Origin of the sequence: Pseudoalteromonas denitrificans DSM 6059, from assembly GCF_900112265.1 — a bacterium.
GTDB lineage: Bacteria > Pseudomonadota > Gammaproteobacteria > Enterobacterales > Alteromonadaceae > Pseudoalteromonas > Pseudoalteromonas denitrificans.
Genome location: NZ_FOLO01000009.1, coordinates 1 through 57,671 on the forward strand (window position 1 = coordinate 1; position 57,671 = coordinate 57,671).

The 57,671-nt window shown below is 34.2% G+C and carries 52 protein-coding genes and 1 pseudogene (1 of these 53 running past the window's edge); 21 read left to right on the forward strand and 32 right to left on the reverse strand.

Annotation, left to right across the window (positions count from 1 at the left end; translation table 11 throughout):
* Positions 1-267 (forward strand): annotated as a pseudogene (locus BM088_RS28100) (IS4 family transposase); the annotation flags it as partial.
* Between the two features lie 163 nt (positions 268-430).
* On the opposite strand, the gene BM088_RS07935 reads toward BM088_RS28100, so the two are convergent.
* From BM088_RS07935 to BM088_RS07960, 6 genes are all read right to left on the reverse strand, one after another.
* Positions 431-3,028: a M1 family metallopeptidase gene (locus tag BM088_RS07935; protein ID WP_091982541.1), complete on the reverse strand. Its 2,598-nt coding sequence runs from the start codon at positions 3,026-3,028 to the stop codon at positions 431-433.
* Positions 3,029-3,221: 193 nt separating this feature from the next.
* Positions 3,222-3,902: a site-specific integrase gene (locus BM088_RS07940; RefSeq protein ID WP_091982543.1), complete on the reverse strand. Its 681-nt coding sequence runs from the start codon at positions 3,900-3,902 to the stop codon at positions 3,222-3,224.
* A gap of 138 nt (positions 3,903-4,040) precedes the next feature.
* On the reverse strand, positions 4,041-5,372 hold the full coding sequence (locus tag BM088_RS07945; protein ID WP_091982544.1) for an NAD(P)/FAD-dependent oxidoreductase: 1,332 nt from the start codon (positions 5,370-5,372) through the stop codon (positions 4,041-4,043).
* A 20-nt stretch (positions 5,373-5,392) separates the two neighbouring features.
* Entirely contained in the window at positions 5,393-5,947 is a 555-nt protein-coding gene (locus BM088_RS07950) for a GNAT family N-acetyltransferase (RefSeq protein ID WP_091982546.1), read from the reverse strand.
* Between the two features lie 14 nt (positions 5,948-5,961).
* Positions 5,962-6,540: a glutathione S-transferase family protein gene (locus tag BM088_RS07955; protein ID WP_091982548.1), complete on the reverse strand. Its 579-nt coding sequence runs from the start codon at positions 6,538-6,540 to the stop codon at positions 5,962-5,964.
* A gap of 138 nt (positions 6,541-6,678) precedes the next feature.
* The gene (locus tag BM088_RS07960) at positions 6,679-6,993 is read right to left on the reverse strand and encodes a peptidylprolyl isomerase (protein ID WP_281247155.1); all 315 of its coding nucleotides are present in this window, start codon (positions 6,991-6,993) and stop codon (positions 6,679-6,681) included.
* A gap of 190 nt (positions 6,994-7,183) precedes the next feature.
* Here BM088_RS07960 and BM088_RS07965 point away from each other — a divergent pair, with 190 nt between their 5' ends.
* Positions 7,184-8,179, forward strand: coding sequence for a D-cysteine desulfhydrase family protein (locus BM088_RS07965; protein WP_091982552.1), 996 nt, complete (start codon positions 7,184-7,186; stop codon positions 8,177-8,179).
* A gap of 112 nt (positions 8,180-8,291) precedes the next feature.
* Positions 8,292-9,476, forward strand: coding sequence for a BaiN/RdsA family NAD(P)/FAD-dependent oxidoreductase (locus BM088_RS07970; RefSeq protein ID WP_091982554.1), 1,185 nt, complete (start codon positions 8,292-8,294; stop codon positions 9,474-9,476).
* A gap of 84 nt (positions 9,477-9,560) precedes the next feature.
* Here BM088_RS07970 and BM088_RS07975 read toward each other — a convergent pair whose 3' ends face one another.
* Both BM088_RS07975 and BM088_RS07980 read right to left on the reverse strand, forming a co-directional pair.
* A complete protein-coding gene (locus tag BM088_RS07975) occupies positions 9,561-10,343 on the reverse strand; it encodes a substrate-binding periplasmic protein (RefSeq protein WP_091982556.1) in 783 nt (260 codons plus the stop codon).
* 386 nt (positions 10,344-10,729) lie between these two features.
* Positions 10,730-13,417, reverse strand: a complete 2,688-nt coding sequence (locus BM088_RS07980; RefSeq protein WP_091982557.1) for a DEAD/DEAH box helicase — start codon at positions 13,415-13,417, stop codon at positions 10,730-10,732.
* A gap of 222 nt (positions 13,418-13,639) precedes the next feature.
* On the opposite strand from BM088_RS07980, the gene BM088_RS07985 reads away from it, so the two are divergent.
* From BM088_RS07985 to BM088_RS08000, 4 genes are all read left to right on the forward strand, one after another.
* Entirely contained in the window at positions 13,640-14,230 is a 591-nt protein-coding gene (locus BM088_RS07985) for a Crp/Fnr family transcriptional regulator (protein WP_091982559.1), read from the forward strand.
* A 75-nt stretch (positions 14,231-14,305) separates the two neighbouring features.
* Positions 14,306-14,932, forward strand: coding sequence for a nitroreductase family protein (locus BM088_RS07990; protein ID WP_091982560.1), 627 nt, complete (start codon positions 14,306-14,308; stop codon positions 14,930-14,932).
* Positions 14,929-15,402, forward strand: coding sequence for a DMT family transporter (locus BM088_RS07995; protein ID WP_091982562.1), 474 nt, complete (start codon positions 14,929-14,931; stop codon positions 15,400-15,402). The genes BM088_RS07990 and BM088_RS07995 overlap by 4 nt, the downstream gene beginning before the upstream one ends.
* A gap of 3 nt (positions 15,403-15,405) precedes the next feature.
* Entirely contained in the window at positions 15,406-16,128 is a 723-nt protein-coding gene (locus BM088_RS08000) for a GNAT family N-acetyltransferase (RefSeq protein ID WP_091982564.1), read from the forward strand.
* A 27-nt stretch (positions 16,129-16,155) separates the two neighbouring features.
* Here BM088_RS08000 and BM088_RS08005 read toward each other — a convergent pair whose 3' ends face one another.
* Both BM088_RS08005 and BM088_RS08010 read right to left on the reverse strand, forming a co-directional pair.
* The gene (locus BM088_RS08005) at positions 16,156-17,139 is read right to left on the reverse strand and encodes a tetratricopeptide repeat protein (protein ID WP_091982566.1); all 984 of its coding nucleotides are present in this window, start codon (positions 17,137-17,139) and stop codon (positions 16,156-16,158) included.
* 39 nt (positions 17,140-17,178) lie between these two features.
* The gene (locus BM088_RS08010; RefSeq protein WP_091982567.1) at positions 17,179-17,619 is read right to left on the reverse strand and encodes a DUF6326 family protein; all 441 of its coding nucleotides are present in this window, start codon (positions 17,617-17,619) and stop codon (positions 17,179-17,181) included.
* A 256-nt stretch (positions 17,620-17,875) separates the two neighbouring features.
* Here BM088_RS08010 and BM088_RS08015 point away from each other — a divergent pair, with 256 nt between their 5' ends.
* The gene (locus tag BM088_RS08015) at positions 17,876-19,105 is read left to right on the forward strand and encodes a helix-turn-helix domain-containing protein (protein WP_091982569.1); all 1,230 of its coding nucleotides are present in this window, start codon (positions 17,876-17,878) and stop codon (positions 19,103-19,105) included.
* Positions 19,106-19,158: 53 nt separating this feature from the next.
* On the opposite strand, the gene BM088_RS08020 is transcribed toward BM088_RS08015, so the two are convergent.
* Both BM088_RS08020 and BM088_RS08025 read right to left on the reverse strand, forming a co-directional pair.
* Positions 19,159-19,479 carry a hypothetical protein gene (locus tag BM088_RS08020; protein ID WP_091982570.1) on the reverse strand — a complete coding sequence of 107 codons (321 nt, stop codon included), beginning with the start codon at positions 19,477-19,479 and terminating at the stop codon, positions 19,159-19,161.
* Between the two features lie 145 nt (positions 19,480-19,624).
* On the reverse strand, positions 19,625-20,536 hold the full coding sequence (locus BM088_RS08025) for a hypothetical protein (RefSeq protein ID WP_091982572.1): 912 nt from the start codon (positions 20,534-20,536) through the stop codon (positions 19,625-19,627).
* 256 nt (positions 20,537-20,792) lie between these two features.
* Between BM088_RS08025 and BM088_RS08030 the strand changes: the two genes are divergently transcribed.
* Positions 20,793-21,842, forward strand: a complete 1,050-nt coding sequence (locus BM088_RS08030; RefSeq protein ID WP_091982573.1) for a PLP-dependent cysteine synthase family protein — start codon at positions 20,793-20,795, stop codon at positions 21,840-21,842.
* 103 nt (positions 21,843-21,945) lie between these two features.
* Here the strand turns inward: BM088_RS08030 and BM088_RS08035 are convergent, their stop codons facing one another.
* The 3 genes from BM088_RS08035 to BM088_RS08045 all read right to left on the reverse strand — a co-directional run bounded on the left by BM088_RS08035 (position 21,946) and on the right by BM088_RS08045 (position 23,984).
* Complete coding sequence (locus BM088_RS08035; protein WP_425439288.1) at positions 21,946-22,275, reverse strand: cupin domain-containing protein; 330 nt, start codon at positions 22,273-22,275, stop codon at positions 21,946-21,948.
* A 165-nt stretch (positions 22,276-22,440) separates the two neighbouring features.
* Positions 22,441-22,755 carry a cupin domain-containing protein gene (locus tag BM088_RS08040; protein WP_091982576.1) on the reverse strand — a complete coding sequence of 105 codons (315 nt, stop codon included), beginning with the start codon at positions 22,753-22,755 and terminating at the stop codon, positions 22,441-22,443.
* Between the two features lie 32 nt (positions 22,756-22,787).
* Positions 22,788-23,984 (reverse strand): multidrug effflux MFS transporter, encoded by a 1,197-nt coding sequence (locus BM088_RS08045; protein WP_091982578.1) that lies wholly within the window; start codon positions 23,982-23,984, stop codon positions 22,788-22,790.
* 97 nt (positions 23,985-24,081) lie between these two features.
* Here BM088_RS08045 and BM088_RS08050 point away from each other — a divergent pair, with 97 nt between their 5' ends.
* Positions 24,082-25,011 carry a LysR family transcriptional regulator gene (locus BM088_RS08050; protein WP_091982580.1) on the forward strand — a complete coding sequence of 310 codons (930 nt, stop codon included), beginning with the start codon at positions 24,082-24,084 and terminating at the stop codon, positions 25,009-25,011.
* A gap of 58 nt (positions 25,012-25,069) precedes the next feature.
* Here BM088_RS08050 and BM088_RS08055 read toward each other — a convergent pair whose 3' ends face one another.
* The 4 genes from BM088_RS08055 to BM088_RS08070 form a co-directional block, all read right to left on the reverse strand.
* Positions 25,070-27,823, reverse strand: coding sequence for a TonB-dependent receptor plug domain-containing protein (locus tag BM088_RS08055; protein WP_177207982.1), 2,754 nt, complete (start codon positions 27,821-27,823; stop codon positions 25,070-25,072).
* Between the two features lie 383 nt (positions 27,824-28,206).
* Positions 28,207-30,126, reverse strand: coding sequence for a S9 family peptidase (locus BM088_RS08060; protein ID WP_091982584.1), 1,920 nt, complete (start codon positions 30,124-30,126; stop codon positions 28,207-28,209).
* Positions 30,127-30,284: 158 nt separating this feature from the next.
* On the reverse strand, positions 30,285-30,926 hold the full coding sequence (locus BM088_RS08065; protein WP_091982585.1) for a hypothetical protein: 642 nt from the start codon (positions 30,924-30,926) through the stop codon (positions 30,285-30,287).
* Positions 30,923-31,411, reverse strand: a complete 489-nt coding sequence (locus tag BM088_RS08070; RefSeq protein WP_091982587.1) for an RNA polymerase sigma factor — start codon at positions 31,409-31,411, stop codon at positions 30,923-30,925. Before BM088_RS08070 ends, BM088_RS08065 begins: the two co-directional genes overlap by 4 nt.
* Positions 31,412-31,735: 324 nt before the next feature.
* Between BM088_RS08070 and BM088_RS08075 the strand changes: the two genes are divergently transcribed.
* A complete protein-coding gene (locus tag BM088_RS08075) occupies positions 31,736-32,197 on the forward strand; it encodes an RDD family protein (protein ID WP_091982589.1) in 462 nt (153 codons plus the stop codon).
* Between the two features lie 61 nt (positions 32,198-32,258).
* Here BM088_RS08075 and BM088_RS08080 read toward each other — a convergent pair whose 3' ends face one another.
* Both BM088_RS08080 and BM088_RS08085 read right to left on the reverse strand, forming a co-directional pair.
* Positions 32,259-33,137 (reverse strand): TauD/TfdA family dioxygenase, encoded by an 879-nt coding sequence (locus BM088_RS08080; protein WP_091982591.1) that lies wholly within the window; start codon positions 33,135-33,137, stop codon positions 32,259-32,261.
* 330 nt (positions 33,138-33,467) lie between these two features.
* Positions 33,468-35,726 (reverse strand): peptidase U32 family protein, encoded by a 2,259-nt coding sequence (locus BM088_RS08085; RefSeq protein ID WP_091982593.1) that lies wholly within the window; start codon positions 35,724-35,726, stop codon positions 33,468-33,470.
* Positions 35,727-35,839: 113 nt separating this feature from the next.
* Here BM088_RS08085 and BM088_RS08090 point away from each other — a divergent pair, with 113 nt between their 5' ends.
* From BM088_RS08090 to upp, 4 genes are all read left to right on the forward strand, one after another.
* Positions 35,840-36,505 carry a glutathione S-transferase gene (locus BM088_RS08090; RefSeq protein ID WP_091982595.1) on the forward strand — a complete coding sequence of 222 codons (666 nt, stop codon included), beginning with the start codon at positions 35,840-35,842 and terminating at the stop codon, positions 36,503-36,505.
* Between the two features lie 80 nt (positions 36,506-36,585).
* A complete protein-coding gene (locus BM088_RS08095; RefSeq protein WP_091982596.1) occupies positions 36,586-37,500 on the forward strand; it encodes a histone deacetylase family protein in 915 nt (304 codons plus the stop codon).
* Between the two features lie 69 nt (positions 37,501-37,569).
* Complete coding sequence (locus tag BM088_RS08100; protein ID WP_091982598.1) at positions 37,570-38,181, forward strand: DUF1294 domain-containing protein; 612 nt, start codon at positions 37,570-37,572, stop codon at positions 38,179-38,181.
* A gap of 127 nt (positions 38,182-38,308) precedes the next feature.
* On the forward strand, positions 38,309-38,935 hold the full coding sequence (upp, locus tag BM088_RS08105) for a uracil phosphoribosyltransferase (protein ID WP_091982600.1): 627 nt from the start codon (positions 38,309-38,311) through the stop codon (positions 38,933-38,935).
* A gap of 1 nt (position 38,936) precedes the next feature.
* Here the strand turns inward: upp and BM088_RS08110 are convergent, their stop codons facing one another.
* The 4 genes from BM088_RS08110 to BM088_RS08125 all read right to left on the reverse strand — a co-directional run bounded on the left by BM088_RS08110 (position 38,937) and on the right by BM088_RS08125 (position 42,627).
* Entirely contained in the window at positions 38,937-39,650 is a 714-nt protein-coding gene (locus BM088_RS08110) for a hypothetical protein (RefSeq protein ID WP_091982601.1), read from the reverse strand.
* Positions 39,651-39,737: 87 nt separating this feature from the next.
* Positions 39,738-40,655: a hypothetical protein gene (locus BM088_RS08115; RefSeq protein WP_218156481.1), complete on the reverse strand. Its 918-nt coding sequence runs from the start codon at positions 40,653-40,655 to the stop codon at positions 39,738-39,740.
* Between the two features lie 108 nt (positions 40,656-40,763).
* On the reverse strand, positions 40,764-41,486 hold the full coding sequence (locus BM088_RS08120) for a DsbC family protein (protein ID WP_091982603.1): 723 nt from the start codon (positions 41,484-41,486) through the stop codon (positions 40,764-40,766).
* Between the two features lie 112 nt (positions 41,487-41,598).
* A complete protein-coding gene (locus tag BM088_RS08125; protein WP_091982605.1) occupies positions 41,599-42,627 on the reverse strand; it encodes a winged helix-turn-helix domain-containing protein in 1,029 nt (342 codons plus the stop codon).
* 302 nt (positions 42,628-42,929) lie between these two features.
* On the opposite strand from BM088_RS08125, the gene BM088_RS08130 reads away from it, so the two are divergent.
* Entirely contained in the window at positions 42,930-43,322 is a 393-nt protein-coding gene (locus tag BM088_RS08130; RefSeq protein ID WP_091982607.1) for a hypothetical protein, read from the forward strand.
* A 50-nt stretch (positions 43,323-43,372) separates the two neighbouring features.
* Here the strand turns inward: BM088_RS08130 and BM088_RS08135 are convergent, their stop codons facing one another.
* Positions 43,373-46,510 (reverse strand): TonB-dependent receptor, encoded by a 3,138-nt coding sequence (locus BM088_RS08135; RefSeq protein WP_091982609.1) that lies wholly within the window; start codon positions 46,508-46,510, stop codon positions 43,373-43,375.
* 286 nt (positions 46,511-46,796) lie between these two features.
* Here BM088_RS08135 and BM088_RS08140 point away from each other — a divergent pair, with 286 nt between their 5' ends.
* Positions 46,797-47,825 (forward strand): alpha/beta hydrolase family protein, encoded by a 1,029-nt coding sequence (locus BM088_RS08140; protein ID WP_091982612.1) that lies wholly within the window; start codon positions 46,797-46,799, stop codon positions 47,823-47,825.
* A 53-nt stretch (positions 47,826-47,878) separates the two neighbouring features.
* Here BM088_RS08140 and BM088_RS08145 read toward each other — a convergent pair whose 3' ends face one another.
* The 5 genes from BM088_RS08145 to BM088_RS08160 form a co-directional block, all read right to left on the reverse strand.
* The gene (locus tag BM088_RS08145) at positions 47,879-48,913 is read right to left on the reverse strand and encodes a hypothetical protein (RefSeq protein ID WP_091982613.1); all 1,035 of its coding nucleotides are present in this window, start codon (positions 48,911-48,913) and stop codon (positions 47,879-47,881) included.
* Between the two features lie 419 nt (positions 48,914-49,332).
* The gene (locus BM088_RS08150; RefSeq protein ID WP_091982616.1) at positions 49,333-50,508 is read right to left on the reverse strand and encodes a DUF4785 domain-containing protein; all 1,176 of its coding nucleotides are present in this window, start codon (positions 50,506-50,508) and stop codon (positions 49,333-49,335) included.
* Between the two features lie 9 nt (positions 50,509-50,517).
* A complete protein-coding gene (locus tag BM088_RS08155; RefSeq protein WP_091982618.1) occupies positions 50,518-51,375 on the reverse strand; it encodes a hypothetical protein in 858 nt (285 codons plus the stop codon).
* A gap of 491 nt (positions 51,376-51,866) precedes the next feature.
* Positions 51,867-52,043 (reverse strand): hypothetical protein, encoded by a 177-nt coding sequence (locus BM088_RS27165; protein ID WP_177207983.1) that lies wholly within the window; start codon positions 52,041-52,043, stop codon positions 51,867-51,869.
* Between the two features lie 169 nt (positions 52,044-52,212).
* Positions 52,213-53,736, reverse strand: a complete 1,524-nt coding sequence (locus BM088_RS08160; RefSeq protein ID WP_091982620.1) for a peptide MFS transporter — start codon at positions 53,734-53,736, stop codon at positions 52,213-52,215.
* A gap of 210 nt (positions 53,737-53,946) precedes the next feature.
* Here BM088_RS08160 and BM088_RS08165 point away from each other — a divergent pair, with 210 nt between their 5' ends.
* The 3 genes from BM088_RS08165 to BM088_RS08175 are packed head-to-tail and all read left to right on the forward strand — an operon-like array spanning position 53,947 to position 56,312.
* The gene (locus BM088_RS08165) at positions 53,947-55,629 is read left to right on the forward strand and encodes a winged helix-turn-helix domain-containing protein (RefSeq protein ID WP_091982622.1); all 1,683 of its coding nucleotides are present in this window, start codon (positions 53,947-53,949) and stop codon (positions 55,627-55,629) included.
* 15 nt (positions 55,630-55,644) lie between these two features.
* Positions 55,645-55,992 (forward strand): hypothetical protein, encoded by a 348-nt coding sequence (locus BM088_RS08170; RefSeq protein ID WP_091982624.1) that lies wholly within the window; start codon positions 55,645-55,647, stop codon positions 55,990-55,992.
* Positions 55,993-55,994: 2 nt separating this feature from the next.
* Positions 55,995-56,312: a DUF2956 domain-containing protein gene (locus tag BM088_RS08175; RefSeq protein ID WP_091982626.1), complete on the forward strand. Its 318-nt coding sequence runs from the start codon at positions 55,995-55,997 to the stop codon at positions 56,310-56,312.
* Here the strand turns inward: BM088_RS08175 and amrS are convergent.
* On the reverse strand, positions 56,305-57,402 hold the full coding sequence (gene amrS / locus BM088_RS08180; protein ID WP_091982628.1) for an AmmeMemoRadiSam system radical SAM enzyme: 1,098 nt from the start codon (positions 57,400-57,402) through the stop codon (positions 56,305-56,307). The genes BM088_RS08175 and amrS overlap by 8 nt on opposite strands.
* A gap of 62 nt (positions 57,403-57,464) precedes the next feature.
* Here amrS and amrB point away from each other — a divergent pair, with 62 nt between their 5' ends.
* Positions 57,465-57,671, forward strand: partial view of an AmmeMemoRadiSam system protein B gene (gene amrB, locus BM088_RS08185; protein ID WP_091982630.1) — the beginning only. The gene runs 585 nt beyond the window's last position; only the first 207 of its 792 coding nucleotides appear in the window; the start codon lies at positions 57,465-57,467; its stop codon lies off the right edge, out of view.

The following is a 57,671-nucleotide window of genomic DNA, read 5'->3' on the forward strand; positions in this document are numbered from 1 at the left end:
GGATTAAAGCGCAGTAGAAGTAATAATATAGAGCGATTGCAGGCTCTATTATTAATAGCTTTAATTGCTCAGTACACATTGTATCTTATTGGAAAGGCAGCAGAAATATTAAAATATCATTACCACTTCCAAGCAAACACAATAAAGAAAAGACGAGTATTATCTTATTGTTATTTAGGAAAAAGAATTCTGACACATAAAAATTATCATATACCAGAATGTATCATTAAAAAGGCTCAAAGAAGCCTAATAAATGAGACTAAATAAAATGGAAAAGATATGGGGAGCCCTAAGGCTTTAGCCTTACAAGGTTAAGAATGATTAAGAGGTGGAAAATAACCCAGTTAAGTTAAAGCTCAACCTACAAAACAAATATCGAATTGTAGGTGAGGCTTTAGCCTTACAAGGTTTATAGGTGAAAAACGTTAACTTAAAGCTGCTTTAAAAATTGATTAACAGATGCAAGTTCACGGCTTTTAAGCCTGATGCAATCATTCACACTTTCTTCTAATTTGCTTAAAGTACGACCAAATGCTGGAGTTTCGTCAAGTTTAGCTTTGAAAAAATCTTGAGTAACTTTTAGGTCTTTAGCGTCACAACCAGAACCTGTGTAGCTAGGTAAGTGAGGTAATGAAAATGGCGGTAATTTTTTACTTAATGCATCGTAATTAGTGTAAACCCAGTTTTGAAAGCGCGCTTTTCGCGTTTTTTTATACGTATGGCCACTCATAATATAACGCATATCAGAAGCAGTTATTTTGTCGGTCATCATATAATCTAAAGTTTGTAACTGTAGATGTTCATTGCCGAAGTAAGATAAAGCCATTAATAAGTTTGTTCTAGCTTGTGGATCTTGTGTTGTTTCAAAAGCTTTAGTAAAGCTAGTCAACTGTTTTTTATCACCATAATAAGCGGCAATTTCTAAATATGTGCCAGCGGTATAAGGATCAACTTTAGTTGTGTCTTTAATGTATTGTGCTGACTCTTTTTTAGCAAGGTTGATAATTGTTTTATCTTTACCTTCAAAAGCTAATAAACTGATAAGTTGCGGTCTTAACTTACTGATTGCAGCTTCTTCGCCCTTTTTAGCTGTTACACCATATTTTTCAAGTGCATTTTGTGCTTTTTTCGTAATAAATTTAGCCCAAACATCTTCATTGCTTTCATCAATAAATACACTTTTTTGGCTTTGAATATAACCAAGTGCCATAGATACAACACGAGGGTGCGCATCTTCAATAAATTGACCTAATGTTTTTAGTAAATTGCCACCAGACATTAAACCTGCGTCTAACAAAGCATCGCTTGCTGAGATGAATGCGCGTCTTTCACGAACACTCAGTACATCTGCTGCATTGGCTAATAAAGTATCTAATTGTTTATCTTCTAATACCCAACGGTAGTAACCCATAGCGTTTGCATCTGGATAGATCCATTGTGGTTCAAAATCCAGCTCAATTTTAGCTGAGTCTGAATTTAATAATACTTTTGCTTCTTTTACTTCATCACCGCGACCATATTTAATCGTAACAGGCACGCTCCAAAGTTGTGCCGGTGCATCAACGCCTTTATTTGCAAAACGACTTTGCGATAAAGAGATAGTTTTACCGTCTTGTTTTACAGCAACAAGAGGGAAAGAAGATTGCTCGATAAATGATTTTAAAACGCTAGGTACATCTTTACCTGATGTTTTAGCAAGTGCATTCCAAAGATCTGACGCGCTGGCATTTTTAAATGCAAACTCTTTCATATAAGCTTGAATGCCTTTTTTAAAGGCTTCTTCACCAATCCAATTTTCAACCATAGATAATACAGCGCTGCCTTTGCTGTAAGCTAGGCCTAAACCATCCATAATGTCATCTTCAGTTTTGATGGGCTTACGAATTGGTTTAGTTGAAAGGCGTGCATCCATTGCCATAACATTGTTTTGTGGCAAGCTTAGGTCAGAACCAAATTCAGGGTGTAATTTATGTGTTACTTTAGCAGCCATCCAGCTAGCAAAAGCTTCATTTAACCATAGATCATTCCACCACTTCATTGTGACTAAGTTACCGTACCATTGGTGGGCAAGCTCATGCGCAACAACAGATACAGATGTTTGTTTTGCATTTTGGCTAGAGTTTTTGTTATCAACTAATAAAATATCTTCACGGTATGTCACTAGACCTGCATTTTCCATTGCACCAAATGGGAATTCTGGAACACCAACAGAATCAAGTTTTTTATACGGATAAGGAATACCAAAATAGTCCTCAAGGGTTGCTAAAATAGCAGGCATTTCATCAGCAGCATATTTTGCTAGTTTTTGTTTTTCTTTGCTGGTAATAATACGGCCTTCTATTGGCATGCCTTCAACTTTAGTTTCAACAAATGGACCTACAGCTAAAGCAACTAAATAAGATGGAATAGGTGGTGTTTTATCAAAGTAATGTGTTGTCATATCACCGACAACAACGGTTTTTAACTCAGGCGTATTTGCATATACTTTTTGATCTTTTGGCGCGGTGATTGTTAATTGAAATGGAATTTTATAGCTAGGTTCATCAAATACAGGAAATGCACGGCGTGCATCGCTCATTTCAAATTGCGTGAATAAATAAGGTAGCTCTTTATCTATGGTTTTATATAAACCAACAGATTGCTTATTGAAAGGCGCCGTAAAATCAATATTTAACGTATATGAACCGGGTTTAATTTCATGTTCACATTCTAACCTGACTTTATGTGTTTCAAGCATAGCAGCCGTTAAATCACAATTTTCATCACCAATTAGTTTAATTAATTGGGCTGTATAATCTCTGCCACTTAACTCAATGAATTTGGTCTTTTTTAATACTTCAAGTTCAATAGTGGTTGAGCCGCTGAAATTTTCTTTAGCGGGGTCAAGCGTTAAGTTCACATGTTGAAAATTTGGCTTTGCAACTTTAGCGACTTGAAACTCATTCGCTTGCGCTGCGACTGACAGACTAAAACTTATGCTTAAAGCAAGTATGCTTTTTTTAAGTACAGAAATATGATTGTTTTTCATGAAATTATGCTGGCTCCACTTTTTGGTTTTGAAGTCAAAAGTAACAAATTTATAGGCTGCTATAAAGCGGGGTAGTGTTTAGTTGGTAACAAAACGTAAATGAAAATGTACAAGTTTAGGGGATGTTGAGATTTCAATTTGAATTCACAACTGTTTATTTGGTTTTTAAGTGTTTTACAAAATTAAATCGAGCTTAGGCTTTTTCACGGTTTATAAAGCGTTGCCAAGAGACCTTTTCTGGTAGTTGTCTTAGTTGATCCACAATATGAGTTAAGAATGTTTTATCGTCATATTCTGTAGATATGTACTCATTAAAACCCAGTAGGTAGTGAAAAGAATTTTTATTTTTTGCTTGAATTGCAAAAATACGTACTTGTTGCTCGAAGTTAAGGCGAAACGAACTTATGGCTGCTTTTCTGCCATCGTGATCAACATTTGGAATACCGCATTTTTGTAAATACCCCGCGCGCTCACCTTCTCCAGAAAACCATATCCTTACTTTTTCACTATATCGACCAGATTTTGCGGGTAAGTCAAACATCAGCCTTGTTTGATTTTGGGTTTTCAAATATTTTATAAAGTCATTAAAACCAGCTTGAATTAAACCATTATGAATTGGTATTAAACGTGATTTTATTTTGCCATTGGTATGAAAGTGAAAATATGATTTGGTATTTATTTCAATAATATCATTGAGGGTAAGCCTGCTTATTTCGTCACTATAAGCTCCTGTATAATATGCTAATACGGGGAGCCAAAAGTGCCAATGTTTAGCTTGCTCTCTTGGTAATTTACTGTCGGAATATATATAGCCTGAAAATAAAGTATGTAATTCCATTACTGTAAAAGGCCTGCGACCTAAATGTGTTTTCAACCAACTTCCTTGAAAATGAATACTCAAAGAATTTTATACTAAATTGGTGGAATAGTCTGTGCTTTGTTTATAAACATATAAAGCTCAATCTACAGAATAACCAACAAACTGCAGGCTGAGCTTGAGTTGTGAATTTTCTTATAAATATTTATCTTTTAACCAGCCGTAATTGTAATAGGCTGCTTGTCCTAAGCGTCTAAATTGAGCAAATGGAAACTTAGGTAACGGGGTATTATAAAGTGGTAAGTCAGGTACTTTATCTTTTGCGATATGTTGTGCGAGTCGAAAAGCTGCTTGCGCACTAAATGAAACCCCAGAGCCACAATAGCCTAAGCTATAAGCTGTATTATTATTACTAAAAACGTGAGGCATATCATCTAGAGCTGCTGCTATCCAACCACTCCAAAAATAATCTATATTTATATTTATTAATGATGGAAAACATTGGCCCAATGCATTTAATAAGCGGTTCTTATAAATAGCTTTATCTTGGTTTTTACCTTGAACAGCCCCTCGACCACCAAACAAAATGCGATTGTCGGGTAATAAACGATAATAATATTTTAAAGTTCGCGTATCCATAGTAACTTGATGAGTTTTTAAACCTGCTACTGCTAGTTCATGTTCGGTTAGAGGGCGAGTCACCATAATATTACTTAAAATTGGTAAGTAGCGTTGGTTTATTGATTTATGGGTTTGTAAACTATTATAAGCATTACCAGCACAGACGACTTGCTTAGCGGTTACTGTGCCATTTGGGCAAGTTAAAATATGTTTATCATTGTTTTGCTGCCAATCTAAAACAGGGGTTTGTTCATAAACATTAATACCCTGATTACGAACCATACTCCCATAACCCATTACTAATTTAAGCGGATTTATGCCAAACCCATCATTTAACCTTAAAGCACCATACGCTTCATGATTGATCATAAAATCAGATTTTAGTTTTTCTGAAGAGATAAACTCTGCATTACCACCTATATTTTTAGCAATAAAATCACTCTGCGCCTGTAATGAAGTTAGAGCTTTTTTATTGTGTGCTATTTTTAAATAACCATTAGCTTGTTTGTCACAATCAATGTTATGTAAGTTGATTAAACCTTCTACACGGCTAACAGCTTCACTAAATTCGTTATAAATGCCTTTTGCTGTATCTATGCCCCACTTACTCGCCATTTGTCCATAACTTAATCGGCCTGAGCCTTTTAATACAAAACCAGCGTTACGACCACTGGCGCCAAACCCAACTTGGTTAGCTTCTAAAACACAACAGTCAATTTGATATTCAGTACTTAAATAATAAGCCGTTAATAACCCTGTAAAACCACCGCCAATAATTGCAACATCAACTTGTTGGTTCTGTGATAAAAGGTTAGAAGCTTGTGGGTATGCTAAGGTACTTGCCCAATAACTATTAGGCAATGGCTGCTGCGCGCAGTTTTTTGAAATAAGCGGATCGTATGTCATATTTTTAATTATTGTTTTTATTAGAATTTAAGTAACATTTCAGCGGCTTCACAATGACATTCATTGCCACATAAAGAGCAAACATATCCATGCTCTAAACTATCGCAAAGCCAGCGATCTGGGTGAATTTTAATTAGCTCTCCTCCAGCTTTGGTAAAATAACGAAAAGCAGAGTTTCCTGGGCTTTGTAGCCATATATGGCTAGCTCCGGCAATGCCGCCTTGTTTTTTGACAGCCTCAATAGAGGCCTTTAATAATAATCCGCCAATGCCTTTACCTCTGGCAGTTTCTGTTACTGTATTGCATTTAAAATAACATGTTTTATCAACAGGTACTTGCCATAGGTCACAACTGCACCACTTGTCGGTTTGCCAATTTTGTGGTGCATAGGTGAGCCTAAAACCTAACAGTTGTTCACCTTCGGTGGCAATAAAGCTGGCATTTATATTATTTTTAATACTTTTTTGATGGATCAATTTGATTGACTCAAGATCTAAATAATTATCACCATGAACTAAATTACCCAATGCGATAACAGCATCATAATGTGCCGGTGTTAATTGTTTTATCTCCATTTTCAATACCTCTACTACACTCTCGGATCATTTTTTTGCGTGCTTGCACGGCTTTGGTGTTTTTTCCAAAATTGCACTAAAGCGGGGTAAGCCATAAGATCAGTTAACGCTCTAAACTCTATCCAGTCAAGTAAACAATATAAGCTCATTTCAGGATAATCAAAAGCGGTAAATTCACGGTTTGCAACTTGTTGGTTTAATTCAGATAACACCTCTGAGATGCGTTCGTTCTGTAAATTGAAAAATAAGCTATCTTGTTTGGTATCTAAATCTGAACGTTGGCATATCAGCATTTCAACTAACGAGTCGTTACATGCATTAATTAACGTTACTTGATTTTCTTGATGCCAATTTAAAGGCGCTAACTCAAAAGTATGTTGTAAATATCTATGAATGACATTGGAATCAAAAATAACTTGTTCACCGTCTTTAAGCATAGGTATTTTACGAGTTGGGTTTAGCTCAATAAGTGTGGCTCTGTCTTTTTCATCAAATATATTTAAATTGATGAAGTCATAATTAATTTCTTGTTCATGACACCAAATACGAATACGTCTTACGTATGGAGAGCTAGTTGAACCATATAATTGCATGAAAAGTCCTTATAGATTGCTTTTAGGTTTGTGTGGTTAGTGTGTGATATTTAGAGGTGAAATGTAAGGTATTTGATTTAATTTTATAAAAATAATGCGCGTACCACATAATAATAATATGGTACGACATCGTGTTTATTATTCGGTACGGCTAGTAACTTCTAACAAATGATAACCAAACTGTGTTTTAACTGGACCTTGAACTGTATTTACGGGAGCCGAAAATACAACTTTATCAAATTCTGGCACCATCATGCCTGGGCCAAACTCTCCTAAATCACCTCCTTCAGCACTTGAAGGGCAATTTGAATATTGTTTTGCAATTACAGCAAAATCAGCACCGGCTTCTATTTGTGCTTTTAAATCGTTACAGCTTGCTTCGTCGTCTACTAAGATGTGTCGTGCAGTTGCCATAGCCATGTTTTTTCCTTTGTTTACTAAGAGATATGATATTCAAAAATAAGTGTAAGGCAAAAAAATAAAAAAGGCGAGAAAACAAGATAAAGATAATAAATTCGGGGGATTAATAAATTTAAAATAAAAAAATAGTTTAATTTTTATAAGTGATTTTACAATTTTTAGAAGTAATTTTAAAAAGCATACTGTAATTTAATTGCTACTTTAAGAATTGAACTTATATATTATGATGACTAAAAAATTCCCTAAAGAAGAACTTGGCTTTTTTCCAACACCAGTTGTTAAATTATCTCGTTTAAGTGAGTACCTAGGTGGCCCTGAAATATTCATGAAAAGAGATGATATGACAGGGTTAGCTTTAGGAGGTAATAAAACCAGAAAGCTTGAATACATACTGGGTGATGCCGTTGCTCAAGGTTGTGATTCTGTGATCACCGCAGGCGCTGCTCAATCAAACCATTGTCGTCAAACGGCTGCCGCTGCTGCATCTTTAAATATGGAATGTCACTTGGTTTTAGGGGGCGAAGAACCAGTAGAAGCAAAGGGAAATTTATTATTAGATCAAATTTTTGGTAGTCATTTGCATTGGGCTGGTCAAAATCGTAAAGGTGAAGATATTCCACAAATTTATAAGCAATTAAAAAAGTCAGGTAAAAAGCCTTATGTTGTGCCATATGGCGGCTCTAATGAACTAGGGGCTTTATCTTTTGTTGCAGCTGTAGAAGAGCTTGAGTCACAAATAAAAGATGAGCAATTTACACATATAGTATTTGCCTCAAGTTCAGGCGGCACGCATGCAGGGCTTATGATAGGTAAAAAGCTCTATGGCAAAGGCTTTAAACTAATAGGTATTAATATAGACAAAGGTGAAACTGATGAAATTCCTTTTGATCATTATATAATTGAACTTGCAAATAAAACTTCAAACATGCTTGGTTTGAAATATGAATTTACACAGGAGGCGTTAACTTTAAATTCAGATTATGTAGGGCAAGGTTATGGTGTGGTGGGAAAGTTAGAGCAAGAAGCAATCTCTTTAACTGCTCGAACAGAAGGTATTTTATTAGACCCTGTTTATACTGGAAGAGCAATGGGTGGTTTAATTGATATGATCAGGACTGGCATCATAAATAAAAATGACAAAGTTTTATTTTGGCATACAGGCGGTGCTCCCGCAGTATTTGCTTATTCTGATAAACTTCATCTTATGCCTCAAATTTAGATCTCGAGCTTAAAAGCACAACCGATGGCCTCAAGGTGTGATATATGAGAAAATGTGGTTCTCTGTATCAAGGTTAAGCATTGATACACTCAAGATTGATTAAAGGTAAGAAATGAAACAATTTGATGTGGTAATTATTGGTGCTGGTGCTGCTGGATTAATGGCTGCAGCAACTGCAGGCTATAAAGGTCGCAGTGTTGCGGTATTAGATATGGGTAAAAAACCGGGTCGTAAAATATTAATTAGTGGTGGCGGGCGGTGTAATTTTACAAATGAAAATGCCAGTCCAGAAAATTATTTATGTCAAAACCCACATTTTGTTAAATCTGCATTAAGTCGATATACCCAGCATGACTTTATTGAGTTGATGGATCGTCATGGTCTTGAATATCACCATAAAACTTTAGGTCAATTATTTTGTGATAACAGCGCCTCAGATATTGTTGATATTTTAATGACAGAATGTGAATGGGCAGGTGTTTCACACTTCTTGCGTAATGAAGTGACTTCAGTTGAAAAGACAGAAACAGGGTACTTAGTCTCTACTAGTGAAGATGATTTTGAATGTAATTCACTGATAGTCGCATCTGGTGGTTTAACCATGCCTAAACTGGGTGCAACGCCAATAGGTTATAAAATTGCTGAGCAGTTCGGCTTAAACGTATTACCCACCTGTGCAGCATTAGTACCATTTACTTTGCATGATCACGATAAACAAAAGTTTGATGGTTTATCTGGCATAAGTGTAGATACTCAAGTGACCAGTGAAGATGGTACTTCTTTTCGTGAAAATATTTTATTTACTCATCGCGGTTTATCAGGCCCTGCAATTTTGCAAATTTCATCTTTTTGGCAAGCAGGCCAAGCCATTACAATTGATTTACTGCCTGACACACCAATGAGTGAGTTACTTGAAAATTGGCGTGAACAGCACGGCCAAAAATCACTTAAAAATATGCTAATAACCATATTACCTAAGCGCTTTATTGAAGCTATGATAGCGCAAGGTAATATTTTAGATAAAACCATTAAGCAGCTTGATCATGGTGAAATAAAAGTATTAAGCGATTACATCCATCAATGGACAATTAAACCAAATGGTACTGAAGGCTACAGAACAGCAGAGGTAACTTTAGGTGGTGTTAATACTGACGAGTTATCATCTAAAACTTTTGAAGCAAAAAAAGCGCCTGGCTTATATTTTATCGGCGAAGTAATAGACGTAACAGGTTGGTTAGGTGGGTATAATTTTCAATTTGCTTGGAGCTCCGGCGTTGCGTGTGGTGGGGCTGTTTGATTTTGTGTAGAGACAATAAAGTTTGTAACCTTGGGGTGATCGCTTCACCCCTAAACCTTGTAATCGTACTAACTTAAATTATGACTAAAAATACTTAACGAGGAGTTTTTGGTATTCATCTGTTTTTTTGAATGCGATTAATGTTTTTGAAAATTTTTCTACAAATGCTTTTTTAACTGTTTTTTTTGAAAACATAAGATAAAAATCTGTTGTTGCCAAAGGCGTTGGGAAATAATAAAGGTTGTTAAAAGTGTCCATTTTTTTAAGTTCGGGTGTATTTTTTGCAAAATAAAGGGTTGTTTCCAATACCGCTGGCATATAGTTAAATCGTCCTTTGATTAACATCGCTATATTTGTTGTCTCAAGAGCGCTTTCTAAAATGAAGGCATTATCAGAAATATATTCCTTGAATTTTGAGGGATAATTATATCCCCTAATTAATCCGATGCTCTTCTGCTTTAAGTCAGTCAAACCTTTGAAACTTAAAGTATCTTTTTCTGACTTTCTTATAAATAAAACCCATTTGCTGGTGATGATAGGTTCAGAGGGGAAATAGGAATATTTCAGTCTTTCATCATTAATTGAGGCAGTATAAATAGCATCTAATTCGCCTGTATAGAGGTTCTGCTGTGCCCGAGCCCAAGGATAGACGTTATTTTCTTCAATGGAAATTCCCATACGCTTGAAAGTCGCATTGATTATTTCAGTACTCAAACCTGAGGTTTTATTATTTACTTTATCTTCATAGCTAAAAGGAGGCCAGTCTTCAGTGCCTAAAGCAATGGATGTACGCTGCGCCATTACGAAATTACTAGCAAAAAGAAGTAATATACTGCTCAAAATAAACTGTAAATTTATTACTTTCATGAACAACCTGTTTTTAACTTGTAAGGCTAAATTTAAGTGACTTAAGCTTGGTTAGCGGCAAAAGTTTTTTGTATTTAAATGCGTTGACCACAGTATTTTAATTTAAATATTACTCTAATTCTAAGCTAATTATTTTAAAAGACACTTTTAGTTGAATGTTATAAAAATAACATAATATGGTTATGTTTCACTAGCATGAAATAATTTTGCACAATAGTAATGTATAATTTGTAGGCTGACTTTTGTTTTGGACACTAAAAATTCTATACCCTTTATGCATCACACCTTAAATAATCTGTAATAGTTATTATCCCCCTGTCAAATAGGTCTAAGTAATGGGAGGCATTATACTGTCTTGTCAGGAATAACGAGTATTAATTAAGGAATTATCTAAGTTTAGATATGATTTTTTGTATGCAGACATTTTTATCAACCACCCATAAGCCATAGCTAATCGGGAGTACTTCAATACCTGCTCTTTTAAACAGTTTATAGGTATTTAATTCAAAAAAATCAGCCCAGGGTCCTGGAAAGCCAATGAGATCAATTGCAAGGTAGTGACCATTATACCTACATAGAATATCGATTTCGGTACCTGCTATGGTATAGCCTGGCCATGTTTCTATGTTTAGTTTATCTAATTCGAGAATAACTTTTTGTTGAAATTCATCAAGCTCAGAAGCTATGGTATGAGTTGCTTCAAATTTGCTAATAGAGCTTAGATATTGCCGTAATAGGTTGTGTCCTGGTAACTGTGTTTCATCTATCGATAAAAATAATATTTGTTTTTGCCGTGCTCTGGTAATCGTAACGTTAAATACATCGGCTTTATTCAGATAAACCGCTGCACGTTTTGAATCATTATCTAAGGAAAAAGAGATAAGCATAACGTCTCTTTCTTCACCTTGAAAACCATATGGCGTTGCTACCCGGATTTTGTGTTTAATAATTTCAGTGTCACTAAAGTTGGCTTCAACCTCTTTATTTATGTGCTCTGCTTGATGTCTGAATGGAGAAATAACACCGATAGTATGGGTAATACCGGCTTGATTATCTTCGTTGATTTGTTTTGTTATCGACTCGATTACTTTGCTAGCTTCAAGGTGGTTTACACCAGACTTATCTCTTACGCCATTTAATCGTTGTACATGAAGATGGCCACTGCTGGTGCACGGCCTATGCTGCATTATTTTTAATTTATTTTGATAAAAGCATTCATTACTAAAATGAATTAGCTCAGGTTTACTTCTAAAATGTTCATCTAAAAAAGCTAACTGTTGATGACTATTTAGCGCACGTAATGTTAAGTCTAAAATTGAATTGTCACGATAACTCACTACACCATCAGTGTTTTCTGTTAGGTTATTTTTAGTCGTAAGTTGCGCTTCTTTGTTTTTTGCTAAGAAGGAGTAATGTTTTAATTGCTTGGTATCACCAACTACCATAGCCCTTTTTGCTCGGTAAAGTGCAGGTAAACAACTGCTGATGTTACATTGTGTTGCTTCATCAATAATGACTAAATCAAACATTTGTGCCTTTAAAGGTAGTACACGGTACAAGGTGTTAAGGCTTACTAGCCAAACCGGAAAAGCAGATAAAAGTGCTGAATATTCAATATCATCAAAGAGTTCAAATTGCTTTTTAGAAGTACGGCTGCGTATTGCCTTATTAAAGGCTTGTAGAGATTTTCGCTTGGTTTCAACTAAGGTCTTTAAGTTTTTATTTTTTAATGTACTTAAATAATGACTGGCAAGGGCCTCTCTTTCAATGTGCTTAATATTAATTTCATTCAAAGAAGCCCATTGTTTGGCTAATTGTAAAATACCATTTTGTGCTAAAGCTAAATATATACGTTTCATCCATTGGGAGTCAGTTTGCTCCAATTTTTTTAACCTTTGTCCTCGAATAATGGCCTTGTGGCAGAATTTAACAAATCTTTTTTCTAATTTATTGAGTGAGTTATTAAGTTTACTTAGATCTGACTCACATAGTTTTGGATCTGTTTTTAAGTCATCAGAAAAATATCCAGCCAATAAGTCTGCAATGTAGGTTTTCAGTTTTTTTAGAAATTCTTTTTGTCCTGCTCTGATAGAAATATCACTTAATCCAAAATTATCATCAAGTTTATTTGCAATCACATCTAACGCCGCATCATTGTTGGTAACAATAAGTACTGACTCACCTCGCGCCATATGCTCTGCTGCAATAGCGGCTATGGTATAGCTTTTTCCTGTACCTGGAGGACCGGAAACACAACCTAAACTGGCGTTAGCTGCGATTGAAATAATTTTTTTCTGTGGTGTAGATAGTAAACCAGGTAAATAGTCATATTTTAGTGGTTTGCTAGCGTGCGAAATATTCAATGGCTGCGCTAATGGCATGAGTAGATCAGACAATGGCGAAGACAATTCATTTGATGCAATGATTTCTTCAAGTTCATGAATAATTCCACGGCTGCTTGTTGAGCGCTCTACAAAAACTAGCATTGAAGCGGGTAGTAAGGTTGGCGTTTTTCTTTTTAATGCTTTTTTTATTTCATCTGAATTTACGAGATTTGGGAAATTTAATAACTCAAGTAAATTTAATTCTAACGGACTGTTTTTTAGCCATGAAGTCCAAAGCGATGCAGATTGAATATGGGCAGAATCTTTTAAATTGGGCGTCATACTCCCTTCAGGCATGAGGAGTTGAGTTAATGGCTCATTGACTTCAGGTATTGGATTAACGACTGTAAAATAATAGCTGTTATCGTCTTTTTCTATAGTTGCTTCATTGAAAAGTATGGGCGTAACAAGCTGTTTCATTTCGCCTTTAACTTCCATCTTCCCGACTAAAATAAAGCTAACGTAAAGCAATACTCGTTCACGTTGGTATACTTGAACGCGTTTCATCATTTGCTCTGCAAATTCTATTGGCAGTGGAAGACGAGGAAGAAAACCTGAGCCTAAGTCATCTTGCCCATCTAAGACTAGGCAATCTTCCTTTTTTAATTTATTTAGATTCCATAAGTTAAGATCTGCACTATCTTCTTTATAGCAATCTCGGTAATAGGAAATTATGTTTTTTGAATTCATTTAATCTGTTGTATTCCCTATCTAATTGAGTTTTATGTTGCTTAGGCTGTCGTTCTTTTTTGATCTTTTGAGGTCATGTTGCACCGTGTAGAGTGTAAAATCAATTAACCTCTATATTTATTCAACTCTTATTATTGATAAACAATATTGTAAATGAGGAGCTTATTTAAATTGCGCTAAAATGATATAAATAAGTTTTTAAATTAAACAGTTAGTAAATTAATGATACCTGCATTTATGCATTTACAGCAAACACTAAACCTTTATCACATTCTGCCTGATGATGCATGGCAAGCTTATTTAGCCTGTTGTACAGTTAAAAAGGTGAAAAAAGGTGAAATTATTTACTTTATAGGAAGTATGCCAACAAGCTTTGCGTTTATACATCAAGGTTTAATGCGTGCTTATGTTATTGATAAAAATGGTAACGAGTACAATAAAAACTTTTTCGCGGAAGGGCGTTTTCCTGGCTGTATGAGTGCATTGCTCAATAACAAACCTAGCTGGATGGAAGTGCAAGCATTAGAGAATAGTGAAATTGTAATAATAAACCATGCTCAATTTCGTGATGCTTTATTTAATTTCCCTGATTTAATGAAATTTCAAATTCATTACTTAGAAGCGCACTGGTTACTAGAAAAAGAACCCAAAGAAGTGAGTTATTTACAATTTGAAGCAAAAACGCGATATCTTAGGTTCTTAGAAAGCTATAGCGCTATTTTAACCCGTTTAACTCAATATCATATTGCCAGCTATTTAGGGATCACTCCAACTCAATTAAGTCGCATCAAAAAAGAAATAAAAGAAAAATAGTATTATCAACATATGTAAAGGAATCTCCTTGTTGCTTTGTTTAAACTGCAAGCATAACAACTTGGAGATAATATTATGTCACTTATTGATGCTCTCAATTGGCGCTATGCAGTTAAAAAATTTAATCAACAAACGCTTAATAAAACACAAATAAAGGGTTTAATTGAAAGCGTAAGGCTCGCGCCTAGTGCTTATGGTATTCAGCCATATCAATTGATTATTGTTGAAAACCCTGAATTTAAAACAGCATGTTTACCGCATAGTTATGGACAAGATAAAGTTGCTAAGTGTTCTCATTTGTTGGTACTGGCACATAAAACACAGTTCACCCAGCGTGATATTGCAATTTTTATTGCGCAACTTGCAGTGAATCAAGGTAAGTCAATAAATGAACTCACTGCTTATCAAAAGCAAATAGAAGCTGATTTATTACAGCGCTCGTCTGAAGAAAAAAACATTTGGGTACAGCAGCAATGCTACATCGCACTTGGTACTTTATTGACCTACGCTGCTGCTAATCATATTGATGCCTGCCCAATGACAGGATTTGACATAACTGGAATAAATCAAGCGTTAGGATTAATTGACAGAGGATTAAGTGCTGTCGTTTTATGCCCTGTAGGCATTAGAGCTGAAGATGATCATAGTGCATTTCGTCCAAAACATCGCTTAAGTCATAAAGATTTAGTGGTAACTTCATGAATATACTTACTATATTGGCTTTTTTAGCTGGTGCGTGTATTGCGATACAGGCAGCGATGAATGCACAGTTAGGGCAAGTATTTAATAATAGTTTACTTGCAACTAGTTATGCTTTTTTGGCTAGCTTTTTATTGGTTGCAGGTATCACTTTTTATCTGAGTTTTAATCACCAAGTTGCGACAAGTCAAAGTCTGTTTTCTGATGAATTCACTGAGTCTATTAAGCAAGTGCCTTGGTACTTATGGCTTTCGTGTGTATTTAGCGTTATTGGCGTTGCGAGTTTTTATTTTTTAATTCCCAAAATGGGGGTTGGAAACATGATGAGTTATGCGCTAACTGGGCAAATCTTGGTCGCCATGATAATCAGTCACTTTGGTCTTTTTGATAGCCCTAGCAAACTAATATCGGCTACTAAACTTATGGGAACTGTGCTTTTAATCCTTGGTATCATATTAATTAATAAGGAGTAACTAATGAAACTAGCTTTAAATAAAAATTTAAATAATCTTAATCAGTTTTGGCAATCACTAGACGCGAATAAAAAGAATGACGTATTCAGTCATCAGAGCTGGCCCAATAAGCAATGGAAAATAGATTTTACACTGCCAAATGCTTCTTTAAACTGGTTATTACCGGTTAATAAAAGTTATAGCACCTTAACTGATGTAAGTGACCATGAAGTCTCAAAATTAGGTTTAGTTGTTAAAAACCAGCTGGTGGCGATGAGTTTATCACTCAAAACCGATGATGGGACACACATTAAAGTCGGCGAAAAACACTCAAAAATTGTAAAGCTGAATATTAAAGAAGATGCAACTCGCTGGGCGGTAGCGTGTGGCCAAGCATTTGGATATGAAATTGATGCTAGTGTAATACAAGGTTTATTGAAAGATTCAAATGCGAGTGTATTTTCATACATGGTTGATGATCAAATTGCAGGCACTGCCATTAGCTATAAGTCAGGAGATACATTGGGTATTCATCAGTTAGGGACGGTATCTAGTTTTCGTAAAATGGGTATTGCAGCTTCATTGATGCAACATTTATTATCTCAAGCTAATAGTGAAGGTGCTCATTTTGTTACTTTACAAGCATCAAAAGCTGGGCTTCATTTGTATGAGCGGTTAGGCTTTCAAGCTTTGGGTAAAATAACAAGTTTAGTGAGAAGCGACAGGTCTTTTAAGTTAAGTAAATAACATAAAATATCAATCGCTTATCAATTTTTAACTGAGTTTTTTTATTCGCTTATGGACTTGTTTTTGTAGTTTTTTGTCTGTCGTTACTTGGATGAGTTTTATATATAACTTTTTAGCTTTTTCTTTTTCTCCTTTTGCTTCTGCTATATTAGCAAGTCGAAATTTTGCCCAGAACTTTTTGACCATGGAGGAGGAAATAACGGCTTCATTAAGATATTGATTAAGTGCCGCTTCACCTTCATTTAAATTACGACCACTTAAAGTACTTGTGTGGCCAATTTGAAATATAGCGCTATATTTTGCATTTTGTTGTTCGTTGGTAATCGTTGTTAAACTCGCCGCTTTACGAAAAGAATTTAAAGCGATGTCGTATTGCTCCTGTTTTTGATAGTAAAGACCTAGTTGGTAGTGAAATTGTGGTTCATCAACAAAGTTGAGTAGTGCGGATTCTAATGTTTGATCAAACTTTTCTTGGTTATTCATTTCTCCGTACACGTGTATCAAAGCATTTGTGCCAGATAAAGTATTTAACTTTTTTAAAAGCAAGGCTTGCTTTAATGCTTCGTTTATATCCCCTCCAAGCATCGCTGGAGCATGTATATGAAATTGAATGAGCGTGCTGCGATATTTTATATTTTGCGGAGCCAAAATTACGGCAGTCGTAAGGGCTTCTTTAACTTTTTTGATATAACCCATTAGACTAAAAACATTCGCATTCTCTGCTTGTTCTCCCATTATTTCACCATAAATAAACTGTACTTGGGCATTTTTTGAATTGAGTTTAATCGCTTCATCTATATATTCTTCTGCGGCATCTAGTTGCTCATCTTTTAATGCTATTTGAGCAAGGTAAAGGTGTTTTTTATAATCGGTATTATCTTCTTGTAAAAGTAATTTTTTGGCTAATTGTAAATTTTCATTTTTAAAGGCGCTGATCCCTTGTTTGATACTTGCATTTGATGAAATAGTAACAATATATGTCAGCAATATTATTAAGATTAACTTTTTCATGTTTACATTCCTCTATTTAAAATTATGTTTTTAGTGGGTTTAGTTGCTCAGATTTTGAGGGTTCTGCCAACGAACAGCTATAAAAATGATATAAAACATCACTAAGATTTCGATACTTGCAAGAAACAAAAAAAATGGATTGGTTTCAATTCCACCTATTACAAATAGCATAGTTAATAGGGCGGCTATGATATTAGCCCAACGATTTATCTGATATTTTAATATTCTTGATAGAAAGATCATGATGATTGGAATTTCGATCAAAATAGCCGATATCAATAACAGCTTTTGTGAAAGTTTAACGCTTCCTGAGTAGCCACTCATTAATTCGTCTATTACTCCTGGTGTTATGAATGCTGAAATAAAAGCAAGAATATCGGCATAGATCATATTGAACATTACGATGAGCCAAAGCATGGAAAGCTGTGCTGTTACGTTCATCGGTGTTTTATCTTTTATTTTATGTAGTGTTTGTGTCATTTATAAGTCCTTAAATATGTATGCGCTAATCTTAGGTTTCATTGTTTTGTTAAAATTTCAATGGATGTTTTTTCTTAACGAATGCATAAGTGTTTATTATTAATACTTGTCAGAAATTGATTAAAATAATAAATTTAATAAAGACTTATGTCGTCCGGGACTAAAAGCGCGGACACTTTTTTGTATGGTAAATGTGTACAATAGAGTAGAGTTCAATGCTTAAACAAAGTGAAAATAAGAAGATAAGGAATAGAATTTGTCTGATCCTATTGTAACGGCCATAATTATGATTATTGTGGGGCAAGTATGCTTAAGTGTTCCTCTGCTATTAATGCGAGGAGTTAAGACTGTAATGAATTTACCACTAGCGTTTTTTTTACTGGCTAATGGCATCTTAGCATTGAACTCTTTGGTAAAGTCTTTATTCCCTGATTGGTATGTAATTTATACGGCTGTATCTTTTCCTATGCTTTTTGTTCTGGGCCCATCTTTGTGGTTTTATGTCGAAGGGCTCACGTCAGATAAACCTTGGAAACTGCATATAAAACAACTTCGCCACTATTGGCTGTTATGCCCTGCGCTTTTGATTTCAGTGATGATTTTGTTTTTACCAATAGAGATACATACCGCTATATTTATTGAGGAAGGGGATGTGAAAGATCCATTATCTATCGTTTTAGTTCTCAGTATTTTAGTTATGTTACTGCTTTGGCTTGTACAATGTACATTTACTCTTTTTCGAATCTTTCATCGACTAGCCGCTTATCGACAGCAATTAAAAAACGTATTTTCTAACAATGAAAATAAAGAACTTAAATGGATGAATTGGTTTGTTTTTATCGCAGCTAGTACATGGTTGTTTTCCCTTGTTATTGTATTTTCATCAAATTTATTTGAAAGTTACATATTCAATATAAGAGTTGAAGCTGCGTTGTCATTGTTATTGATTTGGAGCTTAGCGCACTTTGGATTATTACAAAAACCAGGGCTTATTGAACATGATGTTGAAGTTATCAATAAGGAAATGCAAAGCGATGTTAAAGGTAATAATGAAGGTAATAACGAAGAAAACAATACTAGTAATAACAAAGATGGGAAAGTCGCTAGCCAAGCTAAAAAATATCAACGTTCGGCGTTAGGTGAAGAGCAAGCTAATCGCATTGCAGATAAGATAAATGCAATAATGCAAGAAGATAAGCTTTATTTAGATGCAAATTTATCCTTGCAAAAACTTGCAAGTAGAGTTGCCATTTCACCAAATTACATATCGCAAACTCTAAATGAAACGCTAAGCATGAACTTTTTTGATTTTGTAAACCAATGGCGTATTAAGGCTGCTAAGGCAAAAATAATAGCCAATGAAGATACAGTACTTAAGATTGCACTTGAGGTTGGTTTTAACGCTCGCTCTTCTTTTTATAAAGCGTTTAAACAGGAAACAGGGAAAACACCAAGTGAATTTCGTAAGCATGATAGCCGGAAATGAGTTTTATGATGGTTTGACTGTTAATAAGACTGGCTTATTTGAGGTTGCATAAGTTAATTACCAGAGCGATATAATATAGTGCCACAGTGGTTACAAATATGGGAACGTTTAGTATCATTTACACTATTTATTCCCCAGTTTTTAATACTGTTACTACTGCACTTAATACAAGTTATCCCTTTTTTTAATTGATTACTTTTATTCTCGTAAAGGTAATCATCAAGGGTTGGAAGATTTTTCCATTTTGAGATCATCAAGTAATATTTATATAAGCTAAAAGAAAAAATGGTGCTAATTACTAATCCAAAAAAGTCACCTAAAATAAAACCGACACCTAAAAATAAAACAACCATAAAAAATAATAATAATTTCATTTAAACCCTAATGTTAAGAATGCTAAATAATAAATTAGGATAAAATATATTTACCTCCTATTATAGGAACATTCTAACTTATAAAAATTTCTTTTAACAATTAAACAAGTATTTTATTTTTATGGAGGGATTTTTTAGTTACATTTTACTTTTCTGATATATACACTTTATCTGTAAATTTACTTTTTAAGTATTGCTGTAAATGAGAAAGTTCTTGCGCTGAAAACGACTTCTTATGGGCTTTATAGTATTCTGGTGTTTGGTAGAGTTGTTCTAATATTTGGTTAATATTTTTAATCACTTTTTTGCCAAAGGTACTTTTTGAACAATTAAAATATGCAATTAGATAAGGTGGTGCATTTGAAATTGGGAAGTATTCTAGCTGTTTTTCTTGTTCTTTTGTTGGGGTGATGTCTATGGGTAAAGCTAATAAAAAATCAAATCTATCAAGATATAACATAGACTCTAGCGCAACAACCCTACCTGTACCGCCACGATAATATATATTCTTTTTATTAAGCTTGGCAATTTCTTGATCTAAGAATGGACCAAATGATATTCCTTGCGCAATGCCAATTGTGTTGCTTGGGTAAATATCAAAGATATGAGAAAGAGATTTTATTTGTCCGTCTTCATTGAGTACTGAAGACGATAAAGGACGTTTAGCGTTAAACCGATATAATTTATGCGTTAAGTAAAAGCTTTGTGGGCTTGAAAAAAGTGAGTATATTTGCCTGTGTGTGGTATTTGCTCTATTGGCAGTACATGCATTTTTTAGATTTTGAAGTGAATGATTAATACGTGAAGAAGAGGCGCGTTGGACATTAATATCGTACATTTTTAATTTTGATATAACGAGGCGTTCTATGTGAGTTGAGGGTGAAGATATCTCGTAGTTATTATCTAATAAATTTTTATTCTCAAGCTTGTCTTCGACTAACCAAACCAGCTGATTTGATGATTTTATATCTTTGTTTTTATTACTATGAGCTTCCAATCTTATTGGCACTAATATCAATATGAATAAAGATATAAACTTCAATAAATAAATCTGCAACTCAGGCTCCTTATTTATGCACGGTATAATATGCCTGTAGTACTTAGTTATGTATAAGGAAAATATGTTCTTTATTGAGTTTAGCAAACTAATATTTATGAACGTAAACCTTTTTAAGTTAATTGAGACATGGATGGATTATTTGTCTAGTATTGTGCTTAAATTAAAAATAATATCGTAATTCGATTAAGTCATAATATTGTGATAAATAGAAGATTTATTTATTTTATAGTGATGTAATAAAATAGGAGTTTATATGAATACGAGTTGGACTAAATATGCAGTATCACAGATTGAAGCTGATTATACTCGCTCGGCTGATACACACCTTATTCAATTACCACTGCCGTATTTTTATGATATTGACATTTATTTTAAAGACGAAAGCACCCACCCAACAGGTTCATTAAAGCATAGGTTGGCGCGTTCATTGTTTCTATATGCTTTATGTAATGGCTGGATAAATGACAATACACCTGTTATCGAGTCTTCTAGTGGTTCAACTGCAGTTTCAGAAGCTTATTTCGCTCGTTTATTAGGTTTACGATTTATTGCTGTTATGGCAAAAAGCACAGCAAAAGAAAAAATTAAACAAATTGAATTTTATGGTGGCGAATGTCATTTAGTAGATTGCACCACACAAATTTATAGTGAGTCTGAGCGATTAGCGAAAGAGCTTAATGGCCATTATATGGATCAGTTTACCTATGCTGAAAGAGCAACTGATTGGCGCGGTAATAATAATATCGCAGAGCGAATTTTTAGTCAGATGTCGAAGGAGCGATTTCCTGAACCCAGCTGGTTGGTTATGAGCCCTGGTACAGGTGGTACATCTGCAACAATAGGGCGCTATATTCGTTATCAAGGATATGATAGTAAGTTATTGGTTGTCGATCCTGAGCATTCTGTGTTTTATGACTTTTATAAAACAGGAGATGCAAACTTAAAAAATACTCAGGGTAGTCAAATTGAAGGTATAGGCAGACCCCGTGTTGAACCGTCATTTATTCCCGGTGTGATTGATGAAATGTTAAAAGTGCCAGACTCACAAAGCATTGCGGCTATGTTATGGCTAAGTAAGCAACTAGGTCGTAAAGTTGGCCCATCAACAGGCACTAATTTAGTGGGCGTATTAAAGCAGGCTGAATGCATGAAAAAAGCGAAACTAAAAGGGTCTATTGTAACTTTGTTGTGTGATAGTGGAGAGCGTTACATAAATAGTTATTATGATGAAAACTGGCGTCAGAGTCGCATTGATAATGATGAAAACTATGTCAATTATTTACACCAAATTTCGGATATTTGATTCTTGTTTGTTTTGAAGCTAATAAAAATAAACTGAGTGTCTCTTTATTAGCTTAATTTAGCGTCTAATTGTTCCAAATAAAACACGCAAAAAAAGGCCTCTATTAATTGTTTTCAAATTCAGCTGGCATCTGAGTTTCATGGCCGTTAACACTTAGCCTTTTTATTATCTCTTCTTGATCAGGATAAAGCGGAATTAATTCATCTGATGTACCGGCTAAAAAGTGTTTACCACAAAAACCAGGTGCCATAGTGCAACCAAATAAAGCAAAACGCCCACCTTCAATTAAATAACCTGCCTGCCAAGTATTTGCGGGTACAGTATATTGTACTTTTTGGCCGGATTGAGGCTGATTACCCATAAGAACCTGCTCTGATGAACCATCATCATGTAGCAGTACTAGCATAAAAGGATCTCCACCATATATACCCAAGCCACTTCAAGATGCGAGTTTCAGTTAGAATTAAAAACGATTTAGGCAAGGCATTGATAGCAGATAATGGTCACTCCCTTATCAAAATCAATAACGCAGTATAAATCGTTTTTAAACCAACCTTTTAGGCGCTTCACAAGAACTTACTCTCTACGTTCCAACTTATTAAAAGGGGAGCACCATTTCTGCAAAGTTGTGCCTTGATATTAAGTCCTTGTGAAACGCTGAATTCTGCATCTTGAAGTAGCTTGGGTATACATGCCATACCTCATCACTTTTCAATTTATGAAAACATGAAACACTAAGTGGTAGGTTAGAGTACATGCCTATCATAGCCGTTCCTGCAGGTTGACCACTATTTAGCTTTAAAGATGATCTATAGGTACTTTTATAAAATGTGCCTTCAACAGGTAGTTGATCGAATTTATAGTGATCTATCATAGCCGCTACATCTGGGTGGATATTTTTATTTGCATCCATAATCCGTTTTCCTTTTTTGACTTTTATTTGTATTAAGTTAAAAACTGAGCTGAATGAGTTGGGTATAATGTGCTTTTTACTTTTGGTCTCTTCCATAAAATATACATTGGTAAAATGGACAGGATCAACAAAGCTAATTGCTCTGGTTCATTTAACGGCAGTAATTGTAATAATGATACTAAAATGGCAGATCCAGTCATTTGAATAAACCCTAATAATGCTGAAGCTGTGCCTGCATTTTTACCAAAAGGAAGCAAGGCTTGACCTGCGCATGTACCCATAAGTAATGACCCCCCTATTGAACTGAACATTATTGGTAACATAAAACCAATAGGATGATGCCACTCTCGTAAAGCAAACATTAATAGGCCTGATAAGAATAATATAATCATGCCTAGCTCTATTGTTTTTCTGACGCCAAATTTCATCAAGACCTTAGGAGTGAAAAAACAAGCCGCTATGCTTATTGTTGCATTTAAACTAAACCAAAATACAAACTCTTGCTGACTTTGCTCTAAATTAATTATCAGCCATGCTGGAGAGCTGCTTACATAAGCAATAATAATTGCCATAGTAAGCATGACCAAAATTGAATTGAATAAAAATATAGGATGTTTAACGATAGAGAAGAAACGACTCATGGATATTAAACTTACATCTTGTTGTGTATTATTTGGACGTGTTTCAGATAAGAAAAAGGCAATGATGAAGCCTGCACAAACTCCATAGGCAGTCATTACTTCAAATGTGCTACGCCAACCAAATAGCTCAGTTAAAGCATGACCAAGTATTGGTGCAAGTGCTGGAATGCAATAAATTGCACTATTAAGATAGCTAAAAACAACACCACTTTGTAGCGGATCATATTTATCTCTGACACAGGCAAAGGCGGTTACTATAATAGCGCAAGTACCAAAACCTTGTATCATTCTACAAACTATAAAAAACTCAAAACTGGTCGAAAAAGCTGATAAAGCTGAAGAGATACAGTAAATTATAATGCCCCAAATAGCGATTGGACGTCTACCATATCTGTCTGCTAAGGGCCCACTCAGTAATTGGCCTATACCCATAGTTAGAAGAAATAGGGTAATACTCCATTGCATTCTACTAAGAGGTACTGAAAAATCGTGCGCCATTATAGGTATAGCAGGTAGAAATATATCTACTGCTAATGGGCTATAAATAACCATTAACATCAATAATGCGAGAAGGGCTTTATTAGTCATTTACATCTCCAAAGGTAATTCAAGGGCAGTATATGACATTAGAGATATGAGCAGAAATGAACTATTATTCTTTCAGTTATTCCAAAAGTGGATGTGCATGATGAATAAATTAGATTTAAATTTATTGAAAGTATTAGAGGTGTTACTTGAAGAGCGTAATGTTACAGCAGCAGCGAGTCGTTTAAATTTGACTCAGTCGGCAGTGAGTAAACATTTGGCCAGATTAAGAGAGATGTTTTCAGATGCTTTATTTGAAAGAATGGCTCAAGGGTTAAAACCTACGCCCAGAGCACTCGAACTGGCACCGCAATTAAGGCACATTATTCAGCAACTAGAGCAGTTAACGAGGCCTGCCGCATTTGAACCTTCCTTAAGCCAACGTCAGTTTCATATTCATATGTTGGATACGGCATACTCATTAACGTTTCCTTTTTTTATGCGTCATTTATTAGCACAAGCGCCTAATGTTCGTTTAAAGACTCAAAGCTGGAATAATAAAAGTTTAGATAAGTTACTTAAGTGTGAAATTGATATGGGCATTGCTTGTAGAGAATGGGATAAGCGCTCGCCAATTCATATGAAACATATTCCGCCAGAACTTAATCATGTGGAACTGATGCGTGAACACTCTTTGTGCTTGGTAAGAGAAGATCATCCAGCATTAAGCGGTCAGTGGGATCTTGATACTTTTTTGCGATATCGTCATATTCATGTTTCTTTTGGTGGTGTAGCACATTGGTTGCTTGATGATGTATTGAAGGCCAATAATCTTCATCGTGACATTGCGATTGATATGCCTGACTTTCATAGTGGAATGAGCTTATGCGAGCAAAGTGACTTAATTTTATGTGCGCCATCTCGTTTTGTTGAAAAGTTAGCTGAAAGCTTTAAATTAAAAGTGCTCGAAATTCCTGTTAAATTTGAGGCAGGTGCTTATGTGCTTCTTTGGCATAAACACTTCGAACAAGACTCTGGGCATCGTTGGTTACGTGAACTTATTATCAATGGCGTTGATGGACAAAATTAAGTAAAAAAGGGTTTGCATATAAAACAAACCCTGAGTTTATGACAATTAAATTACGGAATTAAAATTTAATTGTAGTTTGTAAATAATACTGGCGGCCTAACAAGTCATACGTACCCCTAATTGTACCAGAAGAGTTATCAACACCTGATATATAAGGTGGTTGCTTATCTGCTAAATTACGAATACCAGCTGCAAACGTAAACATATCGAGATGATAAACACCTTGTACATCATGATACGTATATGCTGGTGCAATATTTACTAAGTTAGTATCATTTGGTATTAAGTTTTCTGTTTCATCAATATAACGTGCAGTCCATGATAATGACCACTCATCTTGGCTATATCGGGCTGTAAAGTTACTTTTGATTTGATTAAAGGTACCTATACCTGCATTTATAGGGTCATTGCCGTAGAAACCGACTAATTCAGTAGGCGCTATTCCTGAGGCTTCAATTCTTTCAAGTTTAGAAGCGTAAGTACCTTCTAGGTTAAAATTAAATTCTCCCCCTAATGCCTCAACAGAATAGTCAATATCAAAATCAACACCTGAAGTTGTTAGCACTGAAAGGTTTTGTGTTGTTCTACGAATTCCTTTTAGTGAGCCACCTGCATCACGTCTAAATGATGTTGGTGAAGCCGGTAATCCATATTCCGCAGCCCCTTCCATATAAGCACATAAAGGAGAGGAGAAATTTGAACTGCCATAACACTGTGCTGCTATGGTTGTCGCACTTAAAGAAGCAATGACATTTTCAATTTCAATATCATAATAATCTAATGTAATCGTTAAATTATCTACAAAGCTAGGTGAATAAACCATGCCTATTAAGTTCGAGGTAGATTTTTCAGGTTGTACTTCGGTATTACCGCCAGTCCATGCACCCGTTTGAGCATCGGGTTGCTCCCAACCAAAGGCTAATCCATCAGCCTGACAGTTTGCAATGATGTTAGCATCTGATGACGCTGAAAATGAGTGACAAGGATCAGTATGATTATCAGCACTTTCTTCTTGAGGGTCTAATAAATCTCTTATAGTGGGAACGCGGAAACCATCCGAGTTGCTGGCGCGTAGTAATAGACCATCAACAGGGCGCCATTCAATGCCAATTTTTGACGTTGTTTCTGCTTTATCTATAATATTCACATCGGTTCGGCGAATAGCGCCGGATATATCTAAACGTTTAGCAAAAGGTAAGTCTGCAAGTACAGGTAAATTAACTTCTGCATAATATGATGTTGTATTATAAGCCCCCTGAGTAGCATCAGCCGTAACGCCATAAACTTCGTTCATAGCGGCAGCACCATCAGGCTTTATAAGTAACTTAGTCGTTAAATATTCATAACCTATAGCCCAAGAAATTGTACCACCCGGCAATTCAAACTCACCTGTATCTCCAGCTAAGTTGACTTGAAATTGAGAGTCATTTTGGCGTTTATAGTCAGATAAAGGCACAATTATCCAATCGAGTTGATCTTGTGTTAAGGAATCAGGTAATAAAGGATTCCATAAACCAACTTGGCTACATTCTGAGTTGCCAGCACACCCTTGAGGGTCTAATAATAAGCCTGTTCTAAGTTGATTTACACGACCACCTTGGTCTGTTAATTCTTTCCATTGGTTGTTTGTGTAAGAGGCATTCCATGCCCAAGTATTTTGAAATTCACCATTAAAGCCTAGTGAATATGAGTATTGATCTACTTCACGACTCCAAGAGCGACCACCTGTCTCTACTAATCTTCTTCTGACGTTAATATCACGACCAAATGGATTATCTGGATGATCTACTGACATTTCTGGTTGCCAAAACGTGCCTACAGGTGCCATTTTCTGGTTAGAAATACGGTTTGTATAGTTAAACTCTGAACTAAACCTAGCGGTCGTAAAACCTTCATCAATTAAATCATAATTCATAGCAGTAAAAAAATTATGTTTTTTAAGTGGTTGATATAAAATACTTACTTCAGAGTGATTATAACCATCGGTTGGCTCAGAAAAAGCTCTGTATGAATTACCATCTAGAACCTGTAGCCCACTTATATCAGGCAAGCCATCGGTTGCTTGAAATGAAAAACTGGCAGGGTGGGAAAATGTAGAGCCACCACATTCGAGTTTTCGATCTGCCCCTGTACCTACCTCTTTTGGTACACATGAGCTGAATTTACGGTCTTTTCCGTAAATAGTATCACGCTCTTCAAAACCCCCTGAGAAAACGATATTACCTTTATCAAATTCAACTCCGCCAACAAAACCAGCAGTTGAAGTTGTACCATCCCCCTCTGACGTTTCTTGATGTTGTGCCGAAAATTCTAGACCTGTATAGCTGGTATAAGTAACAAAGTTCATTACACCTGCAATTGCATCTGAGCCATATATTGCTGAAGCACCATCACGTACTACTTCAACACGCTCAACAGCAGCCATAGGTATACTAGTGATGTCGTTTCTATAACGTTTACCATTTAACAATACAAGCGTTCTTGAAGAACCTAATCCTCGAAAACTAACCTGTACTTCACCGGTTCCTGCGTTATTTATATTACTACCATATTGACGTCCATTCATTATAGGTAAGGATTGCACAAATTGTTCTAATGTTGGTGCACCAGATGCTTTAATATCGGCAGCAGTAAAAACGGACACTGGTACTGATGACTCTAGATCTGAGCGTTTAATTCTAGATCCTGTTACTTCAATTCGCTCAACTTCTTGGGCACCTATTTCTTGCGCTGCAATTGCATTTAAAGAAAATCCGCTTAATATTATAGAGCTAATCGCAATGCTCAATGATGAATGTTTAAATCTTTTCACTTGTAATTCTCCTTTGATTATATCTTTGTGCTCAGTTAAATAACTCTTTTTGGTATTTTTTTGAGCAAGCACAAATACAAACTAAAAGTTGTAACATCAAATAACTACAACAGATCCTTAGGCGGTAGGCTTATTTGCATGAGAGGCGAGGTTTATGAGACGAAGAGATTGAACCTTATATAGTGAATTAATTTAATGTCCGGAATTAGTTGACCACTACAAGCTGATAGTTCGCATTTGAATAAAGGTGTGGGATGAACTTGATTATAATTTTTACGGACTTCTATTTGTTATTGAGAAAATTTTACTTAAATCTTTCCTATAAAATAATGATACTACTTTAAAATTTTAAACCTGTATTTTAAAGTAGTACCGATAGAGATTTACTTTAAATATTTATTAAGAAATGTGACATAGGCATTTGAAGCTGTAATGCGGTTGGCTTTTTTAGTAAAACCATGGCCTTCATCATTAAATAATACATATTCTACTGGTACATTATTTGCCTTTACTGCCTCAACAAGTTCATCACTTTCAACTTGCAATACTCTTGGATCATTAGCACCTTGAACCACCATTAATGGCTTGGTGATGTTTTTTGCGTGAAATAGCGGGGAAATACGACGGTGACGTTTTCCATCTGTTGCAGGGTCGCCCATTTCATCATAAAGTGATTTTTTGAAACTTTCCCACCAAGGTGGAATTGAAGTAAGGGTTCTTACCCAGTTAGTAACACCAAAAATATTAACTCCCACTTTAAATTCTTCTGGTTCAAAAGCCAATGCAGCGGCTGTCATGTAGCCGCCATAACTACCACCCATAATGCCAATTTTGTCAGCATTAACCCAATCTAAACTTTGTAAATATTTTTTACTCCAAACAATATCTTGTAAATCGTCTTCACCGTGTTTTTTATCATCAAGATGATTAAATGTTTTACCGTAACCTGAGCTGCCACGGTTATTAACGGCAAATACAGCATAACCTTGATTTACCAAATGCTGTTTCATTGCGCTATATCCTGTACGGCTTTGGCCTCCAGGGCCGCCATGGACAAAAACAACTGCTGGTACTTTGTTTGTTTCACTGGCTTGTTTTGGTTTATAAAGCACGCCAGGCACTTCTAAACCATCAAAACTCTTGAATCGCGCTATGGTACTTTGTACTAAATTAGCAGAGTTGATTTTGGGGCTTAATGATGAGGTAAGTTTTTGTATTTTGCTACTACCAACAGTCCAACTATATAGGTTGTTAGGTGAAGTATCTGAGTTTAAATAAAATGATATATGAGATTCATCGGCTGAAAAATTGACGCTACTTAAGCTACCGGCTGGTAGATTTGGCATATTTAAAGCCTGATTAGAGTGTGTATCAATAATACTTACTTTGGCGCTTGAGTCTTCATTAACAATTTTAACTCTATACTTTCCTGATTTTGAAAAATAAATTGTATTAATATCCCAATCATCTTTTAAATATTCACTATGCAGCCCGCTTTTAAGGTTGTAACGCCATACTTGGCTAAATTCACCTTGGCCATTGGTTGTGTAATATAAGTCTTTATTATCACTAGAGAATGTATTGGCAAATATTTGGGCCTCAGATTTAAAATCAGAGATAAGTTTAGGTTTTGCGTTTTTTTTGTTGAGATCAAGTAAATAAATATCACTGTCTTTATTGGAATTTGATTTACCTAATGCTAAAAATGCATCGTTTGGACTAATGCTTTGAACATTTAAACCAGTATTATTTTGATAAACAAGCTTTCGTTTATAGGTTTTAGCATCGTAACGATATAAATCCATAAATTTTGCATCGCGCTCATTGGTTGATACATAAAATGATTTCTCATTATCACTGAAGCCGTTAAAACTTGCTCGTACGTTATCGCCAGGTGTTAAATCGGTAATAGTGCCATTGGGTGTTTGTACATAAAGATGGAATAGCTCATTACCACCTTGATCTCGTGTCAACAATATACGCTCATCGTTTGGAAAGTAACGCACAGGGTAAGTGGTGTCTGTTGATTCAGTTAATTGAATTTTTTGTCCATTTTTTACATCTATAGAATATAAATTAAAAATGCCAGTTTCATCTGAACTTACAAGAATACGTTGTCCATCATGAGAGAATGAACTGCCCATGATGCTAGTGGTATCAAAAAAAGTTTCTGCAGAATAATGTTCAAATTGAGTTTGATTTTTAACGATTGCAGTACTTGATTTTGGTGATATATTTGAAGTGCTATTACATCCTGCAACAGCAAGTGTCATAGCTGAAAATAAAATTGTTCTTTTGAGCATTTTACATTCCTTTTATGGGGTTATTATATGTGTTTTATTTATACTCATTAACTAATCAAATAATTGCAATAGCATAAAAGTTTGGATATGTAACAGTATGTTTCTATATGTGGTACTTTAGTGGAGGGTAATAAAAATAACTTCTTACTACGCTTTGGTTAATTTCTGAGCTCTTCCATTTCATCAATGATTTCTTCAAGTTTTTTGATGGTATTGCCATAAACCAAATCTAAATCTGCGCGATATAGTGCTTTTGCAAAAAAAGCTAATATTAAGGAAAAAAACAAAACGATTAATACAACAAAAAGAGGTGTGTCAAATAAGAGTAAAGCATTTGGAAAGTCAGCTGCCAAAAATTGCATTAATTGGCTACCTGGATCACTGACTCTAAATTGAATGCAAATGCTTAAAAAAAGTAATGGATAAAAAAAACGATAAATCCTAGTGTAATGATCCATTTGGTTATGAATCCACACATGAAAAGACTTTAGATATTGGTAACTACTATCTGATTTATCAAGTTTAGTGAAAAGAGTTAACTCATTTTTACCTTGCCATATTAAAGTCATAACGAGAAAAAAAATAAATGCGCCTAAAAAGGGAAAACCAAAAACTGATAATGCCGTTAATATTATTCCAGCTCCTATCAACAATGCCCATAGATTGATAATAAACATGCGATGAAACTTATCAACGATATTTTTTGATTTTTGCGCATAAAGATTGTTAATTTTGGGGGTTAGTAAATCGTGATCTTGCATAAAACCTTGTTTCCAAATTGTTTCTATTGAATCTTTCATGTATCACTCTCAATTTTTAAAAGTTGGTTGAGTCGGTGTTTAATGCGTTTTATTCTGACACCAATATTATTACGATTAGTCCCAATTATGTCGGCTATTTCTTGATATGGTCGCTCTTCTAAGTAAAGCAAAATAACAGCTCTATCTAGTTCAGAGAGTTTTTTTATAGCAGAATATAATTGGTTTATTGCATCATCTGAAAATGCCTGACTATCGTCTATAGCCTCATCGGGTAAAGAGTCGGATGCAAAGCTTTGATTGTCTTTCTTTTTTAAATACGTTAAACAAACATTAAGTGACAATCTATAAATCCAGGTTGACCATTGAGACGCTTGATTAAAGTTGTCTTTACTTCGCCAAATTTGCAAACAAACCTCTTGGTAATAATCTTCAAAATCTTGCTGACTATTGGTATATGCTCGGCATATTTTTATAATGATAGCAGCGTAAGGTAAAATATATGTAGTGTAAAAATCACTCCCCATGTAATTTTGAAATCCTATTTTTTGTTATTATTTTTATAGTTAGTGGCTGTAAAACTGTGATTATTACACTCAGAGTAAAAATTTATGAGTTTTTAAATATTTTAATGTGAAAAATGAGAGCTAATTATTCTGACTGTACTTATGATTTTAATTGATAAAGAATCTTTTTTACCATAAAGAAACATCTAAAATTCGTATTGTGCATTCATGCTTATTATTTCACCGTTTGTCATTAAAGTTACTTTCTTGTTTCGCTATTAGCTGATACTTGCTGTAACCACATAATTCATTTAATGATTACATAGAGATTTAAAGGGGAATCATATGACAAGTATAAATGCAGATCTTGAACAACAAAATAGTATTCATTTTTTAAAACATACAGGTTTTATACGTCGTAGTGCTGCATTTATAATTGATGGCATTATGCTAAGTGTGCTCCTCTCAATTTTATTTTCTATGTTTTATGGTAATTCAGACTGGTTAGCGCAGCAAAGTGAATGGAGTATCAATACACTTATTTATGATGAGTTATTGCCTTTAATTTTGGTTGTGATCTTTTGGGTTTATAAGGCGGCGACACCCGGAAAAATGTTTTTAAATTCAAAAGTTGTGGATGCCAAAACAGGTGATAATCTTTCTGTTGGACAATCAATTGTACGGTATATTGGTTATTTTATTTCTGCACTTCCACTGGGACTAGGCTTTATTTGGATTTTAATTGATGATAAAAACCGTGGTTGGCATGATATGTTAGCGGGTAGTGTGGTGATTAGAACACAATAAAATAAAGTGCGTGTAAATTTAAAGTTTACACGCAAGAAATGGAGCTTTTAGCTTCTTTGCTTTAGCTAATACCCATAGCGATAATTAATTTACGCTCTTCAGGGTTTCCTGCTATTTCACGTCTACCATGCATTATTCGTGTATTATCAATTAATATCATATCGCCATTTTTCCAGCTATGTTCAATCGTGAACTTTTCTGCAAGTGTAGCTATTTCTTGTTTTAATTGATCTGTTAATTCATCACCATTTTTAAAAAAGTATCGTGGCTTTTGATAATTAAAAGAGGGGCCTAAAATTGCGTTAGCAAAAGCAAGTTTACCCTCATTTCCTTTTATTAAAGGAGAAAACTCAAGTTTATAATTGAGTTCACCCTGTTCATTTAAACTTGCTGTTTGTCCAGGAATTTGCGACATCATTTGCTTTACGTGTTCTATTGTTACCTGCTCAGGGTTATCTAATAATGGGTGCTCGGAGGCGATATATCGTTTCCATAAAACTTCAGGTAAAGTACGTTCTACAGTGATAGGTTCATTAAAAAGCGCTTTTAATTCAGGAGTCATAGCATTAAAAATTTGCTGTCCATCACATAAAGTTGTTTGTGAGCCTTGCTGTGCACTTTTTTGACTGTAAAAAGCAATGACATCTGGTGGGAAGGGCGTATTACCATTTTCTATATGTAGGCCTATTGCGGATGTACCAGCATCTACTTTTTGGCTCATATTATTTGAAAAGTCACGTGCGGGATCAAAAGTTAATTTATTACAAAAATTATTAAATAGCTGCGCGAAGCTTGTTAAATTGTGTTCAAAGTCACGTAATAAAGCCCAACCTTGAGAATGTAATTGCTTTTTAGCTTGTAAAATTACCTCTGGAGTTATGTGTTTGTTATGTAATTGGCCATCTATGGTTTGGTCATTCATAAAAGATAAATTCTTCATCGGGTTCACCTAAATGATTTATAATTACTGTTAGTCAGTTTGATAAATCCAGTGTGGTCTATTTTTCTTAACGTTAACTTAAGGCAAGGTTATTATTTTTAGTAATCTGTGATGAAGTTTTCGTGCCTTTTGATGGGCATTTTTTAAGAGGCATGTATAGAACTAATAAAAAAGTTTGTTGAATGCATATTTATAAAGCTGTGTTGTCGTTAATTTCAGTCGTTATGTTTTGGGCTATAGATAAACTTAGGGTCAAATTCTAAATTTATCTATAGCCCTTTAAAAATCAGATTTTCATAGCCTTAGTACAGTTGTATGGTATTGAGGCACTTATAAGCCATTGTGATATTGAATATTTGTTTTGTGCTCAACCATGGCATCAAGTGCGTTTTGCACTGCCGGTTCCCCTTGTAACAGTTGTTCAAAGTGTTTTATTAACTGTGTTTTATTGGGCGACTCTTTATCACCAGCGCCAATGTTTGTTAAATCAATCATAAAGTTATCAAATAAATGAGAAAGATCACTGATGATCTCCATATTTAAGAACTGATCTTGATTATAAATACTAGGGTAACCGGCTTTTTGCTTATCAATGGCAAAAGAGTCACCTTTTAAGTTAGTGATACTGGTAGATTTATCACATGACAACATACAACCATTATCAATACGCGGTTTTTCACAACCAACACTTTGTTGGAAGAAACACTGCCTGCTGACCATTAATAAAATTGGATGATAAATACTGTACATCATTTTAAAGTTTTCAGGGCGAGCAATATTTTGTATTTGTTGTCGGTTTATTTCGTTTGAAATAAATGCACCGCTACAATCAAAGGTTTCTTTCATTGCAAGGAGTGCATAAGAGTTTGTGATATTTAAAAATGGACCTGCTATCCATTTGATACCTAGCTTATGCGCCTCAAAAGCGATGCCTGTATTGTTAGTTACAATCAGTTCAGGTTTTACTTGTTGCAAAATATTGAGTGCTACGTCGTAATCTTTACCAATGAGTACAGATGGGAACCAAGGTATCAGCCTTGGGTTTTGTTTTAAGAAGTCAACATATTTAGTACAACCACGTTTGTAAGCATCTGGTAGTTTAAAATAAATATCTGCATCAGTTGTATCTGCTAATTTCACATCAACTTCATCACAAATTAGAATTGATAATTTAGTTCCTGACTCAGTTTTTTCATGTTTAACTAATTTTGGCAATGTCACTTCAGCGACAATTTCTTGAGATTCATTCAATAAAGCCGATACTTTATTTTTAATCTGCGTAAGCTCTTTATAAGTAATGCATAAACCTGGCTCTAATTCATCAGTATTAATAGGTTGTAAGTTGTAGCCCGCATTATTTAAGCTTTTAAATCTGTGCGCTAATAGTTCAGCATCAAAATTAACTTTATCACTTTGTCTTAATTCAGAGTCTGATATAACAACATAAGTTTGTTGTTCAATCGAAAAGCCTTCAGTTGTGGCCGTCAAAGTTAATGGCTTACCTGCTTCACCTGAAAAACTTAATGTAAGCGGTACTTTTTCAATGCTTAGATGTTTTATTTTGTCATCTACAGTGGCATTAATAATGTTTTTTTCTTGATGAAGTTCTTGCTTGGCATCAAAAATTTGCACAACTGAAATTGCATTACTTTTATTGATTGCGTGATCTTTTGAGTTATCGCGCGGATTATCAATAAACATTGATTGGTTTAAATCGCCTTTTAAAAATGAATTAGTAAAGTCACGATTAAATACTTTATATAAACGTTCGCCATCTTCTAATAATTCGCCCGTTTTTAAAAAGCCATCAATTTGTTTTCTAAAGCTATCAATTACTGTATGTACGTAACTTGAACCTTTAATACGTCCTTCAACTTTAAAAGAATGCACACCGGCTTCGATTAATGCCGGTAAATCAAAAAACGCAGAATTGTCTTTTATGTTTAAAGGGAAGTTGTTACCTGATTCTGTGGTTTCATATTCTTCCCTACAGGCTTGACTACAACGACCACGGTTACCTGAATTACCTACACTCGCAGACGTTGAGTAACATAAACCTGAGAAGGCAACACATAATGAACCATGTACAAATACTTCCGTTAATGTGTCATGTTCACGACCAACTGCGGTTAAGGCTGTGATTTCTTTTAAGTTTAACTCTCTAGATAAGTTAACACGTGATGCACCTAACTTTTTCAAAAATGGAATTTGGCCAGCATTATGTGTTGTTAATTGTGTTGAAGCATGAATATCTAACGTTGGGAAATGTTTAGTAAGCAGATTAAACATACCAAGATCTTGAACAATGACACCATCTAAAGTGGTATTAACTAATTTGTTTAATAACTTAGTAAGTGTTTTAAATTCTCTTTCAAGAATAACAATATTCAGTGTTAGAAAAATTTGACATTCATACTGGTGTGCAAGTCGTATAATTCCAATTAGTTCATCAAAAGAAATATTAGATGCGCGATTACGGGCATTAAAGGTATCTAAACCGCAATAAACGGCATCGGCACCAGCTATAATCGCTGCTTTAATTGCATCGACATCGCCACCAGGCGCTAATAATTCAATTTCAGGATTCATGTTTACAACTTGTATCTGTTAAATTTAAAGGAGGGGATTTTACATACATCTTTGTACTATGAACATAATTAAAGTGTATTATTAGTACATATAAAGCCAAAGCAAAAATTAAAATGAAAGAACCTGCTGATTTACCAATACTTTATTCATTAAGAAATTGTCCTTATGCAATGCGTGCTAGGTTTGGTATTTTTAAATCTAAACAGCAGGTTATTTTGCGAGATATTGTTTTAAGTAATAAACCAGATGAGATGATTGCTGCATCAGCAAAAGGTGAGGTGCCTACATTAGTCGTTTCACCTTCATTAGTAATAGATCAAAGCTTAGAGGTGATGCTTTGGGCTTTAAATAAAAGTGATCCAAATGATCTTTTACATAGTCATAATGAATCAATATTACCTGAAATGCTAAAATTGATAGAAGATTTTGATATTGGTTTTAAAGTCGCTTTTGATAAATATAGTGCAGCGAAGCGCTATCATGATGACAATGTCGAACAGTATCGCCAGGATTGTGAAGTTTACATTAATGATTTAGAACAAAGACTAAATAAATATGATTTTCTAATGTCAGAAAATGAAAGTTTAGCGGATATCGCATTAATATCATTTATTCGTAAATTTGCCAGAGTTGAGCGCAAGTGGTATTTACAATCACCTTATCCAAAAGTGAGAGCTTGGCTTAATAGCTATTTACAAAGTGCATTGTTTTCTAAAGTAATGAAAGAATATCCATTATGGTTAGAATCAAAAGAAATGATTATTTTTGGCGATAAGTAACCACATTGCTTTAGTTCTCACATTTGCGCTTATATATAAGCAGCAGTATCATGATATTTTTTGCATCTATTAAGTTTTAAATGTTATTACCTTTGGTTACTCATCCTGAATATAGTTATGCCTTTCCTGAAAAACATCGTTTTCCAATGCAAAAATTTAACTTGTTGCATCAATATTTAAAACAAAAAGGCATTGCGACTTCAAGTAATACGTTTAGGCCAGGCAGTGCCAAAATGGCACTTTTAGAAAATGCGCATTGCCCCGATTATTTATCACGCTTTGTTAATAACCAACTTACAGATAAAGAAGTACGCAGAATGGGCCTGCCTTGGAGTGAAGGATTATTACGCCGCACTCTTATCTCCCCTGTTGGCACTACTTTAGCTTGCCAATTAGCATTAAAAAGTGGGATTGCATGCCATTTAGCTGGTGGTACTCATCATGCGCATTATGATTTTGCATCAGGTTTTTGTATTTTGAATGATTTGGCAATCGCTGCCAATACACTTATTACCCAAGGACAAGTAAAAAAGGTGTTAATTTTTGATGTGGATGTTCATCAAGGTGACGGTACGGCGCGTATCTTAGAGAATAACGATAAAGTATTTACTTGCTCAGTGCATTGTGAAAAAAATTTTCCTGCTCGTAAAGCGCAAAGTGATTTAGATATTAATATTCCACGAGATACGGGCACTGATGTGTATTTAAAAATGATGGCTGATGGGTTTGAGCAAGCTTTAACTTTGAGTAAACCTGATTTTGTTATTTATGATGCCGGTGTTGATGTTTTTAGCGATGACCCTTTAGGTTTATTGAATGTCAGTTTAGAGGGGATTAGAGTTCGTGATAATTACATATTAAAGCGTTGCTTAGAGCTTAACATTCCAGTCGCAACCGTTATTGGTGGAGGTTATGATAAAAATGAACAAGCTTTAGCCCAACGTCATGCTATTGCTGTTGAGGAGGCATATAAATTATCACATGAGTTCGGGTAATGTTGGCGTCAGGAAAATAGGTTTATGATATAAACCTTTAAAAAATTAGATTTTTGGAATAGGAAATACATGCGATTAGATGGCAGAATTATTTCATGGAATAACAAAAAAGGGTTTGGTTTTATTGCTCCTAATTGTGGTGGAAAAAATGTATTTATACATAAAAATTCATTAGTGAATAGAGATCGCACCCCTAAATTTCAAGACTCTATTTGTTTTTCAATTCGTAAAGATAATCAAGGTCGTTACTGCGCTTGTGATGTATTGTTTTCAGGTGAGAAATATCAAAAGAGAAAGATTAATAAACAAAATAAATTTACTCTCTTCTTTACTATCACATTTTTTATTGTAATTACCATTGCAGGGTTTCTTGGAAAAGTACCTATTAATTTAATTCATTTTTATTTTGGACTCAGTTTTATTACTTTTATTGTCTATGCGATTGATAAAATTAAGGCACAAAAGGGGAAATGGCGCACTCCAGAAAGTACATTACATATATTAGCCTTAATAGGCGGTTGGCCGGGGGCTACTTTTGCGCAGCAGTTATTACGTCACAAATCTAAAAAACAAGTATTTCAGATAAAATTTTGGTTTTGTGTGCTTACTAATTGTGCCGCATTGGCTTGGCTACTTTCACCTTATGGAATACACACGCTAATATTTATTAGTTTTTATTAAAAAATTTTTAAGCTATCAAAAATAATAAACGGTTGTTTAACCAAACCTTGATTTATATAGATATTTATTTTTAATATGCCCCTATAATGTGGCCTAATTTATTAGTTATTTCTTTTCGGAGTCAATTATGAAAGTTGTTGAAGTCAATCATCCCCTCATTAAACATAAACTTGGCCTAATGCGTGAGGGTGACATTAGTACTAAACGTTTTAGAGAGTTGGCGTCAGAAGTGGGGTGTTTACTGACTTATGAGGCATCTAAAGATTTTGATTTAGAAGCTAAAACCATCAATAGTTGGAATGGTGAAATTGAAGTAGAGCAAATTAAAGGAAAAAAAGTTACTGTGGTGCCTATTTTAAGGGCTGGCCTTGGCATGATGGATGGGGTATTAGAACTTATTCCTAGTGCGCGTATTTCAGTCGTTGGTATGTATCGTAATGAAGAGACTTTAGAACCCGTAGTCTATTTTGAAAAGTTAGTAGGTCAAATTGATGAACGTTTAGCATTGATTATTGATCCTATGTTAGCAACTGGTGGTTCAATGATAGCAACAATTGATTTATTAAAAGAGCGCGGTTGTAAGCAAATTAGGGCATTAGTACTTGTTGCTGCACCTGAGGGGATTGCTGCAATGGAAAAAGCTCACCCTGACGTTGAACTTTATACTGCTTCAGTTGATGACTGTTTAAATGAAGCGGGTTATATTTTACCGGGTTTAGGTGATGCAGGTGACAAAATCTTTGGTACTAAGTAGTTTATAAAAAAGCGAGATCATTGCCCACTTGGCTGGTGGGTTTTCCATAATAAGTTGCGATTAATAAAGTGCGTTGTAATGTGTCATCTATTGAGAGTTTTTGTTTGTCGCATAAACCTTTAACGGCTTTGATGATATTAGGGTAATTTTTAAAATCTATTACTTGTTGTTTGGTTTCTATCTCTATTAAAGCCAGTAAAGCGGTCAGTTCATGATTAGGTAAAGTTAATAAATTTGCATTGGCAAAAAAATAAGCCTCAACTGGTGTTAAGTTTTTACAGTCTCGTTGTAATAAAGCGGCACTTAATGTTTCATTACTTTCAAATAACATCATAGAACGTAAATAATTAAATGGTGGAATATTAAGCGTGTCGGTTTGTTTTTTACCTGCGAGTAAATAGTGAAATACATTTCGTTTTTGTAAATTAGTTTTGTTAAAGTTTTCAGAAATCTGTAATGCAGGGGTAAAAAAGCTTAATGCATCGCTGGTATTAATTTGAGAAATAAGTAATTCTGGTAATCCTTTGCTTTCAATGAATTTAGTCGCAATTTGTTGATAAAACTCAAATACAGATAGTGATTTTTGCCCTTGCTGAAAAGTGAAAGCCAATTGGTCGATATTTTCAAGCTCACTTGATTGCATATAATGCGCTAATAAAGCTTTAAAGTCTTTATTTGTAAGTAAGGTGATCATCGTTTGAATATGTGATTTCATCAAGATATCGTTATTGCACTTAGTTTAAGCTTATTCTAATCGTATCAATCTCTAAATAACAATATTGAATAAGCTCATGTGTAAATTTTATTTTCTTTTAAAGAAATAGAGTTGGGTGTCAATACCAAAAGATGCTTCGCTTAGGGTATAAAAGCCATTACCATCGAGTGCCCAGGCTATTGCTTCTCCTTGAGGCTCTGGAATATATGGTAAACGTTTAGGTTTGCTTTTTAGTAAGGCTTCTATCGATTCATTCGCCGTTTTTTTCCAATAATAAATATTATTATAATCTTTTAAAATTATTTCATTACCATTTGGGGAAATATCTCCAGCAACAATTTTTTGAAAATCTAATACGCCCACTTTTTTCAGGATATTTATTTTGTCTAAGGACTGAGGGTAAGGTGCAATATACATGTGCACTTTCTTTTCGCGTTTAGAAATAATAATAAGATCTTTGGTTTGTGGATCTACCATTAAGGTTTCGGCATCACGCTTACCGTCGGGGTATTGAAAACGAATAATATCTATTTGTTTTTTAGATATTGTATGTACTTTAGGAGTGGTAATGTTACTAACGTCAGGTTCAGGAAAACGATAAATTACTTTTTCATCGTATTGCGCCCTGTTATCGCCAATGTCAGCAACATATAAATAGTTTATGCCAGATTTTGGGCCTACACCTATGCTCATATCCTCCCAATCTCTCGCTTTAATACCTTCTAATATGAAACTCCCTAAATTAACACCTTTAGTTGTCAATAAAAATAATCGATTTATTCCACCACTGTCATTATGTGTCCAATAAGCTTTTGAATTACTTCTGCTAGCTGCTAAACCTGATGCTTCATTGATATCTTTTAACTCTAGTGCGCCTTGTCCAATTGCTTGCTCAAATAAGTTTGTTACTAAAGGAATTGTCTCATTAGCAGCATTAGTATATTTACTTTTATAAATGGCAAAACTGACAATTGCGACTAATAATACTATGCTTATTTTTTTCATTTTATGCAGTTAATCAATAAATTATTTATAAGGTCATTAAATTAGATTTAGAATTTTTATTCAACTTATAATTGTGTTCATTAATTAATGTTTTTTTTATATTCCTTTTTAATTGAGTAAATTTATTAACTGCTCAGAGTTTACTAAACCGATATTAATCGTGCCGTCAGGTAATATTAGTGTTGGGGTGGAACTAATTCCAAACTCGTTTGCTAAAGCCAGCTGTTCTGTAACTGAGTTTTTACAGGTTTGAGAGCTAGTAAACTGATTTTTCATTGCAAGAGTCATATTTTTTTGTGGGTCGTCAGAGCATAAAACAGACACCGTTTTATTAAATGATTTTGAATTTAACCCTGCCCTTGGCAACATTATGTAATTGACTGAAATACCCTTGGCATTTAGCTCAGGAATTTGAGTATGAAAACGTCGACAATATCCGCAATCAATATCAGTAAAGAGTGTTATTGTGTGTTGCGCTTCTGTTGTTGCAGGGAATCGCAATTGCATATTATCTGGTAAGTGTTTTATTTTATTTGCACGGTATTGTTTTTCTTTTGTATCAACAATATTTGTTCTGTTTTGAGTATTAATGACTGGTCCTGCAAAAATATACTTTCCATTGGGACTGGCAAATAATGTTTTTGCTCCTAGGTTTATTTCAATGAGTTGAGAGTCAAAGGGTTTTACCTTTATATTTGATTGCGTATTAAAAATTGCCTTTATTTTGCTGATTGTTTTAGGGTCAATTAAGGGTTTAACTTCATCTTTAGCAACTGTGTCTAATGAAAAAAAGCATAATAATAAAGCAAGCTTGAATAATTTTGGTTTCATAATATAACGCCTTAGGAATGTTCTATCTGTTATATTAGAAATTATCAAATCTTGTTAGTTTATAAATCTAAAAACATCTATAATTATCTATATTTTATTATAAAACAATTGATTAAGATGTTCTGTATAAATGGGTGTAAGTGTTCATTGCAACTAAAAAAGGTGGTTTTTGTAATTCAATGCAAAGCGCTTGTTTATTATGAGTCGCTGTTTTTTTAACTTGTTCACACAGTTCTAAATAATTTTTATCTGGTTTCACTTGATTAGCAAGTTTGTTATCTCTTTGCTGGCTTTTGTAATTATTTTTGGTTAACTTATTTTGAAGCAATGTCGACGTTTGTATATTATCAATTTGATTTAAGAGCACTTGTATTCGCTCATCGGTTGCGGCAATTGTGCAAATAGAGTGTGATGTATTGAGTGCGTTTGCTCCATTAATCGCATATTGTAAAGCATCAAATACAAGACCTTGTTGTGCATAGATTCGGCTCATTAAATCAGATGCCATAGAGTAGTTATATGATGATTGATTTTTATTATTTAGAATTTCTCTCGCATATAACTCTGATGCCGTCAGGTTTTGTTGCTGAAATAAACTCTCTGCAAGTAAAAATTTTGTTTCAACTGAACTTGGGTTTTCATTTAAGCTAAATTTTAGCCATTTCTCAGCTTCTAAATATTGTTTTTTTTCTAGAGCTATCACACCTTTAGAATAAGCACTTAATGCTGGTAAGGTACTTTCATTTTTACTCATTTGGTTTTCTTGCATGAGAAACATGGAGCTTGTTATTAAAAAAGTGAGACTTGCAGCTATCGCTAAATAAGTTTTTTTAACCTTTGGTTTTAGCTGGTTTGTAACAGCAACCCATTGATACCCTAAATTTGGTTGCGTTCGTATTAACTCTATTTTAGAAAGTTTTCGGATCTCGCTGATCACTTGAAATAGAGTGTGATCTTGCACATGTTCAGTGTGCCAAACAGATAAAAAAAGCTCTTTTTTAGAAATGATTTTATGGCGATTTTCAATTAAATAGGCCAATAACAGCGCTGTTTTTGGACGAATGTCATGCTTTATTTGATTCACTGTTAACCGATAGGTTTGACTGTTAAATTGAAATTGGGCAAATTTATACTGTGACATAAACGGGACTTATACTCTTATTTTTATAAAACTTAACAAGTAAGAGGGAAAGCTGCAAGAAAGTAAATGTCTTATATTTTTATAGCTGAAGAATGATTAAATATATAATGCATTTTCTGACAATAAAATCGTCTAAATTCATAAAAAATCAGAATAATACTCAAGACATACTGGTTTATTATTCATATTAAAAATTTGATTATTATGTCATTCCTTTTATTTTCATATTTAACGTATTATTTCTTTACAGTAAAAGTGTTTAAAAATATGATCCTCATATCATTCAAATATTTAAAGTTCTAATGAAAAAACGCAATCTAATATTCTTTACATATGTTCTTTTTGTACTTACTGCTTGTAGTACTACTATACCTGTTCGTAATTATATGGACCAAACGATTCCTCAATATGGTAACTCTGAGGTGAGTTCAACGCTTGTTGAAAGATCTATTATTAAAGGGGCTATTTCTCTAGGCTGGCAAACTAAAATTATTAAAAGTGGCCTTATTGAAGCTACTTTAAATATACGTACTCATCAACTTGTTGTTTTAATTAGCCATGATGAAAAAAACTACTCAATTGAATATAAAGATTCAATTAACTTGAAATATAATGGAAAAAAAATCCATCGTCAGTATGTTAATTGGGTTAATAATTTAATTAATGCTATTAACGCTGAAAATATTAGAGCTTAACGATTGTTAAAAAGCAGCTTTTCAGCTGCTTTTTATGTTAAATAAAATAATTAAAAACGATAACGAATGCCAAACTGTGCTTTCCAAACTGAAGGTATTTTTGCCACAGTAGGTGTCGGTTTAGTAAAGTTATCATAAACATATTGGCCATTTTTGATAGTGACATCGACTACTGGCGCATTAAATGGTTGTACATAAGACTCGGCTCTGCCCCATTCATCATTCAATAAATTACCAATATTTTCGATATCAAAGGTTAACTCTAATTTATGCTCACCTGAAATTTTGATTTCTTGTGCTATGTGTAAGTCAAATCTATGTATCCAGCTACTGGTACATGAGTGACGACGTGAAATAGTGCCTGCAGATAAGCAGTTTGTACCATTAATGTAATCAAAAAAACCTTGTTTATCAAAATCATCGGAATAGGTAACCAGAGGATCACTTTCACCATTTGGAACATAGAGAGATTGTGAGTTATAACCATCCCATGATGCAAAACCAGCAAACCCGCCAAAAGTACCAGAACTTCGCATGGTATGGCTATAATGACGACCTTCTCTACCGTTATACATAAGTGAAATTGTCGTGAGGTTATCGCCAAACAATTCATTACTCCAAGTCAAATTGGCCGCAATAATATGACGGACTTCAAATTCAGAGTTATAAAGTGTTTCAGATTGAAAGTCTGAATCTGCGGGCATCGAATAACCTTCAAAGGCAACAAAGGCATTGCCGGGATTAATTTCAGTAATATCCTGATAGGTATACCCCATGTTTAAATTGAAATTACCAAATTCAGTATAAAAGTTCTTATTGGCATTAAATGACCAAACCTGAGCTTCTCCTTGATCTGTATTAGTAAGGCTTAAATCAAAGGGAGTTGGAGAGTCATAGATAGGTCGACCATCAGGTGCGTTATCGACTTGATGCATATTTAATTCATGATAAATTGCGGCATCTTTTACCCAACTAAACAAAACATCGGCACTGAGCTGCCAGTTATCTCCCAAAAAGCCAAGATCTTGGCGTCGTTCTATGCCTAAATTGACTTTCCAAGTACTGGGTATTTCAAAATTTGGGTCTATGCTATTGGTATCACTATTACCGCCACTAAAACCACCAACAGCTAAAAAATCTAACACTGCTTGTGGCGTGCTTTTACCATCAAAACAATCATCAGCACAGCCTGCAAAAGTTTTTCTTACACCATCATTACCATATGAATTTGATAACCACACATTAGGTGCACCACCACCAAACAACCCAAAACCACCTCGAATAATGGTATTGTCATCATAGGTATAATTAGCACCAAAACGAGGCTCTAATAACTCTAAACCATCGTAATTATTTTGATTACTGTAACCATGACGAGATACAAAATTATTATTTAAGATAGGTTTGTCATCATTGCTATATTTGGTATACCTTAATCCATAAGTAAGGGTTAAATCATCAGTAATAGACCATTCGTCTTGAGCATAAAAGGTTGTTGTACTGTATTCAAATTTATCAACTGCATCATTGGCATTACCTGTTAATGCATTTTGAAAAACATGAAAACCTTTATTATTTTCAAAGTTTTCAATAGTTGCAAATGTTGTCATTCCCAATGAACCAAATACAAAGGTATTCACTATATCGAGCTTTTCGTACTCAATGCCAAAAGTTAAAAAATGTTCATCATTAAAATAATAATCGGCTTTAAACTTTAGCATGTCTCTATCGTTGGATAGTGCGTTGGCATGACGAAATTGATCAGGTCCTATATATAGCTGACCACCATTTGGCGTACCAATTAAAAATTGAGCGAAGTTGGTGCCAAATAAAGGTATTTGTTCTGTATTAACTTCTTTGCGGGCGTATTTAAATTCGGTTGATAAATCATCTGTCCAGTCTGAAAATACTTGCAAACTATAGGCTTTAAGCGATTCATTCATATTATAACGATTAGACTCTGCCGTTGCCCAATTTGCATTAGGAAAGGTTTCAGCCCAAAAGTCACGTACCGTATTACCTTCGTTATCTTGGTATGTGAAAGAAGCGCGATGATCATCATCAATAAACCAATCAAATTTGAGCAATATTTTCTCATCTTCTTCATCAGAAGAGGTATTGTAACCGCCAATATCATAATTCCATACATCTTGTGCAATTTGTGAAATACGATCAAAATCTGCTTGCGTTACGCCTATTTTTTCATTTGGATCTACCACTCCATTTTCATTATCTAAGGTAAATTGATAAGGTTTGGAAGCATCAAACTTTTCATATGACGCAAAAAAGAATAATACGTCTTTAACTAATGGACCACCTAATGTAAATCCATAAATATCTTCAGAAAAGTCACCTATGTTAAGGTCTTCACCTTCACTGTCGTCGCCTACCATGCTGTCGTCTGAACGATAATAAAAAGCTGAGCCATGGAACTCATTGGTACCAGACTTTGTAACGATATTCACATTACCGCCTTGAAAGTCTCCATAACTCACCTCAAATGGCGCAATATTCACGGCAAGCTGTTCAATGGCATCTAAAGAGATAGGTGTACGACGGCCAGGGTAACCATTTTTATTTAAACCAAAATCATCATTTTGTTTAACACCATCTATGGTTAAGCTATTACCCCGTACATTACCCCCTGCAATTGAAAGCGCAGGACCACCGTCGGCAGTTGGGTCAACAACCATACGAGAATCTCGCTGTAAAACTGATTTTAAGTCACGGCTGATAGCTGCTGTATTGTTAATGTCTCCTTCACCAAAATCTGTGCTGGGTCCTTTTCGATAAGCGCCTGCCATCGAAAGTTGACCACTTACTTCTATACGTTCAATTTTTTGTACCGCAGAGGCTGTCAAACTCACCTTAGATACTTGACCAAGTTGTAAAAATAAATCTTCAATATTATTAAACTTTAACTCAGTGCCACCTGTAATTCGCACTGTATAAGGGCCGCCTACAGGTAAACCTTTAGTTTGAAATACACCACCTTGGGTTGTAGTAAGGGTTTTGGTTTTACCTGTAGGTTGATGTGTTACTACAACGGTAACATTTGCCAGCGCATTGCCTGTCACATCTAAAACTTGGCCCCTGATTGCCGATGATGTATCTGATGCTATGACTGGTAGCTGAGTGAGTAACATAGATGATGCAATGATTGCAGCTGCAATTTTATTGACTCGCATGTTTGTATCCCCTTTGTTGTCTAATTTTATTGATATTATTTTTTAATCTGGCACATGTGTCAGTAATGGTTAAAATAACACCATTGTAAATTTAGGCAATTATTGCGCATAAAACAAAGAACTTAGTACAAAAACTACACGCTTAGCTTAGATGTATTTTGTAATACTGATTAATTGTTCCGTGATTTTGATTTTTTTTAATTTATACAATTGAATACATTGATATTTAAATATTAATTAGGTACAAAGGCTGTCTTGTTTTTATACCTAAATATATTGATAAATAATGAAAAAAATAAAAGTACAGATGAGATATATACAAGCTGGTTTGGCGACTTTATTTTTGGCTGCAAGTTTCTTTTCCCAAGCTAACTATGTACAAAAAAATATCACAATTGATAATGCTGAAAGCTGTTTTAAAGGATCTTTTGAAACACATGAACTTTGGGTTAACTTTTTAACTGAACAAAGTCTAAAAACAAAAAAATTATTTAACAAAGAGCGCTTTGTTAAAAATATGCCAAAAGAAAAGTTTGATTATGTCAAAAACAACCTTGAATGTATTAATTTTACTTACCAAGTGGATGGTTTAACGATAGAAGGTTATTACTTAAAACCTAGAAATTCATTTAATAAAAAACTGCCTGTTCTTATATATAATCGGGGAGGTAATGGTGAATATGGTTATGTTAAATTTTATAGCAAAATAGATTTTATTGCTGATATTGCAAAACAAGGTTTTATTGTTATCGGCAGTCAATATCGGGGGAGTTCAAAGTATATAAAAAATAATGGTAAAGATGAATTTGGTGGCGCTGATATCAATGATGTTTTAGCCTTAATGCAATTAATTAGACATATTCCCGATGCGGATATAAATCGCATTGGCATGATGGGCAAAAGTAGAGGCGGCATGCAAACTTTTATTGCAGCAAAATCACTACCAAATATCAAAGCCATTGCTATAGTTGCCGGTAATAATGATGAAGAAATGGCGCTTAAAAGACGCCCAAAAATGGAAAGAGTATTAAATTATAGAGTGCCAAACTTTAAAAACAATAGAGCTGAAGCTCTATATAAACGCTCAGCAATAAAATGGTTAGATAAACTACCGCAAGGTGCGCCAATTTTATTATTACATGGTGATAATGATAAAAGAGTCCATGTTGAACAGGCAATTCAAATGGCTGCTGCATTAAAGAATAGAAGTCATGAACATAAATTAGTTGTGTACCCTGAAGGTAATCATGGTTTGTGGAAATATCGCAAAGAAGTAAATCAAGAATTAACAAGTTGGTTTAAAAAATACTTATAAAGAAAAAGGCGCTGTTAAAGCGCCTATTTTTTTGGGTGAGGTATCTATATGAGCTACGGACAACCTCCTACAAAAGAAGCAATTTCATTGCCATTTCCATCGTATAAATGCCATATACAGCCTTCACCAGATGGACCACCTCCTACAGTACCGCTATCCTTAAATTCGATGTTATATCCGACAGCGACTGCTTTTGAATTTTCTATGTCATCAGGAGTAGAATACACTCTTGCTAAAAACTTTTTGTTCAAGAGTTTAATTATGCACGATGAGAGTTTTAATGTGTTTAGGCTATTTTTAGAACTAAGAATAATATTTAAAGATATATTATCAAAATATGTCATATGGCGACTTGATTCGAGGTGTAAAATGTTATTTTTAATTTTTACCTCATAGCTTACTTGATTCTTTTTTGTCCCAGGGTATGAGTGAATTATTACTCTATTTTCTGGTACATAATTCCAAGTACCTCCTAAGCCAAAATCACCAACACCGACACTAAAATTAGCAGCTGTAAAAACGCTTCTTTCAAAAAAAGCATCACCATGTTGAATATAAAAATCTTGTGCTTTTATGGTTACGGCAGAGAGTGTATTAGCATTAAATGCTTGCTCTACAGTTTTACTTACATTTGATTTAGAACACGGTACAGCTGACGTGATTTGATCTTGACTTGATGGAGTAGGTATATCTTTACTGAGTGTATTTGATAAGGCATCTATTGTTTTATATGTTTTTAATACTTTAGCTGCCAAAGCTTTTATCTCTTGTGGCAATGTAATATCTTTTATCGTTAAGGTGAAGTAGGCATGTTCACCCCCTTGTCCAGTGTGTCCAACTCTAAAGCCAAAGGTTTCACCTGTTGTATTATCAATAATGGCAACTGAATTACTTGCGCTATAGCAGTGAGTACCTTCAGGGCCATTAAAATCGTTATAACATTGATAGTCAGGTTCTAATTTTATTTTGGCTAAAGACTTGGCACTCGAATAATTACAGTTGTCACAAATAAGGGCTTTGTAATCACTGGCAAATGATCCGGTAGATATTAACAATGTTGATAAAAGCGTGATTAATCGTAACTTCATTATAAATTCCTTTTTAAAAACATAATATATAACGATATGCAGTAGCTTTACATGGTACGTTTTAATGGTTTATCTACAATTTTAATTATTAAATTATCTGGAAATATCACTGCAATAAATAGAGCTAAATGACAGGGAAGTTCATAGTATTGAGATGCGTCAATTTACATTTATCTTATTCAGTATATTTCGTGAGTAGTTATATCCAAGGAGTTAGCATTGCCGTGTTCTAACGGTTAAATAACAGGCACTTAGTGGGCATTGTTTTCTAAAACTAGAAAAGAGGCATTGCCAATTATTGATAATGAGTAAAGACAGGCATCTCATTTTAAGGTTTTTAGTAATAAATATTTTAAATGAAACTGTGCTTATAAAAGGCGCTGTTAAAGCGCCTATTTTGGATAGGGAATTTATTTAAATTACCAAGCTGTATCTAAGTCTTTACCAACCTGAGATATGTTTGTTTGTGGTAAAACGATCATTCTAGTTTGGTCTGTTAAAATAATATTGCTAAGACTATAGGGGCCTTTTGTTATGCCTGTTACCTTAAATGGCATAATGAGACTTGCATCTGAATATAAATATTGTGCAATTTCAGCTGTTGCAATGTCTACTTTTTGATTATTAAGGTTGAACCCCTGTAATGTTGCTTTGACTGCAAAACGTCCTTCTTGAGCAATAGATAGAGGCACAGTTACCTTAACATTTGTTTTATTTTTTGCTGCAATATTAATGTCAGATGTAACGACTTTTGCAGTTTCAGCAGTTTGAATAAAAGGCACTTTAATGGTTCGTTTTATTTTATTTGCTAAGTGATCTGTTGTGATATTAAGCTCTACTTGATATAAGCCTTTTACAGCTCCCAGTTGATGTAACTCATCAGAAAACACAATATTTCCCTGGTTATACTTTAATGCGACTTTCTCACCTAATGGGCTGATCAGGTATGCATTCACATCTTTATTACTAAATTGTTTATTTGTGAGCTGAGCATTTAGTTTAAGTTTTGGTTGTAGCTGTTTTTTAATGCTTAGTGGTGAAGTAACCTTTAATTTAAATGCTGAGTTTTTATCTTTTACATGTACGATATATTTATCATCAGCAACTAAAGGTTGTGCATATTTTAAAATTGTTTCAGAAGCTAAAGAAGCATTTTCTACTTTTAGAGCGATGCTGCCATCTTTAAAGCCAGCCAATGCCATATCTTTTTGTGCAGCCAGCTGTACTAATTTTTGTTTAACTGATTTTTGATTATTTACTAATTGAATTTCATTTAGTTCAAGCTCTTGAGGTTTAAATACTTGGCCTTCATCAAACTTTGCTTTAGGTGCTAATTTAACTAAAGTAGACGCATCGCTTAAATATACTTTTATGCCTGCATTAAGCTGGGCTCCTGTTACTTCTTGCCAATATTCATCACTGATATATGTTTTTTGATTAGCTACAGATATATCAGTATTAAAAGTTGTTGGCCACTGGTAAAAAGTTGCTTCACTCGTCTTATTTTGTGCATTAGCAGTGAAAGCCATCGCTAAAGTTAATAAAGTAAATGTTTTTGATAATTTTATTGATATGTTTTTGTTTGAAATTTTCATTATCATCTCCTAAATTCTGTTGCGTACTAAGCTGTCTAAACCAAAACATTTACGTCTACTCTGGTGATGACTTAAAGGCTCTTTTCCATTGGATTTATCTTTATCGTAAAACCATACACTGCCTGCGGCGGCTTGAGAGCTGCAATTTAAGAATCCATCAGAGCAATTATCTAACCAATTTTGAGTTACTTCTAAGGCTACTTGGTATTGATAACCACCACAGTAGCTATCAGTATCCCAAATTGCAGAATCTACATCACTACCGACTACAGCTTCAAATTTAGATTGAAGGGCGGGTCTTCCAGATGTGCCATATAGCCACTCGGTATTGTAAAACTCCATCCAGCTAACTTGTTGTTGTTTTACAGCATCACTGTTATAGCCAAGTAACCAGCCAACACCAGCCTCAAAAGCATTACCTGCAATGGCTGCGTCGGCTAAAGGTGTGCCACCACTTGATGGTGCCAAAGCGACTGTGTGTGTGATTTTGTTTATTATATTAGGATAAAGGCTATTGGAAGTTGGGTTCGATAAAATCCAACGAACTATGTTACCGCCATTAGAGTGAGTTATAAGTTTTAGGTCAGTTATGTTTTGATCTGAAATAAAGTGAGTGAGTGCTGTAGCTAAACAGCCAGAAGCATCCTCATGCCACATAAATTGATCAAAATCACAATTTATAACTGTATATTTTTCTGAATTGGGGATGCCTTTTCTAACTGAATCTATAAACTCCGAGGTCCAATAATCGTTTCGAGCATCGGTTTGTTTTCCTGTGCCGTGAATAAAGGCAAGCCCAGTATTTGCATTTGCTGCCCCTGCTAAGAAGCAAGTTAATAGAAGTGTTGATTTTATTGTTTTTGTCATTGTGTATTCCTGTAAATTAGTTGGGTATTTACTGGTTGGAGGTTCGACCTCCGATCACAATCTATACAAAATCGATCAATAAAACAACGCGAGTTAACCTTTTATTTACAGTTGTTCCTGTAATGCTTGCTGTTGTTTAGCTTTTAACAACAGATGAACGTTGATGTCCAGTCAGTTTTTATAAGAGGTAAAAAAATTTAAAAAACTAAAGTGAAATTCTTTTTTGTGGTTATATTTTTTCTGAGTGTAGGTAAATTAAGGTGCTAAGATTGGTGATCAAAAAATCATGCTGTGTTAATTTTTTAAAGTGAATAAGTGACGACAAATTTAAGAATTTTTTATTAAATGTGTTTATATTTTGGGTGCGTTTAATATTATTTCACTATACTAAAAAGGTTTCATGAAGAAGCTTTAAATGGAATATTATTTAGCTTCGTTTTAGCTTCGTTTTAGCTCACTTGCTAACCCATGTGAGCTTGTTTTTTATTGGATTATTTTATCCAGTTTTCAACATGGTTATATTCTGGATATTTTGTTAGGTATTCCCGAATGCTGTAATAAAAATTCACATCGATATTGAGATCTTCCCAATCACCTGAAAATACTTGTTTAACTAGGCTGTTGTTTGGCATTAAGTAGTCTGCTTTTTGATAACCTCTATCAAGCATGCTTTAAATTTTACTTTATTGAAAAATATATGAATTAAAATATTTTTTTTGCTCTATTTTGATGGATTTAGAAATATATGAAACACTCTTTTTTATGAAATAAAATGAGCCCAGCAGTAATTTATGCTGATGGGCTTTTTAGTTTCGATAAATGAAAATTACTTACAAGCTATTTTACGCCATGCATTAATTTATTAATCAATGGTGAAATGATAAATAAAAACATACCAGCGCCAGCAAGTAACCAAAAACTAAAGCTAAAGCCATTGATTGCAGAGGCGACAGTCATACCTTTCTCACCACTCATGCTACCGGCTAAAATTCCTGAGAAATTGTTTCCAATGGCTGTGCTTAAAAACCATCCTCCAAAAGCTAAACCTGCCATAGAAGCCGGAACTAATTTACTGATCATAGATAAACCGATAGGTGATAAACATAATTCACCCACAGTATGTAATACATAGCATGCAGCTAAAGGCCAAAGAGGAATTAAATTATTAGAATTAAGTAAGTTTTCTAATGCATATACTAGGATTAAAAACCCTAATCCAGTGCCTAATAGACCTAAAGCAAACTTTCGTGGAATACTAGGTTCAATTTTTTTCTTAGCCATAAAAACCCAAATCATGGATACAATAGGGGCTAAAGCTAAAATCGCGACAGCATTAACAGATTGAAACCAAGCAATTTTAAATTCAAAAACTGCTGTAATATTTCGATCGACGATATTTTGAGCTAAAAAAGTAAAAGAGCTACCGGCTTGTTCAAAAAACATGAAAAAAATTACGTTAAAACCACACATTACTAAACACGCTATCATGCGATCTAAAGCAATTCTTCCATCTTTTTTAGCACCATTAATAAGCATAAAAGCTAAACCGATAAATAAAATAAATAATAACCAAGCGAGTATTTGTGCTCCTGCATAGGCCATTAAAATATATACAGGCCCAATAGATAAAAGAGAACCTGCAATAACATAAACTAAATTTTTAGTTCTGGTTGGTGATTTATCAATTGTGCCTGTGCCTTTAAGTTGCTTACGACCAAAGTAAAACCAAACATAACTAATTAGCATACCAATTCCAGCTGCTGCAAATACTGCTTTATAATTATCCATCATAGGTGTTTGAGTAAGTGTACTGGCAAGCCATTGGGTTATAATGGGAGAAACCATCGCTCCAGCATTTATGCCCATATAAAAAATGCTAAAACCACGATCACGGCGACTATCGTTTTGGTGATAAATCTTACCAACTAGGTTTGAAATATTTGGCTTAAAAAGTCCATTGCCTACAATTATGGTGGCAAGGCCAATCATAAAAAAATTTTGATCTGGTAACATGATCAAAAAGAAACCCGCGGCCATAATGAGTGCGCCAACTAATATCGAATGTTGCGAGCCAATAATTTTGTCTGCTACGTAACCGCCAAAAATTGCACTGCCATAAACAAGCGCTAAATATGCGCCATAGGTATTAGATGCAAAATGTTGCCCTGAAGTATCACCGTTAAAAAACTGTGCAACAATATATAGGGTAAGTGCCCAACGAATACCGTAAAAAGCAAATCTTTCCCAAAATTCTGCCATAAACAACATCCATAACGGTTTTGGATGCCCCCATAAATCTTCATATTTTGAAATACTGTTTATCTGTATTTCTTGTTCAGGAGTTGTACTTATTGATGTCATTTTTTATCTCCATGTATTTGCTTGTTGTTTATTTTTAATATTTATTATTTTTTACGCCTTTATAATAAAAGGGGTGAAATAATCTACTTGAAACTATGGTGAAGCTAGCTAAAAGCTTGAGTGAAGCTTTGGTGAAGGTGTAATTCAAAGATTGTTATTTGGTGAAAAAGCCGTAATTATATAGCCTGAAGCAATAAAGGATGAAAATGAGTGCTGAATAATAACAATAATGTAACTCGGTATATTTTTGAAGATTTGACCTTAGATATTCAAATAGGAATGCTGTTTAGAGATAAAAATAAAATAGCTTTACCTAAATTAAGTTATGATTTACTTGTTGCTTTAGTTGAGTCATCACCAGCATTATTAAGTCAGCAAGAGCTAATGGAAATTGTATGGCCAGATCGCGTCATTGGTGATGAAACACTTAAACAGCGAATAAAATTATTGCGTAAATCTTTATCAGATAATGCAAGTGCGCCTAAGTATATTGAGGCTATTCGGGGAAGAGGTTACCGCTTATTACCAGAAGTTAAGCGAGAATGCATTATAAATAAAGCGCCTTCAGTCATTGTGGATTTATCGGCTAATGATAGATTTCCTGATTTAGCAAATATGCAACTTACTGGTTTATGGCGAAAAATATATAAGATGGGTTTAGTTTCTTTTTTAGTCATAGCATGTTTATTAAGTCTGTATACATACGTTTATTCTTCAAATAAGGAGAATGAATTATTAGTTTCAAGTCGCAAACCTCAAGTAATCATTCAAAAAGATAAAATAATGAATAATATTGCTTTAGATTATTATTTAAAGGGAAAGGATTATTATAAGCGCTATCGCGAAATAGATAATGTGATTGCGATTGAGTTTTTTAACAAGGCAATCATTGAAGACCCTGAGTTGTCTTTGGCCTATGCAGGATTAAGTCAGGCACATAGTCAGCAGTTATTCCAGTTTAACGGTTCATCTGAGGATAAAATAAAAGCAATTGATTATGCTTATCAGGCAATTACTTACGATAACAATTCCGCAGAATCATATAAAGCATTAGGTATTGCCTATTATGTTTCAGGTTGGTTATCCAAGAGTATAGATGCGCATTTAAAAGCATTGGTTTTATCACCATCAAATACTGAAACGGTTTCAAATCTAGGGTTTATTTATAGTGAACAGGGTCAGTTTAAAAAAGCTTTGAAATGGCATCAAAAAGCACTGGAATTAAACTCTAAACATGTTGTCAGTATAGTGCATACAGGTCAAACTTTAGCTGGGTTAGGGCATTACTCTTTAGCTGAAATATGGTATAAAAAAGCAATTGATTTGCAGCCTGATTATATATTAGCCACTTTTCATTTAGGACAACTTCAAATAGAGTTAAAAAACTTTACTCAAGCTAAAAAAACGTATCAATCTGGTTTGAGCTTATACCAGAATCATTCCTTATTGTTAGAAGGGTTAGCGGATAGTTATTTTTATTCGGGGGATATTAAAAAAGGGCAGCAACTATATCAAAAAATCATAAATAATAAGGAGAGTAAAGCAAGCGAAGGCGTTAAAATAATGGCGCTATTATCTGCAGAAAAAGTACCTGAACTACAATTAACTTTATTTATTAAACAGCTTAAAGATGCGTTAAATCAAGGTTCAGATAAAGCGAGTCACAGTTACAATTTGGCTTTATTGTATGCATTTAAAAATCAAGATGTGCTAGCGGTTCGTTATTTAGTTCAAGCTGTGGAGCAAGGTTTTTTTAATATTAGTAGAATTGAGAGTCACCCTCTATTTTCACATTTAAAAGCGTTAAATAATTATAAAAAGCTTATTGCGAATATGAAAAAAAAACAAAGTTTAGAAAATGAAGGTATTGAAAATTTAATGTTTTTTAAATGAGGACCAAAAAAATAAATGAGAAAAACAGATAAAAAATTAGATAATAATATCCGTAAAATATTAAATGAAGTTTGTGAAACTGCTTTATCGCAAGTAGAAGGTTTTATTTGGCTAACTCATCAGGTTAGCTATGATAATTTTCCTGAAACCTTATATATAATGTGTGCCTTTGAATTTAACAATGATCTTGATGAAGCAAAGCGATTAAAAAAAGATAAACTTATATCTGATTTAATTTGTAAAAAGTTAGCTCATATCAATATTAAAATTAAAGCGGACAAACAAGTTGGTTTTGATACACAACAAAATTGCGATAGCCAAAACAATGGCAATTGGCTGCAAAGGCTAAAATTAAAGAGATAAATATGAATCAAAAAGTTTCAAGCGAGACGCAAACTCAAGCGTTGGCTGTTGCAAAAAGTGTAAAAAAGGCTGGCCAAACTAAAGAGCAAACTAAGTTGATTGCCAAAGGAATTGAAAAAGGCATTAGTGAGTATAAAAAACAGCAAAAAATAAAATCTAGAGACAGAGATAAATTAAAAAAACAGCGAGCAAAAGCTAAAAACCTCAATAATATAGAAGATGAAAAACACGAAGAAAAAGCACCGAGTCAATATAACAAACTGCCTTGGATATTGCTTATAATTAGTTGGCTTGGTTTTATTGGTTCTTATTTTAAGTGATTTTAATTGGGATCCTTCTTGCACCAAAAGGGTGTATAAATTCGTTAAAATGTCCACTAAGTAAATTATTACAGTATATGCAATGCCCTGAATTATCTAAATTATATTGATTTATTTGGTACCAGTTTCGTTCAATTAATAAATTTTTACAATGTGGGCAGTAAGTACTGTCAGATTCAGTATCAAAGACATTGCCACAATATACATAATTTAAGCCATAGTTCATTGCAATAGTTCGAGCTTTTTTTAGCGTTATTAGAGGTGTTTTGTCCTTATTTAGCATTTTGAAATCAGGATGAAAGGCACTGAAATGTAAAGGTATATTAGGGCTTAGATTCTCAGAAATCCACTGGCACATTTCGTGTAACTCTTTATCGCTATCATTTTCTCCGGGGATCAGTAAATTTGTAATTTCAAACCAAACCTGTGTTTCTTTGTGTAAATATAACAAGGTATCTAACACAGGTTGTAATTGAGCATGGCAAATTTTGCGATAAAAAGTATCGGTAAAAGCCTTTAAATCTATATTGGCTGCATTTATATGATTAAAAAAATCCCTCCTAGGTTTGTCACATACATATCCTGCACTAACAGCAACGCTGTTTATGTTTTCTTCTTTTGCTTTTATGGCAATATCAATAGCATATTCCATAAAAATAATCGGATCGTTATAAGTAAATGCGATGCTTTGACAGTCATTTTTTAGTGCGGATTGAATAATTTTTTCAGGGCTTGCCCTATTACATAAAGTATCAGTTTTTCGAGATTTACTCATATCCCAATTCTGGCAAAATTGGCAACTTAAATTACAACCTGCTGTACCAAATGACATAACTCTAGAGCCTGGGTAAAAGTGGTTAAAGGGTTTTTTTTCAATAGGATCAATACAAAACCCTGAAGATCGGCCATAGCTTGTAAGTACAATTTCGCCTAAGTGATGCATACGAATAAAGCAAGCCCCTCGTTTGCCTTCTCTTAATTTACAATGTTTTGGACATAGATCACATTGCACCCTCGCATCAGGTAAAGCGTGCCAGTATTTTGTTGGAAAAAAATCAATATCGTCATCATTTTTAGAAAAGTTATCCATCGTAATAATAACCAAATAACATCTATACTGTAATAATAGTCAATCTTGGAGTTATCAATATAATGGAATATAGGAAGCCAGCAGTTGCTGGGAGTTTTTATCCTAAAAATAAAAAAGTGCTAAAATCTGAATTAAAAGCATTTATGGATATAACAAGTCGTGATGGAAATACGCCTAAGGCATTAATTGTTCCGCATGCAGGATATATTTATTCTGGTGCTGTTGCTGCAAGTGCTTTTAAAACTTTGAATTCAGATCTTTCTAAATCT

Bases quoted from the DNA above. Each gene is read 5' to 3' on its own strand.
- BM088_RS08100 (WP_091982598.1), top strand. From the start codon at position 37,570: ATGCGATTAGATGGCAGAATTATTTCATGGAATAACAAAAAAGGGTTT.
- BM088_RS08010 (WP_091982567.1), bottom strand. From the start codon at position 17,619: ATGACACAAACACTACATAAAATAAAAGATAAAACACCGATGAACGTA.
- BM088_RS08135 (WP_091982609.1), bottom strand. From the start codon at position 46,510: ATGCGAGTCAATAAAATTGCAGCTGCAATCATTGCATCATCTATGTTA.
- BM088_RS08005 (WP_091982566.1), bottom strand. From the start codon at position 17,139: ATGAAAAAGTTAATCTTAATAATATTGCTGACATATATTGTTACTATT.
- BM088_RS07950 (WP_091982546.1), bottom strand. From the start codon at position 5,947: ATGGAGATAAAACAATTAACACCGGCACATTATGATGCTGTTATCGCA.
- BM088_RS07955 (WP_091982548.1), bottom strand. From the start codon at position 6,540: ATGCAATTATATGGTTCAACTAGCTCTCCATACGTAAGACGTATTCGT.
- BM088_RS08060 (WP_091982584.1), bottom strand. From the start codon at position 30,126: ATGCTCAAAAGAACAATTTTATTTTCAGCTATGACACTTGCTGTTGCA.
- BM088_RS08000 (WP_091982564.1), top strand. From the start codon at position 15,406: ATGAAACTAGCTTTAAATAAAAATTTAAATAATCTTAATCAGTTTTGG.
- BM088_RS08020 (WP_091982570.1), bottom strand. From the start codon at position 19,479: ATGAAATTATTATTATTTTTTATGGTTGTTTTATTTTTAGGTGTCGGT.
- BM088_RS08065 (WP_091982585.1), bottom strand. From the start codon at position 30,926: ATGAAAGATTCAATAGAAACAATTTGGAAACAAGGTTTTATGCAAGAT.
- BM088_RS08095 (WP_091982596.1), top strand. From the start codon at position 36,586: ATGTTATTACCTTTGGTTACTCATCCTGAATATAGTTATGCCTTTCCT.
- BM088_RS07985 (WP_091982559.1), top strand. From the start codon at position 13,640: ATGATACCTGCATTTATGCATTTACAGCAAACACTAAACCTTTATCAC.
- BM088_RS07970 (WP_091982554.1), top strand. From the start codon at position 8,292: ATGAAACAATTTGATGTGGTAATTATTGGTGCTGGTGCTGCTGGATTA.
- BM088_RS08040 (WP_091982576.1), bottom strand. From the start codon at position 22,755: ATGGATGCAAATAAAAATATCCACCCAGATGTAGCGGCTATGATAGAT.
- BM088_RS08170 (WP_091982624.1), top strand. From the start codon at position 55,645: ATGAGAAAAACAGATAAAAAATTAGATAATAATATCCGTAAAATATTA.
- BM088_RS08120 (WP_091982603.1), bottom strand. From the start codon at position 41,486: ATGAAACCAAAATTATTCAAGCTTGCTTTATTATTATGCTTTTTTTCA.
- BM088_RS07995 (WP_091982562.1), top strand. From the start codon at position 14,929: ATGAATATACTTACTATATTGGCTTTTTTAGCTGGTGCGTGTATTGCG.
- BM088_RS07945 (WP_091982544.1), bottom strand. From the start codon at position 5,372: ATGACATACGATCCGCTTATTTCAAAAAACTGCGCGCAGCAGCCATTG.
- BM088_RS07980 (WP_091982557.1), bottom strand. From the start codon at position 13,417: ATGAATTCAAAAAACATAATTTCCTATTACCGAGATTGCTATAAAGAA.
- BM088_RS08045 (WP_091982578.1), bottom strand. From the start codon at position 23,984: ATGACTAATAAAGCCCTTCTCGCATTATTGATGTTAATGGTTATTTAT.
- BM088_RS08075 (WP_091982589.1), top strand. From the start codon at position 31,736: ATGACAAGTATAAATGCAGATCTTGAACAACAAAATAGTATTCATTTT.
- BM088_RS08070 (WP_091982587.1), bottom strand. From the start codon at position 31,411: ATGGGGAGTGATTTTTACACTACATATATTTTACCTTACGCTGCTATC.
- BM088_RS27165 (WP_177207983.1), bottom strand. From the start codon at position 52,043: ATGCTTGATAGAGGTTATCAAAAAGCAGACTACTTAATGCCAAACAAC.
- BM088_RS08150 (WP_091982616.1), bottom strand. From the start codon at position 50,508: ATGAAAATTTCAAACAAAAACATATCAATAAAATTATCAAAAACATTT.
- BM088_RS08140 (WP_091982612.1), top strand. From the start codon at position 46,797: ATGAAAAAAATAAAAGTACAGATGAGATATATACAAGCTGGTTTGGCG.
- BM088_RS08130 (WP_091982607.1), top strand. From the start codon at position 42,930: ATGAAAAAACGCAATCTAATATTCTTTACATATGTTCTTTTTGTACTT.
- BM088_RS08110 (WP_091982601.1), bottom strand. From the start codon at position 39,650: ATGAAATCACATATTCAAACGATGATCACCTTACTTACAAATAAAGAC.
- BM088_RS08080 (WP_091982591.1), bottom strand. From the start codon at position 33,137: ATGAAGAATTTATCTTTTATGAATGACCAAACCATAGATGGCCAATTA.
- BM088_RS08050 (WP_091982580.1), top strand. From the start codon at position 24,082: ATGATGAATAAATTAGATTTAAATTTATTGAAAGTATTAGAGGTGTTA.
- BM088_RS08085 (WP_091982593.1), bottom strand. From the start codon at position 35,726: ATGAATCCTGAAATTGAATTATTAGCGCCTGGTGGCGATGTCGATGCA.
- BM088_RS08175 (WP_091982626.1), top strand. From the start codon at position 55,995: ATGAATCAAAAAGTTTCAAGCGAGACGCAAACTCAAGCGTTGGCTGTT.
- BM088_RS08145 (WP_091982613.1), bottom strand. From the start codon at position 48,913: ATGAAGTTACGATTAATCACGCTTTTATCAACATTGTTAATATCTACC.
- BM088_RS07990 (WP_091982560.1), top strand. From the start codon at position 14,306: ATGTCACTTATTGATGCTCTCAATTGGCGCTATGCAGTTAAAAAATTT.
- BM088_RS08160 (WP_091982620.1), bottom strand. From the start codon at position 53,736: ATGACATCAATAAGTACAACTCCTGAACAAGAAATACAGATAAACAGT.
- BM088_RS07975 (WP_091982556.1), bottom strand. From the start codon at position 10,343: ATGAAAGTAATAAATTTACAGTTTATTTTGAGCAGTATATTACTTCTT.
- BM088_RS08115 (WP_218156481.1), bottom strand. From the start codon at position 40,655: ATGAAAAAAATAAGCATAGTATTATTAGTCGCAATTGTCAGTTTTGCC.
- BM088_RS08090 (WP_091982595.1), top strand. From the start codon at position 35,840: ATGAAAGAACCTGCTGATTTACCAATACTTTATTCATTAAGAAATTGT.
- BM088_RS08155 (WP_091982618.1), bottom strand. From the start codon at position 51,375: ATGACAAAAACAATAAAATCAACACTTCTATTAACTTGCTTCTTAGCA.
- BM088_RS08030 (WP_091982573.1), top strand. From the start codon at position 20,793: ATGAATACGAGTTGGACTAAATATGCAGTATCACAGATTGAAGCTGAT.
- BM088_RS07965 (WP_091982552.1), top strand. From the start codon at position 7,184: ATGATGACTAAAAAATTCCCTAAAGAAGAACTTGGCTTTTTTCCAACA.
- amrS (WP_091982628.1), bottom strand. From the start codon at position 57,402: ATGGATAACTTTTCTAAAAATGATGACGATATTGATTTTTTTCCAACA.
- upp (WP_091982600.1), top strand. From the start codon at position 38,309: ATGAAAGTTGTTGAAGTCAATCATCCCCTCATTAAACATAAACTTGGC.
- BM088_RS08125 (WP_091982605.1), bottom strand. From the start codon at position 42,627: ATGTCACAGTATAAATTTGCCCAATTTCAATTTAACAGTCAAACCTAT.
- BM088_RS07935 (WP_091982541.1), bottom strand. From the start codon at position 3,028: ATGAAAAACAATCATATTTCTGTACTTAAAAAAAGCATACTTGCTTTA.